Source organism: Domibacillus tundrae, from assembly GCF_000970675.1.
Lineage (GTDB): Bacteria > Bacillota > Bacilli > Bacillales > Domibacillaceae > Domibacillus > Domibacillus tundrae.
In genome coordinates, this window is record NZ_LAJA01000033.1 from 1 (window position 1) to 46473 (window position 46473).

The 46473-nt window shown below is 42.3% G+C and carries 48 protein-coding genes, 5 pseudogenes and 1 riboswitch; of the genes and pseudogenes, 44 read left to right on the top strand and 9 right to left on the bottom strand.

Annotated elements, in window-relative coordinates; translation table 11 throughout:
• Positions 1 to 104: 104 nt before the first annotated feature.
• Complete coding sequence (locus VQ00_RS16340) at positions 105 to 1274, bottom strand: MFS transporter (protein ID WP_046181198.1); 1170 nt, start codon at positions 1272 to 1274, stop codon at positions 105 to 107.
• Between the two features lie 203 nt (positions 1275 to 1477).
• On the opposite strand from VQ00_RS16340, the gene VQ00_RS16345 reads away from it, so the two are divergent.
• Entirely contained in the window at positions 1478 to 2032 is a 555-nt protein-coding gene (locus VQ00_RS16345; RefSeq protein ID WP_046181199.1) for a TetR/AcrR family transcriptional regulator, read from the top strand.
• Between the two features lie 403 nt (positions 2033 to 2435).
• Positions 2436 to 2876: pseudogene (locus tag VQ00_RS16350) on the top strand (Ltp family lipoprotein); the annotation flags it as partial.
• Between the two features lie 186 nt (positions 2877 to 3062).
• Here the strand turns inward: VQ00_RS16350 and arr are convergent.
• Positions 3063 to 3479 (bottom strand): NAD(+)--rifampin ADP-ribosyltransferase, encoded by a 417-nt coding sequence (arr, locus tag VQ00_RS16355; protein WP_046181200.1) that lies wholly within the window; start codon positions 3477 to 3479, stop codon positions 3063 to 3065.
• A gap of 491 nt (positions 3480 to 3970) precedes the next feature.
• Here arr and VQ00_RS16360 point away from each other — a divergent pair, with 491 nt between their 5' ends.
• The 5 genes and pseudogenes from VQ00_RS16360 to thyA (VQ00_RS18290) all read left to right on the top strand — a co-directional run.
• Positions 3971 to 4273 carry an EthD family reductase gene (locus VQ00_RS16360; RefSeq protein WP_046181201.1) on the top strand — a complete coding sequence of 101 codons (303 nt, stop codon included), beginning with the start codon at positions 3971 to 3973 and terminating at the stop codon, positions 4271 to 4273.
• A gap of 618 nt (positions 4274 to 4891) precedes the next feature.
• A complete protein-coding gene (locus VQ00_RS16365; protein ID WP_046181202.1) occupies positions 4892 to 5509 on the top strand; it encodes a hypothetical protein in 618 nt (205 codons plus the stop codon).
• A gap of 28 nt (positions 5510 to 5537) precedes the next feature.
• Positions 5538 to 5702, top strand: a complete 165-nt coding sequence (locus VQ00_RS18705; protein ID WP_156154098.1) for a hypothetical protein — start codon at positions 5538 to 5540, stop codon at positions 5700 to 5702.
• A gap of 39 nt (positions 5703 to 5741) precedes the next feature.
• Positions 5742 to 5915 carry a hypothetical protein gene (locus tag VQ00_RS18710; RefSeq protein ID WP_156154099.1) on the top strand — a complete coding sequence of 58 codons (174 nt, stop codon included), beginning with the start codon at positions 5742 to 5744 and terminating at the stop codon, positions 5913 to 5915.
• Between the two features lie 496 nt (positions 5916 to 6411).
• Positions 6412 to 6693, top strand: a pseudogene (thyA, locus tag VQ00_RS18290) (thymidylate synthase); the annotation flags it as partial.
• Positions 6694 to 6839: 146 nt separating this feature from the next.
• Here thyA (VQ00_RS18290) and VQ00_RS16375 read toward each other — a convergent pair.
• Positions 6840 to 7937: an L-dopachrome tautomerase-related protein gene (locus VQ00_RS16375; RefSeq protein ID WP_046181203.1), complete on the bottom strand. Its 1098-nt coding sequence runs from the start codon at positions 7935 to 7937 to the stop codon at positions 6840 to 6842.
• Positions 7938 to 9016: 1079 nt separating this feature from the next.
• Positions 9017 to 9820 carry a phosphatase PAP2 family protein gene (locus VQ00_RS16380; RefSeq protein ID WP_052728615.1) on the bottom strand — a complete coding sequence of 268 codons (804 nt, stop codon included), beginning with the start codon at positions 9818 to 9820 and terminating at the stop codon, positions 9017 to 9019.
• A 402-nt stretch (positions 9821 to 10222) separates the two neighbouring features.
• Between VQ00_RS16380 and thyA (VQ00_RS18295) the strand changes: the two are divergent.
• From thyA (VQ00_RS18295) to VQ00_RS16410, 7 genes and pseudogenes are all read left to right on the top strand, one after another.
• Positions 10223 to 10492: pseudogene (gene thyA / locus VQ00_RS18295) on the top strand (thymidylate synthase); the annotation flags it as partial.
• A gap of 233 nt (positions 10493 to 10725) precedes the next feature.
• Entirely contained in the window at positions 10726 to 11214 is a 489-nt protein-coding gene (locus VQ00_RS16385) for a dihydrofolate reductase (protein ID WP_046181204.1), read from the top strand.
• Positions 11187 to 11936, top strand: a complete 750-nt coding sequence (locus VQ00_RS16390; RefSeq protein WP_156154100.1) for a lysophospholipid acyltransferase family protein — start codon at positions 11187 to 11189, stop codon at positions 11934 to 11936. The genes VQ00_RS16385 and VQ00_RS16390 overlap by 28 nt, the downstream gene beginning before the upstream one ends.
• A gap of 106 nt (positions 11937 to 12042) precedes the next feature.
• Positions 12043 to 13038 carry an ABC transporter substrate-binding protein gene (locus tag VQ00_RS16395; protein ID WP_046181206.1) on the top strand — a complete coding sequence of 332 codons (996 nt, stop codon included), beginning with the start codon at positions 12043 to 12045 and terminating at the stop codon, positions 13036 to 13038.
• 57 nt (positions 13039 to 13095) lie between these two features.
• Positions 13096 to 14013, top strand: coding sequence for an ABC transporter permease (locus tag VQ00_RS16400; RefSeq protein ID WP_046181207.1), 918 nt, complete (start codon positions 13096 to 13098; stop codon positions 14011 to 14013).
• Positions 14006 to 14800 carry an ABC transporter ATP-binding protein gene (locus tag VQ00_RS16405; protein WP_046181208.1) on the top strand — a complete coding sequence of 265 codons (795 nt, stop codon included), beginning with the start codon at positions 14006 to 14008 and terminating at the stop codon, positions 14798 to 14800. Before VQ00_RS16400 ends, VQ00_RS16405 begins: the two co-directional genes overlap by 8 nt.
• Positions 14801 to 14925: 125 nt before the next feature.
• On the top strand, positions 14926 to 15783 hold the full coding sequence (locus VQ00_RS16410) for a DegV family protein (RefSeq protein WP_046181209.1): 858 nt from the start codon (positions 14926 to 14928) through the stop codon (positions 15781 to 15783).
• A 60-nt stretch (positions 15784 to 15843) separates the two neighbouring features.
• Here VQ00_RS16410 and VQ00_RS16415 read toward each other — a convergent pair whose 3' ends face one another.
• On the bottom strand, positions 15844 to 16170 hold the full coding sequence (locus VQ00_RS16415) for a cyclic-phosphate processing receiver domain-containing protein (protein WP_046181210.1): 327 nt from the start codon (positions 16168 to 16170) through the stop codon (positions 15844 to 15846).
• Positions 16171 to 16252: 82 nt separating this feature from the next.
• A complete protein-coding gene (locus tag VQ00_RS16420) occupies positions 16253 to 16741 on the bottom strand; it encodes a PCYCGC domain-containing protein (RefSeq protein ID WP_245618142.1) in 489 nt (162 codons plus the stop codon).
• Between the two features lie 116 nt (positions 16742 to 16857).
• On the opposite strand from VQ00_RS16420, the gene VQ00_RS16425 reads away from it, so the two are divergent.
• The 13 genes from VQ00_RS16425 to VQ00_RS16485 all read left to right on the top strand — a co-directional run bounded on the left by VQ00_RS16425 (position 16858) and on the right by VQ00_RS16485 (position 26556).
• Positions 16858 to 17655 carry an SGNH/GDSL hydrolase family protein gene (locus VQ00_RS16425; RefSeq protein ID WP_245618143.1) on the top strand — a complete coding sequence of 266 codons (798 nt, stop codon included), beginning with the start codon at positions 16858 to 16860 and terminating at the stop codon, positions 17653 to 17655.
• Positions 17652 to 18230, top strand: a complete 579-nt coding sequence (locus VQ00_RS16430; RefSeq protein ID WP_046181211.1) for a YpmS family protein — start codon at positions 17652 to 17654, stop codon at positions 18228 to 18230. Before VQ00_RS16425 ends, VQ00_RS16430 begins: the two co-directional genes overlap by 4 nt.
• Positions 18231 to 18242: 12 nt before the next feature.
• A complete protein-coding gene (gene msrA / locus VQ00_RS16435) occupies positions 18243 to 18767 on the top strand; it encodes a peptide-methionine (S)-S-oxide reductase MsrA (RefSeq protein WP_046181212.1) in 525 nt (174 codons plus the stop codon).
• On the top strand, positions 18764 to 19189 hold the full coding sequence (gene msrB, locus VQ00_RS16440) for a peptide-methionine (R)-S-oxide reductase MsrB (RefSeq protein WP_046181213.1): 426 nt from the start codon (positions 18764 to 18766) through the stop codon (positions 19187 to 19189). Before msrA ends, msrB begins: the two co-directional genes overlap by 4 nt.
• Before the next feature lie 557 nt (positions 19190 to 19746).
• Positions 19747 to 19974: a YozE family protein gene (locus VQ00_RS16450; protein ID WP_046181215.1), complete on the top strand. Its 228-nt coding sequence runs from the start codon at positions 19747 to 19749 to the stop codon at positions 19972 to 19974.
• Positions 19975 to 20031: 57 nt separating this feature from the next.
• Entirely contained in the window at positions 20032 to 20793 is a 762-nt protein-coding gene (locus tag VQ00_RS16455) for a sporulation protein (protein ID WP_046181216.1), read from the top strand.
• A 174-nt stretch (positions 20794 to 20967) separates the two neighbouring features.
• Complete coding sequence (gene deoD, locus VQ00_RS16460) at positions 20968 to 21672, top strand: purine-nucleoside phosphorylase (protein WP_046181217.1); 705 nt, start codon at positions 20968 to 20970, stop codon at positions 21670 to 21672.
• Positions 21672 to 22451 carry a M15 family metallopeptidase gene (locus VQ00_RS16465; protein ID WP_046181218.1) on the top strand — a complete coding sequence of 260 codons (780 nt, stop codon included), beginning with the start codon at positions 21672 to 21674 and terminating at the stop codon, positions 22449 to 22451. Before deoD ends, VQ00_RS16465 begins: the two co-directional genes overlap by 1 nt.
• A gap of 101 nt (positions 22452 to 22552) precedes the next feature.
• A complete protein-coding gene (locus tag VQ00_RS16470; protein ID WP_046181219.1) occupies positions 22553 to 23995 on the top strand; it encodes a lmo1851 family serine protease in 1443 nt (480 codons plus the stop codon).
• 255 nt (positions 23996 to 24250) lie between these two features.
• Entirely contained in the window at positions 24251 to 24493 is a 243-nt protein-coding gene (locus VQ00_RS16475; protein WP_046181220.1) for a hypothetical protein, read from the top strand.
• A gap of 57 nt (positions 24494 to 24550) precedes the next feature.
• Positions 24551 to 24886, top strand: coding sequence for a hypothetical protein (locus VQ00_RS16480; RefSeq protein ID WP_046181221.1), 336 nt, complete (start codon positions 24551 to 24553; stop codon positions 24884 to 24886).
• A gap of 478 nt (positions 24887 to 25364) precedes the next feature.
• Positions 25365 to 25505 (top strand): hypothetical protein, encoded by a 141-nt coding sequence (locus tag VQ00_RS18715; protein WP_156154101.1) that lies wholly within the window; start codon positions 25365 to 25367, stop codon positions 25503 to 25505.
• A 106-nt stretch (positions 25506 to 25611) separates the two neighbouring features.
• Positions 25612 to 26556, top strand: a complete 945-nt coding sequence (locus VQ00_RS16485) for a hypothetical protein (RefSeq protein WP_156154102.1) — start codon at positions 25612 to 25614, stop codon at positions 26554 to 26556.
• Between the two features lie 12 nt (positions 26557 to 26568).
• On the opposite strand, the gene VQ00_RS16490 is transcribed toward VQ00_RS16485, so the two are convergent.
• Positions 26569 to 27930, bottom strand: coding sequence for an MATE family efflux transporter (locus tag VQ00_RS16490; RefSeq protein WP_046181223.1), 1362 nt, complete (start codon positions 27928 to 27930; stop codon positions 26569 to 26571).
• A gap of 264 nt (positions 27931 to 28194) precedes the next feature.
• On the opposite strand from VQ00_RS16490, the gene VQ00_RS16495 reads away from it, so the two are divergent.
• The 7 genes from VQ00_RS16495 to VQ00_RS18300 all read left to right on the top strand — a co-directional run bounded on the left by VQ00_RS16495 (position 28195) and on the right by VQ00_RS18300 (position 37503).
• Positions 28195 to 29433, top strand: a complete 1239-nt coding sequence (locus tag VQ00_RS16495; RefSeq protein ID WP_046181224.1) for a GAF domain-containing protein — start codon at positions 28195 to 28197, stop codon at positions 29431 to 29433.
• Positions 29433 to 30326, top strand: a complete 894-nt coding sequence (locus VQ00_RS16500; RefSeq protein ID WP_046181225.1) for a tetratricopeptide repeat protein — start codon at positions 29433 to 29435, stop codon at positions 30324 to 30326. The genes VQ00_RS16495 and VQ00_RS16500 overlap by 1 nt, the downstream gene beginning before the upstream one ends.
• Complete coding sequence (locus tag VQ00_RS16505) at positions 30323 to 32167, top strand: DUF2194 domain-containing protein (RefSeq protein WP_046181226.1); 1845 nt, start codon at positions 30323 to 30325, stop codon at positions 32165 to 32167. The genes VQ00_RS16500 and VQ00_RS16505 overlap by 4 nt, the downstream gene beginning before the upstream one ends.
• Positions 32164 to 33621: a GT4 family glycosyltransferase PelF gene (gene pelF, locus VQ00_RS16510; protein WP_046181227.1), complete on the top strand. Its 1458-nt coding sequence runs from the start codon at positions 32164 to 32166 to the stop codon at positions 33619 to 33621. Before VQ00_RS16505 ends, pelF begins: the two co-directional genes overlap by 4 nt.
• On the top strand, positions 33584 to 35074 hold the full coding sequence (gene pelG, locus VQ00_RS16515) for an exopolysaccharide Pel transporter PelG (protein WP_046181228.1): 1491 nt from the start codon (positions 33584 to 33586) through the stop codon (positions 35072 to 35074). Before pelF ends, pelG begins: the two co-directional genes overlap by 38 nt.
• Positions 35075 to 35242: 168 nt before the next feature.
• Positions 35243 to 35986 carry a glycoside hydrolase family 191 protein gene (locus VQ00_RS16520; protein ID WP_156154103.1) on the top strand — a complete coding sequence of 248 codons (744 nt, stop codon included), beginning with the start codon at positions 35243 to 35245 and terminating at the stop codon, positions 35984 to 35986.
• Between the two features lie 107 nt (positions 35987 to 36093).
• Complete coding sequence (locus tag VQ00_RS18300) at positions 36094 to 37503, top strand: carotenoid biosynthesis protein (RefSeq protein ID WP_082091629.1); 1410 nt, start codon at positions 36094 to 36096, stop codon at positions 37501 to 37503.
• Between the two features lie 134 nt (positions 37504 to 37637).
• Here the strand turns inward: VQ00_RS18300 and VQ00_RS16535 are convergent.
• Positions 37638 to 38722: pseudogene (locus tag VQ00_RS16535) on the bottom strand (transposase).
• 386 nt (positions 38723 to 39108) lie between these two features.
• Here VQ00_RS16535 and VQ00_RS16540 point away from each other — a divergent pair.
• The 3 genes from VQ00_RS16540 (at position 39109) to VQ00_RS17825 (ending at position 40434) form a co-directional block, all read left to right on the top strand.
• On the top strand, positions 39109 to 39780 hold the full coding sequence (locus VQ00_RS16540; protein ID WP_046181230.1) for a CAP domain-containing protein: 672 nt from the start codon (positions 39109 to 39111) through the stop codon (positions 39778 to 39780).
• A 191-nt stretch (positions 39781 to 39971) separates the two neighbouring features.
• Positions 39972 to 40199 carry a hypothetical protein gene (locus VQ00_RS17820; RefSeq protein WP_052728620.1) on the top strand — a complete coding sequence of 76 codons (228 nt, stop codon included), beginning with the start codon at positions 39972 to 39974 and terminating at the stop codon, positions 40197 to 40199.
• Complete coding sequence (locus VQ00_RS17825; protein WP_052728621.1) at positions 40183 to 40434, top strand: glycosyltransferase; 252 nt, start codon at positions 40183 to 40185, stop codon at positions 40432 to 40434. The genes VQ00_RS17820 and VQ00_RS17825 overlap by 17 nt, the downstream gene beginning before the upstream one ends.
• A gap of 628 nt (positions 40435 to 41062) precedes the next feature.
• On the opposite strand, the gene VQ00_RS18720 is transcribed toward VQ00_RS17825, so the two are convergent.
• Positions 41063 to 41215: a hypothetical protein gene (locus VQ00_RS18720; protein ID WP_156154104.1), complete on the bottom strand. Its 153-nt coding sequence runs from the start codon at positions 41213 to 41215 to the stop codon at positions 41063 to 41065.
• 282 nt (positions 41216 to 41497) lie between these two features.
• Between VQ00_RS18720 and VQ00_RS17830 the strand changes: the two genes are divergently transcribed.
• The 7 genes and pseudogenes from VQ00_RS17830 to VQ00_RS16575 all read left to right on the top strand — a co-directional run bounded on the left by VQ00_RS17830 (position 41498) and on the right by VQ00_RS16575 (position 46394).
• Complete coding sequence (locus tag VQ00_RS17830; RefSeq protein ID WP_156154105.1) at positions 41498 to 41794, top strand: hypothetical protein; 297 nt, start codon at positions 41498 to 41500, stop codon at positions 41792 to 41794.
• Between the two features lie 71 nt (positions 41795 to 41865).
• Complete coding sequence (locus VQ00_RS17835) at positions 41866 to 42063, top strand: hypothetical protein (protein WP_156154106.1); 198 nt, start codon at positions 41866 to 41868, stop codon at positions 42061 to 42063.
• An 865-nt stretch (positions 42064 to 42928) separates the two neighbouring features.
• A riboswitch (cyclic di-GMP riboswitch) is annotated at positions 42929 to 43014 on the top strand.
• Positions 43015 to 43174: 160 nt separating this feature from the next.
• Positions 43175 to 43357: a hypothetical protein gene (locus tag VQ00_RS16555; protein WP_046181231.1), complete on the top strand. Its 183-nt coding sequence runs from the start codon at positions 43175 to 43177 to the stop codon at positions 43355 to 43357.
• Between the two features lie 402 nt (positions 43358 to 43759).
• A pseudogene (locus tag VQ00_RS19450) lies at positions 43760 to 43957 on the top strand (DNA/RNA helicase domain-containing protein); the annotation flags it as partial.
• Positions 43958 to 44157: 200 nt separating this feature from the next.
• Positions 44158 to 45102 carry an aldo/keto reductase family protein gene (locus VQ00_RS16565; RefSeq protein ID WP_046181233.1) on the top strand — a complete coding sequence of 315 codons (945 nt, stop codon included), beginning with the start codon at positions 44158 to 44160 and terminating at the stop codon, positions 45100 to 45102.
• A 52-nt stretch (positions 45103 to 45154) separates the two neighbouring features.
• Positions 45155 to 45562 (top strand): VOC family protein, encoded by a 408-nt coding sequence (locus VQ00_RS16570; protein ID WP_046181234.1) that lies wholly within the window; start codon positions 45155 to 45157, stop codon positions 45560 to 45562.
• Positions 45563 to 45578: 16 nt separating this feature from the next.
• Positions 45579 to 46394: an SDR family oxidoreductase gene (locus VQ00_RS16575; protein WP_046181235.1), complete on the top strand. Its 816-nt coding sequence runs from the start codon at positions 45579 to 45581 to the stop codon at positions 46392 to 46394.
• Positions 46395 to 46473: the final 79 nt, after the last annotated feature.

Sequence of the window (46473 nt, forward strand, 5' to 3'; positions counted from 1 at the left end):
TGTTTATAGAGGGAGGTTAGTTTAAGTATATTTCTTCACAAAGTTAAAGAAAAAGCCAATCATCCTACTCCAGAAAAATTGGCTTTTCTTTCTTTATTGATTACTTATCTGGATAGTTGTTTTGCGGGACTAAACATGAAGTTACTCAGTAAAATAGATGCTAAACTCAATATCATGAATAGTAATCCCCCTAATACGATGTATTGTGTACCCATTCCTGATATAAATAATCCCCCTACCGCCGTTCCAATCGTTATTCCTAAGTTACCGCATGATAGAAACAATCCATTAGCGAAATCAGGAGCTTCTGAAGCTGAAGAAGTAATCCAATATTGACTAACATTATTACCTATGGCAAATAGGATTCCCCATAACATAATCGTTATCAACATAGGTCCAGTGGACTTCCCTGTAAGGAATGACAATAGAAGCACGATTCCTAATGCGATTGGAAAATATGTTGCAGTTTTCATAGCATTTTTGGTAAGTAACCTTCCTCCTGCAACATTTCCAATAAGACTGGCTATGCCTAATAAAAATAATGCTAAAGTTAAGGTTTTCCCTGATATATTTGTAACGGTTCCAAGATATTCTGCAATGAAACTATTAATACTTGAACTTGCAGAACCTATAAATATGACAGTAGCAATAGCTAACCAAACAATTGGCTTTTTCAATACGCTTATTTGAGCTCCATAAGAAAGTCTTTCCTTAACAGGCATTGATGGCACAAATAGCAATGTAGCAATGAAAGCAAGTGCATTAACAATCGCAAAAAATAACATCGCCATTTCTAAAGAAGTTGCACCAGCAATATAATTAGTGATTGGCACACCAAGTATCATCCCTGCGGTAACTCCCAACATTACTTTAGAAACAGCCTTTGGTGCTTCTTCCTTGCTAACGGATGTAGCTGCTACCGTCAAAGCCAATGAACAATATATTGGGTGAAAAATGGCTGGTATCACACGAGCAATAAGCAAAACAGTAAAGTTTGTTGCAAACATTGAGGTAATGTTACCCAGAACGAAAATGCCTAGTACAAGTAACATGACTTTCTTGCGATTTATACTCGAAAACAATAGCGGCATAGTTGGAGCTGATATTGCAACAGCAAGTGCAAAGAGACTCACTAGCAAACCTGCTTTGGATACACTGATATGAAAGTGTTCAGCAATCAAAGGTAATATACCGATAACTCCCATTTCAGTAGTTAGAATACCGAAAACTCCTATCATCAATATAAATATGAGCATATTATTTCGTTTAGCCATAAAATTATATCTCCTTTTAATTTTTATTAATTTAGCTGAAAATAGAATCTCCGAAAATAAACATTGATTGATTAATCAACGCCTGTCTATAATTATAAAAAGTAAATGGATACTTACAATGATTAAATGAATGCAATTTGTTGATTAATCAACAAATGAATTGAAATTGTTCATTATCTTTAGGAAAGTTTGGTGACCTAATAATGTCTAAAGTGGATAGAAGAATAATCAAAAGCCAAGAAGCCATCAAAAAAGCTGTTATTGAACTGATGTCTAATAAAAATTTTGATGACATTACAATACAGGATATTGCCGACAGGGCAAATGTTAACCGAGGGACCATCTATCTTCATTACCAGGATAAATATGATTTACTGGATAAGCTCATTGAAGAACATATTAACGAACTACGGGAAATCTGCGAACGGGAAACTGAAACGGATTCTATAAATAGTAGTGTGACTTGGTTCGATTACTTTGAAAGTCATTATTTATTCTTTTCGTCTATGTTAGCCAGTAAAGGAGCCCCTTTCTTTCGCAGTCGGTTCCTTGAGTTTGTCATTGAAGATATAAAGAACGTAGAAAATGGATGGAATATAACAGAAGGAAAAAATCGCGGTTTAAGCGCAGATGTTATTCTTCAATTTTTTGGAACAGCTTACGTAGGGGCAGTGGAATGGTGGTTTAAGAATGAAATGCCTTGTCCACCTCATGTCATGGAAGAACAAATAGGGATATTGTTTGAGAGGAATTTATAGATATCTTCCTAATATATACACCTCAATTTTGAGAAGAAGAAATGGGTAATACCTAGAAGGTACTTTAACTAGAAATATGTTCTCATACTATAAAATAAATGCAAATTGTGAAGGATTGTACTTAAGCTAACGGGGGCGTTAGTTAAAGAACAAATAAGCGAATGCACTTGCTGCTTTATTTGTTCTATGAAACTCTTATAGGGGCTTAGACTAGTTTATAGTTTTATATGGTGTAATTTTCTACAAAAAGACATAAAAAGAGGAAAGCACTCCGGCGGTTGCTGTTAATAGCAATGATGCTGAAAAAGCTGACGCAAGCAAAGAGGAAAGCACTCCAGCAGTTGCTGAACCGGCAAAAGAAGATACAAAGGTAGAGGATGACGTTCCTCAAGAGTACAAGTCTGCTTTGACAAAAGCTGAAACGTACGCAAAAACAATGAATATGTCCAAAATTGCTATTTCTGAACAATTAACTTCAGAATATGGTGAAAAGTTTTCCGCAGAATCTGCCAAGTATGCGATGGATAATATTGAGTTTGATGACTGGAAAGCAAACGCTTTGAAAAAAGCCGAATCCTATTCAGAAACTATGAACATGTCAAAACAAGGCATCTATGAACAACTTACTTCTGAAAATGGTGAGAAATTTACTGCCGATGAAGCACAGTACGCAATTGACACTTTGAAAGCCAATTTTAATGAAAATGCTTTAGCAAAAGCAAAAGATTATCAGACATCAATGAGTATGTCACCAGAAGCGATAAGAGACCAACTTGTTTCTGAATACGGTGAGAAATTCACACAAGAAGAAGCCGATTACGCTATTAATAATTTAGATAAATAAAACGTAAAACACGCCCTCAACCTATTATTTGGTTTAGAGCGTGTTTTTGTCGTTGGGATAATTATCTTGAATGAAAATAGGCTTAACGTTGTAAAACCACAACAATCTTTTCTTGTGGAGCGTGGACTTTTCCATAATCATTAACCTTACCTGCGTTAAATATGTTGTTAATTGTATATTTATGGATTAATCGTATATTACAAATTTTCCTTCTTCACGTAACTTATTTATAGATGCAATCATATGATTTATTTGTTCATCGGAATGTCTTTCCCATGAACCTAATTCAGCTATTATTTTCAATGGTGATTTAGACCTATAGGAACGTGTTGGGTTCCCAGGAAATTTTTTGTCAGTTACGTTCGGGTCATTTTCAAATTCACCTAATGGTTCTACAATATAAATTCTTTCTTTTGATTTGGATGTTGCTAATTCAGCACCCCATTTAGCAGCGTCTAATGTTGCAGTAAAATATATATAGTTAGATTTTTTATCTTGGTAATTTGATATGTGTTGTGGTTCTAATAAATCTCCAATTTTTAGTTCTGCTTTAGTACCATGAAAAAAAGGACCATTATCTAAGACATCTTTTTTGTCATTCATACTGATACACCTCTTTTATGTTTTTAGATTTGTATAATAACATTATAGTATCCGAATTGGAGTAATTATACTGTCCAATCTGAATGTATGTAAAAAAGCAACAAACTTTACGAAAAGAGCTATTAGAAAAAACGAAAACAAGACATTAATTGTTTTCGTTTTTTATTATTGTTTATCTGGTGAATATATCTAAGAGGAGCAAACCCTTCAGTGTGTTGGCTGCTAACAATTTTAAATGGGCTTTTTACGGTGAGAACTGAGAGTTTGTTTTGTTTCTTTCTAAAAGGCTCTGTTCTGGATGATTGTTGCTTAGGGATATTTTTCTTCCACTAAAGGGGCGGGTCAGTTAAATAAGAATTATTTTCTGTGGTTGAAGGAGAAATAGAGCATAAAGGCGAATGTTTAGCCTAACAGCTAACATATTTGTCATATTTTTAATTCTGTTATTGGATAGTAATATAAGGAAAATAGACTTAGGGGAGTTGATTTGTATGGTGAAAATGACAGTTATTTATGAACAGCCAAAGGACAAAGAAGGATTTGAAAACCATTATTATGACGTTCATATTCCTCTTGTTCAGAAACTGCCAAATTTAAAAAATTTAAGCTATCAAAATGTGTTACAGACTCAAAATACAGATGCCGATTTATACTTGATAGCACAACTTGAATTTGAAAATATGGAAGCCTTCCAAGAATCAATGGCTTCTGAACTAGGTCAGGAAGCCCAAAATGATGGTGGAAAACTTGTTAAGTTTTTTAATAAGCCGCCTGTCATCTTAATTAGTCAATAAGACATTTACAGCTAAAAAATGGGCACGTTAGTTCTAAAGAGATAGCAGTCTCTTTTTTTTGGGACTTAAGCAACACTTTAATAAATGGCTCAATTTGGCATTCGTTGAGCCGTACTTAACCCGCATCTCTAATGGTCTGAACTGTTGTAAAAGTCGGTCTCTGACAAGAGACTAGTAACATCATTTATATTACATTCATTTTTACCTGTTAAAAGTTGACCTAAGAGAAAGGTGAGTAAATTCTGTCTGTATCAGTGTCTATTACAAAATCAACCGTTATATCTTCTGTATAAGGTATTGGGTCAAAATGATGTAGTCTGCAAAACACTTGTGGAAAGTCTTCTATCTCATAAGTTAATTCTTGGGCTTGAAAATACATTTTTCTTAATTGTGTTTTAGAACACTTTTTACCTGTCAGTAAAGCTTGGTGAAACATACCGTCTATTTCAATAATCAACTTTATCACGACTAGTTGCTAATCAGTCATATAGCTAAAATTTATTCTTTTTATAATACCACATAATCCTATGCTAACTAACGAGTACGACATTCAAATCCTGCTGCATAATGGTATATTAAGATTTAATAAATAATTCATTAATAAAAGGATGAATACGTATGGATGTTGGAATAGCCTATCTTCCGAAACATTATTTTAGTAATAAGCCCGATGCTGGTGGTCATTTTCCGTTTGCTATTGAAGGAACTGCAAGTTATGTTTTTGATATACATGACTTTTATCTTCCTGAGTGTGATGAAAATTTCGTGCTTTTATGGATGAAAAATATTAAAGCATATCCCATTTACTTTTGTTCTGAAATCCTTTCTTCTTGGAAAGAAGAGTATGAAAAAGATTGCGAGGAAGCAAATGTTTATTACAAATACTTGTTCCAAAGCCCTCAGCTAACTGTGGCGGTTACAGAGATTCAAAATGAAAAGCAATTCCAGGAGATTTTCCCCTGGTTCATTACAATGGGAACCTCAAATGAAATCGTTGTATGGTCAGCAAATAAAGATGTGTTTAGTGTGGAACAAAGGGAATGGACAGGAAATTGGGATGGGAAAATCACAGAAACAATCGTAGTGAAAGTAGAACCGGATGCAAGTATCTTTTGGATTGGCTATGACGGAACTAGTATTGCCGTCCTCTCAAATAACCCGCAATTCTCTACGTATGAAAATATATGCGGAACGCTTCCAGATTTTATTAATCCAACTCAGTGGGAGTTGGAATGAATAATGAAGGAACAGGGGGATGGTTTAAATGAATAAGGATTACTTGTTTTCCATCACAAATAAAGAACGGTTAGCTTCCTTTCTAAAAGAAAAAGAAGAGGAAAGCGCTGAGAGCTGCATTTTCCAAGAAGCAAAGCAACGGATACTAGATGTTCAGCAGCCGTTATTAGATAAGCTAAACCAACGCTTATAGTAGATATATAAAATTAAATCAATATGAGGGTGCTCGCTAGTGGAATACACTTTAGAATGGATTGAGGACCAGTTTGAGCAAAGACGTTTTTTAGAAGATGCTCTGAATTATTTTTACCAAATCAAACATGATACCTTTACGTTTAACGAACTGGTCCAACAAATTAATGAGTTGAAAACAAACTATTTAGAAGAAGAGTTTGAGAACAGTTAAAGCGCCTGTGGCGCTTTTTTTATTTGTTAAATTTCAAGCTGCCTTAAAGGCCTGTTTGTTTTGGGATATAATGTAGAGATATAATTCGATTATCTGAGGATTTGTAGGTTTAAAAAGGGAATCCTTATTGAACTAACAGGTGCTTTTGTGAACAAGGAATAATAGAAGGACCTCACAGGGTCCTTTTTGTTTGTTCAAAATCAACACTATTGTTTAACAGAGACAGCCATGCTAATAAGATTCGCACCATGGCGCATGAAAAAACGTCTTTTTGGAAGGATATTTTCAGGGTAGCCTATTTCTAAAGAAAAAGGTTATTTACTATGTCTTTACCATTATATAACTGGATAGGTTTTTCATTAACACCGCAGGAGACATTATATTGAAGTAATTTGAATGCCTGGACTAAACAAATTTAAATTGATGAAGCCCTAAATGAGCTGTATTGATGCATATTTATCAATAGGTTCATCAAATTTTTGCTACCGAAAACCTGGTTGGGTGTCCATTCAATGTCGCCTCCTATGCGCTATTAACCCATCTAATTGCACACGAATGCGGTTTAGAGCCAGGGGAATTTGTTCACAGCATTGGGGATGCCCATATTTACTCTAACCATCTTGAGCAAGTAAAAGAGCAGTTATCGCGCGAACCGAGGGAATTACCAACCCTTAAAATTAATCCAGAGAAGAAGTCTTTATCCGATATTGAATTAGAAGACCTAACAATTGAGGGATACAATCCGCATCCAGCTATTAAAGCGCCGATTGCGGTGTGATAATGGAAAAGACAGGACAGCTTGCATGTTCTGTCTTTTTTAATTTTGTGTTGTTAAGGGAACAAAAAGGTCAAATTTGATGGATATAAATTCCTTAATAGCCTATTATAAATTAAATAATGTAAAAAAATTAATCACTATTTCTATTATGAAAAGGTAGGAGCAGGTAATTCATCGATTTTCATGCGAAGTAAACTATATGGTTTTTGTCGTAGGTCTTTTCCATAATGAAATCTTGCCTGCCGATGTAATTGGTTCACAATAAAATATAAGTATTGATCCGGACCAATCGAAAAAGTATCCGGCCATAAAATTCTTGGATCATGTGCGATGGTTTCCATTATGCCATTCGGTAATATCTTTCGAATACTGTTGTTTTCATAGTCTCCAGCATAAATGTTTCCTTTTGCATCGGTGATCATGCCATCAGACGCACCTTTTTCACCCCAATACTCCACATGATAAGGTAAATCCATGTTCGGTATAGTTCTGTCTCTTAGGACTTCTGTTGAGATCGAAAACAGATGACGACTGGTTAGTGGACAAAAAAATAAAATCTTTCCGTCGGGAGAAACCGCTATACCATCAGACGCCAATCTAAATGGAGAAGTTGAGCCATCTTTATTTCGATTCATCAAAATTTTGCCTTCTACTTTCGGTAAAAGATAGGGATCGGGTGAAGTTGAATTTGCTCCATTTAACCGTCTAAACGCATCTCCATTATCCAAATCTACGACGATAATAGCTCCGGGCCCTTTGGAAGAAGAATCAGTTATATATGCATAACCGGCTTTTCCAACACGAAAATCAAATCGGACATCATTCAGATAAGTTGTTGGCAGGACAATATCTTCTGTAAAGGTATATACTCTTCTTATTGTATTGGTTTTTAAATCAACAGCGACTAATTTTGCCCCCCCTTTAATAGGTTCAGAAAAGTTTGGTGCCGCTGTATCTAATATCCAAAGCGTTCCCCGGCCATCAGCAACTACACTTTGGACACTGATGAAAGACATTGTAATATTCCCGGGGTTAACCATATTGATTTCTAAACTAGGATATGGCTGCAATTTATCCTCAACAATTTCCGCCACCGTAAATTTAACGTTATCTCCCCATTTCGGAAAGCAAATAAAAATACGACCGGTTTCTGAAACACTAACACCTGTAGGCATAGCTCCATAAAAGGCATAAACCAGTTCCAACTTACCGAAATATTTTTCGAAAGGTAATATAGGTTGCATGATATCCTCCTTAACAAATTCGAGCGGGATATCATCTATATATGATTAAAATTTTTTCTGGTGCCTGGTTCTTAATAAGTTTTTCTGTCTAAATGTAGTTTTAATTGATTGTTTTCGCAATTTTATTGTTTTAAATTCAAATTAAATCCCAACTATTTCAGTTGAAATGGCTTTTATCTATCGCAGCAGTAAATGATCATGAGATCGCATCCATACCAAGTCGATTATCGTAATTGTTAGCACCAAAATGCGCACTTTTTGCCATAATTAAACCTCCAGGCACTTGAATATCTTTAAAAATCTGTGACGAGCTATATATATCGTCCGAGCGCATTATCTTTCCATCGGTGGACCCCGTGCTGTTCCCACTCCATAATCTTTCTGCAAATAAATCATCGTTGTCTCGATTTTTTCATGGCCAAGAGGACGCATGATGGCATACACATCACTGTTGTTTATGTAGATGATCATCGTGAAGTTGTGTCAAAACTTATGTGGCGTTATTCTTTTTTACTCAACATTTTCAGTCTACTGTTGAGTAACTACGTGTTAATTCATTCCACTTTCCTTTGAGCGAAGACAGCATGTAATTCAAGATGGAATAGGCCTTGCTGTCCATCTGTATATTCAGCCGGCTCCGGCGGACACTTCAAGATACACCGATCCGGTTTATACCTGTTATTCTCTATGTAAGGGATCGGAAATTTTTCTGCGATCAGAAGGAGGGAACAGCCATGATAACTAAAACAGGAAGAAAAAAAGAATCACGAATCTTGAAAAAAAGGTAAAAGATCGTGTATACGTTACACCATTGAAATAATCAAGAAGCCAATAAACGGCTAATTGAATAAATAAAAAGAGTAACAGCAGGCAGCATAAAAAAGGTAAGTCGGCACTCGCGAACAGGGTCTCATGTTTTTGTTTTCAGGTCAATCATTCATCACTATGACTGAGTTGCCGATCACAGAATAGGCTATTAAACTTTTTAAAACCCTGTTAGGTGCAAAAATAAGATGCCAAAATTGAAACAAGCTCTCGATGCCACATATCCACAGTCTATCGATTTTGTAAACGGCCTGTCAGCCCGACTTGTCTATGGCATCCAGTTGTTTGGAAAAATAGCTGGCAAGGCTTCGCCCGATTGCCCGGCCGATTCGTAATCCCTCGCTGCTGTCGATTGGAAAGTGAACGCCTCCATATACACGCGAACTCGCACATTCTTCCGCAAGCTTCTGCAACTGATTTCGTTTAGCTGGAAAGAAGCAGCTCAACAGTTCGGCCAGCATCCCTGCTATAGTAGAATGCCCTGAAATATAGGAAGGCTGGCGGGGGGTGGATAGAAATGTCAGCAGCGGGTGGCCCAGCTGATTTGGCCGCGCTACCTTATAGCGATACTTAACTGTCGAGCAAACAATCAGTGCATCATTGATTGCTCCTGGAATAAGTACAAGAATACGTCCATCCCCTGGAGCGGATGAGGATACCAGCGGAAAAGGTATCTGAAGGGTTGCATAAATATCGATTAAGCGATCCATAATCGGTGTCCATTGTTTCGTGACATGCCTTGTCCCCCAGTATTCAGCAAGCGCTTTTTGTTTTGTGGTCAGGTTTTTTAGCGTTTTCTGCACGAGTTTCAACTCGCTGTCCCAATCAATCGTAGTAGGATGCTTGACTTGTGGCAGCGGGTTTCCGGCTGGATCTGTGAACCAGTTATTTTCATCCCTTTTTAAAAAAACGAGCGGCCAAGAAGGATTGAAAGGCTCCCCATGTTCAAAGTTCGAAGGCGGGGACGCTTCGCCCGGATAAGGAAGCTGAGACCAGGGTGGATAAGTTACTTGAAAGCCTAGGAGAAAACCAGGGGAGCCGGGAAGGTTTCGGTTCATCTTTCTTCACCTCCTTTTGTTCCTTATTGTTAAGATATGAGTATAATCTTGTATTGCTTAGGATACGGAAGTATTAAATTAATTTTTGTTTCAGAGTGAAGGATCAAAAAATATGGCTCCGGCTTTTCGACGTTTTGAGGTATTTCCTAATTAAAAGTACAAGGGCTTATCGATCCTCTGTATTCGTGATAGGTAAGTAAGAACGAGTACGTTTCATGGAATGATGGACAGAGATGCGGATTGGCTCTTATTCCGAAAAGATACACAATTGCCGGGATAGAGTTATTCAATCGTAAAAGGTTACGTGAAGTATTCGACTGATGGACTTTACCGAAATTCTAAACTAACTTGTTTACAGTAAATAACCTCGCAACAGGTTCAGCAGTTTTTTACTTTCTAAATTTTTGGGGAATCCCCTTTAACATTGCCGGTTATTATTTAATTGCCAATGAATGCGGTCTTGATGTGGGAGAGTTTGTTCATACAATTGGCGACGCACACATTTACACAAATCACATTGAGCAGGTGAAAACGCAGCTGGTCTGTTAGCCAAGTGAGCTGCCGACGCTTGAACTCAAAAAAGGAAAATCATTGTTTGAGATGGAGCTTGATGATATGAAGCTGCCCGGCTACGATCCGCACTCCGCGATTAAAGCCTCTGTTGCAGTGTGAAAACTGGCCTTGTGCCGGTTTTTTTGTGCGATTTTTCAGCATGAGGAACGAAAGCGTTGAGGATTTGTGTGACTTTCCGCTGATGGAGCGAAAATGTCGTGGCGAGGTGCGATGTAAAGGAAAAGCGTGCGAATTGTGCGTGGCCTGGTGCGAAAAGAACAGCATGGCGTGCGAATTGGCAAATATGGTACGATGGGAGGAGAAAATAAGGGGAAAGAAAGGAAGAAGATTTCATGATTTCATTTATTTGGGCAGAAAGCAAAGGCGGCGTGATCGGACTCAATAACAATCTGCCATGGCGTTTGCCGGAAGATTTACGTTATTTTAAAAAAACAACGCTCGGGTTTCCAATTGTAATGGGGCGGAAAACATTTGAGTCGTTCGGAAGCCGGCCGCTGCCAAAACGGGAAAATGTCATTTTAACGACCGATTACTCCTTTAAGCCGGATGGGGTCACTGTTGTTCATTCCGTAGAGGACGTTTTAAAAATGGCAAAGGAACAAGATCTTTTTATTATCGGCGGCGCCAATGTATTTAAACAATTTTTGCCGCATGCGGATCGTTTATACGTAACAAAAATTGAAGCAGAATTTAACGGGGATACGGTTATTGATTTTATTCCTTGGAAAGAGTTTCAAGAAACGTCCTGTACAAAAGGAGAAAAAAATGATGAAAACCCGTATGATTACTATTTTTGCGTGTACGACCGGGTGAGGTCATGATCCGGCTTGTCATTTTTTTCGGTTACTTGATCGTAACCTTGATTGGCCTTATTCCTAAAATGCTGCAATTTAAAAAAATCGATCCGGCGCTTCCGGTGGCGGATCGGGATGCGCGTGTTCATCCGCTCGTGAAAAAGTGGAACCGCGGCGTCGCGAAAATGGCCGGTGCGAAAGTAAATGTAACGGGTGAGCACCACGTACCAGCGGGCGCTGTCATGTTTGTAAGCAACCATGAAGGAGACTTTGATGTGCCAGCGTTTATCGGCTATATTGACAAGCCGTTCGGGTTTGTGGCGAAAACGGAAATGAAAAAAATTCCGCTCTTAAGCACATGGATGGAGCACATTCACTGTTTGTTTTTAAACCGGAATGACCGGCGCGATGCGGTGAAAATGCTTCGCACTGGAGCCGCCATTTTAGAAAAAGGCCATTCCCTTTTTATTTTTCCCGAAGGAACACGGAATAAGGGCGGCGAATTAAAGCCATTTAAAACCGGAGCATTTCGAATGGCAAAAGACGCAGGAGTGCCGATTGTGCCAGTCGCGATTAAAGGAACAGCCGATGTGTTTGAAAATAATTCCGGCAAAAAGTTAACGCCCGCACGTGTGAACGTCGCGATCCTGCCACCACTCTTGCCGCACGAACACACAGGTGCAGATTTAAAGCAGACGGCTGCGGATGTGCAGAAGCGAATTGAAGCCCAGCTGGTAAAAATGCAGTAAGTTTATGGTATTGAAAAAATTCTTGCTTTTCTGTTATTATTCGACGATAATGAAAATTAATTTACTACATAAAAGCGGTTAAGCAAAAAAGAGGGGGCAGTTTTGGATGAGCAAGTGGAAATGGATGATGTCAGCCGGTGCGGCAGCGATGATGCTCGCAGCGTGCGGAGGCGGCGAAGAAGAAGCGGAAACAAATTCAGGCGGATCGTCAGAGGGCGAAACGTACAAAATCGGCGTAACCCAGATTGTCGAGCATCCGTCGCTTGATAATGCGTACGAAGGCTTCAAAAAAGGGTTGGAAGAAGCGGGCGTATCGGCTGAGTTTGACGAGCAGATCGCACAAGGCGACCAAAACAATAATCAGACAATCGCTCAAAACTTTGTAGCGGACGGCGTTGATTTAATCTTCGCTAATTCGACACCAAGTGCAACAGCGGCGCTGAATGCAACGAAAGATATTCCGATCGTGTTTACGTCCGTAACAGATGCGGTTGCGGCTGGACTTGTAAAAGATACAGAAGCACCGGGTGGCAATGTAACAGGAACGGTGGACCTGCATCCAGAGGCCATTTCCAATACAGTAAAATTTATGGCAGAAGAATTTGACGGCAAAAATGTCGGTGTTATTTACAATGCCGGGGAACAAAACTCGGTTGCCCAGGCAGAACAGCTGGAGGCTGTTTTAACAGAAAACGGCTTGAAAATGGCGCCTGTTACTGTTTCAACGTCTTCTGAAGTAAAGCAGGCGGCGGAAAGCTTGATCGGCAAAGTCGACATGTTCTACATTTTCACAGACAATACGGTTGTCTCGGCGCTTGAATCCGTTATTCAAGTCGCAAATGATGAAGACCTTCCTTTATTTGTAGGAGAAAAAGATTCTGTTGCCCGTGGTGGATTTGCGGCATACGGGTTTGATTATGAAGACATTGGGAAAGAAGCCGGCAAAATGGCCGCGCAAATCTTAAAAGGTGAAGCTGAAGCAGGTGAACTGCCAGTTCTGCCGCCGCAGGATTTAAAGCTCGTTATTAATGAAACAGCTGCAGCTGAAATGGGTATCGAGATTAAAGAAGAATGGAAACAGGATGCAGAGATTGTAAAATAAGGGGAAAAGGTGCGCCTTCACCAGGCGCTCTTTTCATGTAAACAGGAGGATTTTTTTATGATGACAGCGATGTTTGGCGCCGTGGAGTCAGGCGTCATTTACGCGATCATGGCGCTTGGTGTGTACTTGTCATTTCGTGTGCTTGATTTTCCCGATTTGACGGTAGACGGAAGCTTTGTCACAGGCGGCGCGGTTGCCTCGATCATGATTGTAAATGGAAGTGACCCGTTTTTGGCCACGATTGCGGCCCTTTTTGCCGGTTTTTTGGCGGGCTGCATGACGGGTATTTTGCATACGAAAGGCGGGATCAACCCGCTTCTATCTGGGATTTTAATGATGATTGCCCTCTATTCAATTAATTTGCGTATTATGGGCAAGCCGAACGTGCCTCTTCTCGCGGAAGAAACGGTTATGACGAAAATCGACAATTGGTTTGCGTCAGACTGGAGTATTTTATTGTTTATGCTTGTTGTTACACTGATTATTAAGTTCATTACTGATTTATTTTTAAAAACAGAAGTTGGTTTAAGCTTGCGGGCTGTTGGAGACAACGAAGGCATGGTACGCAGTTTCTCAGCAAACACAGGGTGGATGAAAGTACTTGGCCTCGGACTTTCCAACGCGCTGGTGGCATTTTCGGGTGCACTTGTTGCCCAGTACAACGGCTTTAATGACGTCGGAATGGGGATTGGGATGATTGTTATTGGCCTCGCTTCCGTTATTATCGGCGAAGCGGTGATTGGTCATTCCTCAATTGCCCGGGCGACGCTTGCAGTTGTAGTTGGTGCGGTGCTGTACCGGATGATCGTAACGCTTGCCTTGCGGATTGAATTTTTGGATACAGGCGATATGAAGCTTATTACAGCGGTTATTGTTATTATTGCCCTTGTTTTGCCGAAAATACTCGACCGGCAAAAAGCAGCAAAGCGGAAGAAAAAACGGCTTCAGCAGTTAGGAGGCGGCGTTGATGCTTGAAATGACCCAAATCTTTAAAGTGTTTTATGAAGGCACACCGGATGAGAAAATTGCATTAAACAAAGTGGATTTATCGATGCGTCCAGGTGATTTCGTGACGGTCATCGGTTCAAACGGCGCAGGGAAATCAACACTTATGAACGTCATTTCCGGAAAATTATCGCCGGATATGGGAATGGTGATGATCGACGGCACAAATATGACGACACTCGCGGAGCATAAGCGTGCTTCGAAAATCGGCCGTGTGTTTCAGGATCCGATGGCGGGAACGGCTCCGACGATGACGATTGAAGAAAACTTGGCGCTTGCGTACAACCGGACAAAAAAGCGGACGCTTTCGTTCGGTGTGACAAAAAAACGGCGCGATTTTTACCGGGAAAAGCTTGAAATGCTGCATCTCGGACTCGAAGATCGTCTTCAGGCAAAAGTCGGCTTGCTTTCAGGGGGAGAGCGGCAGGCGCTTTCGCTTCTCATGGCGACGTTTACCGATCCGAAAATTTTGCTGCTTGATGAACATACAGCAGCACTCGATCCGTCACGGGCGGAGCTGATTACGAATTTAACGAAAGAAATTGTTGAGCATCTAGGACTGACAACGCTCATGGTGACACACAATATGCAGCAGGCGCTTGATTTAGGCAACCGGCTGATCATGATGGACAAAGGCCAGATTATTTTCTCGGCCAATGAAAAAGAAAAAAAGGAATTAACAGTGGAAAAGTTGCTGGCAGAGTTCCAGAAAATAAAAGGTGGCGGAGGCTTAAGCGATCGTTCGCTGCTTTCGTAAATGCAGAAGGAGACAATATGTCTTCTTCTTTTTTATGAAACACGTTAATAAAGTAGGAAGAACGGATAAAGAATAGTAAAATAAATGCATATGCACGTTGAATGGCAGGAAAGAAGGGATCTATTATGAGCAAAATTAAAATTGTAACGGACTCCGCGCTTGATATGACGAGTGCTGAACTAAAAGAAATGGGCATTACAATGGTGCCGCTGACGGTACTTGTAGACGGTGAAACGTATTTAGACAGCGTCGAAATTTCGGCAGAAGAATTTTTGGTGAAAATGGCAAACACGAAAGATTTGCCGAAAACGTCGCAGCCGCCGGTTGGCCGCTTTATGGAAGTGTTTGACGAACTTGGAGCGGATGGCAGCCAAATCATTTCGATTCATATGACAGGCAGCATGAGCGGCACGTATCAATCCGCGAAGCAGGCCGCGGAAATGTCCTCATCAGACGTGACGGTTGTAGATTCCCGCTACATCTCAAAAGCGCTGTCTTATCAAGTGTTAAAAGCGGCTCGAATGGCGGAATTAGGTCATTCTGTAGAGGAAATTACGGCAAGGCTAGATGAAGTACGCGCACAAACGAAGCTTTACCTTATGGTCGATACGCTTGAAAATCTGATTAAAGGCGGTCGGATCGGCAAAGCGCAGGGATTTATCGGATCATTGCTGAACATTAAGCCGATTGCGAATTTGGATATTGGGGCACTTTCTCCTGTGACCAAAGTGCGTTCGCATGCAAAAGGCATTAAATTTTTCGTCGATCAATTAGGTGAAGAGTTAAAAGGAAAAGAACTCGTTCACTTTTCGATTGTGCACGCCGGCCATAACAGCGCCGCGTTTTCGGAAAAACTAAAAGAAGAAGTCACGAAGATGACCGGTTTTAAAGACATTGATATTTGTATTACGGCGCCGATTATTTCAGCTCACGCGGGACCAGGAGCAGTCGGAATTATGTACCAGGCGAAAGAATATAAATAATCACACAAAAGGAGTGTCCTGAACATCTATATCAGGGCACTCCTTTTCATATATATAAAATTAGTGGAGAGGCAAAGGGCGAAGAATCACTTTAATAGACCGCGGCATTTTAAAATCAGACTGGGCTTGTTTTAAATAATTGTACATCGCTTTTCCGCGTCCGGCATTGGCGGAGTGAATGGTGATGCGCTCAGCGAACAGCTGATGCTCCACCATACGCTGTACAAGAACAAAGCCGTTTTGGGTTTTACTGACTAAATCGTGATCGAGCGAAAGATGCCCAATCTTTTCAGTCGAAAGTAATGTGAAGCATTCATCGATTGTTTCAACTAGTGTATGATCAGGAGGACATGTGCGGTAGTCATCAAGAAAAACATTGATACTCATTTTACCAATCCTCTGTTTCGACATATTTAAATTGTACCATACTTTGGGAATTTACACGAATGAAAGAAAAACCGGGCGTTTTTTAAACGCCCGGCAGTGGGGTCGGAGTCGGTTCTGCGTAACCTTCACTATATGTGTTATCAATGAGTGTGCGGATTTCTTCAGGCGATTTGCCTTCCTCGGTCATAACAGCGGTTGTGGCGGCGATTTCAAGGCAGACACCACAGCGGGTGCCGTGGTCGTCCCATGTGATTTCATCGCCGCTACGTTCAGCGATAAAGCAGTTTAAATTGCTTTTGTGACCAGCCGATTCTCCACAGCCGCAGTAGCATGGCATTTGGTCGAGCACGTCTGCATGTTTGGCGGCAGCTAAATAAATCGCGCGCATGTTATCGTCTTTGTCATCTAAAAAAGACGGCAGTGTGTCCGCCGATGCGGTCATCTCCTGCAAGTCGCCATTTTCTGCGGTGTGAGTATGGTCTTCGTGGGATTGGGCGGCATCATCGTTTCCGCAGGCAGCCGCAAATGGAATCGCCATCGTCAGTACGATCGCGGATAATTGTTTTTTCAAGATGTATTTTGCCCCTTTCAAATAGAAGAATACCTGGAAAACTGATATAATCATACATTGAAAACTAATCTCTTTCAACCGTGCAAGGAACGTGATACGATTTTGAAGAAGAAGAGGTGACCGCTTTGAAACGGGTAATGGCGGGCATAGTTCTGGCAGTGCTGCTGGCAGGATGTGCGGATGAAGCGGATGAAGTGCAAGAAACAGCGGCGCCAGGTGTTCCGCAAAATGTGAATATTGTCTCGATTGGCGATTCGTTGACTGAAGGAGTCGGCGACAGTACAGACTCCGGCGGGTATGTACCCTATTTAGAATACCAACTGGAATCGCTCGATGAAATAAAGGAAGCATCGTTTGTGAATTACGGCAAGCGGGGCAATCGGACCAATCAGCTGATTAAACGACTGGAGCAAGCGGAAATTCAAGCGGATATAAAAAAAGCCGACATTGTCATTATTACGATCGGCGGCAATGATGTCGTCAAAGTCGTGAAAGAAAACTGGTCTCATTTGACGGTCGATACATTTGAAAAAGAAGAAGACGGCTACGCGGAGCGGATTCATACGGTTTTAGAAGAAATCCGCGCGATTAATGAAGATGCGGGAATCGTTCTCGTCGGCATTTACAATCCGTTCGGCCGCATTTTTGTCGACACGGAAGATGATGAAATGATTGTCCGGACGTGGAATGAACGGGCGGAGGAAGTGGCCGCATCATTCGAGCAGACGGTATTTGTAAGTGTGGAAACGATTTTCGGCGAAGGCAGTGACGGGCTGTTTTTTGAAGATCAGTTTCATCCGAACGATATCGGGTATGAACAAATGGCCGGCCGCATTTTTGATACGATCAACGGAGCTCCGCTTGAAGAGTTGACCAATCAAAAAATTGTTATTTCGAATGAGGGATCAAATTGACAAAATGGAAAGTGGCCTTTTTTTTATTATTACTCAGCATCATCGCCGTGATCGGGTTCGTGGCTATTTTGATTTTTCTCCCATCAAATGCAGAAAAGCCGGTCATAGCGGAAGTAGAAGGCGAAACGGCATTTCATGTAACATCGTCAAAAGCGGAACTGAACCAGCTCGTAAGCTATTATTTAGCAAAAGAAGCGGGTAATGCGCCGATTGACTACGACGTGTACATTGGGGATGACGTGGAATTGTATGGGTCGTTTCCAGTACTTGGTGCGGACATTGATTATTACATGACGTTTGAGCCGGAAGCGCTGAAAGACGGCAATATCGTTCTTCGCCAAAATGGGCTGCGAGTCGGGCTGCTTGATATTCCGGCCTCGTATGTGTTAAAAACGGCAGACAGTGCTTATGCGTTTCCAGAGTGGGTGCATGTCGTACCAGACGAGGAACGGATTTATTTATCACTTGCAGAAATGCGGCTTGACAACGGCATGCGTGTTAAAGCAGAATCATTTAACTTAGCAAAAGATAACATTCAATTTGCAGTGCTTTTACCAGAAGGGGCTGCTGAATAGGAGGCAACAAAGATGGAAAAAGCAATCTTTGCGGGAGGCTGTTTTTGGTGTATGGTCAAACCGTTTCATGAGCAGCCGGGTATTGAGTCCGTTATAAGCGGCTATACAGGCGGCCGTACGGAAAATCCGACATACGAAGAAGTGTGCAGCGGGGCAACCGGCCACATTGAAGCCGTTGAAATTACATTTGACCCGGACGTCTTTTCATATGAAAAGCTGCTTGGCGTGTTTTGGATGCAAATCGATCCGACGGATGCAACTGGCCAATTTTACGACCGTGGCCGCTCGTACATGCCGGCGATTTTTTACACAACGGACGAGCAAAAGAAGCTGGCTGAAAAGTCCAAACAACAACTTGATGCAAGCGGACGGTTCAAAAAGCCGATCGCGGTGCAGGTGCTGCCGGCCGAAATCTTTTATCCGGCGGAAGCGTACCATCAAGATTATTACAAGAAAAATCCGGCGCACTATAACGCGTATCAAACAGGTTCTGGACGCGCCGCTTTTATTCAATCACACTGGAGGGATATTAAATGAATAAAGAAAACTTAAAAGAAACGCTTTCCCCGATGCAATTTAATGTAACTCAGCAAAACGGTACCGAGCCGCCGTTTCACAATGAATATTGGAACGAAACAGCGGACGGCATTTACGTAGATTTAGTTTCTGGCAAACCGCTTTTTTCATCGAAAGACAAATACGATGCAGGCTGCGGCTGGCCGAGCTTTACAAAGCCGATTGAGACAGCAGAAGTGCTGGAAAAACGGGACATATCTCACGGCATGATCCGCACCGAAGTCCGCAGCAAAACAGCGGATTCGCATCTTGGCCACGTTTTCCCGGACGGACCGGTAGATGCCGGCGGTCTGCGCTACTGCATGAACTCTGCCGCGCTCCGCTTTATACGGAAAGAGGACCTGGATGCGGAAGGATACGGCGAATACAAAGACCTTTGCTAAAGGGTCTCAGACTGTAGACTAATAAAACTTTTAACAGAATCTCCTTTTGTTTCTTCACATGAGAGCTGTTTTGACGGGAGCCGATAAGGCGGCAGGCGCGCGGCTTCGCTTTCCATGGGGGCAGGCGCTGAGCTCGTCTCCGCCGCTTTGCGGCAGATCCGATCTCAGCGGTCCTGCCAGTCCCATAGGAGTCTTCGCCGCCCGCCGCCTGTGCGTTTAAACGAAACAGCCATGTCTGGCAGATCCATCTTTTTCAACAGCGACAATGAGCAAGAGGATGCAGTCATGTCCCTGGCGTTTGTTCCATACATACAGCCTATCAGGACTTGCTTCCTCTCGCTGCTTTTCTAAAACATTTGGTGAAGCCGCACGGACGAAGACTCCCGCGGAAAGCGAAGTCCGGGCAGTTTCATCTATCGGCTCCAGGTAAAAAAGAGCCTGCTTCTCTGAAAGATACCTGCCTTTTTCGGCAATAGAAATTTTTGTTAAAAAAACGAACGTTGACTTTGTCGACAGTCTCAGACCTTTGCTAAAGGGTCTTTTTTTGGAGGGAACCAATGCACAAATCGTTTTATCACTATTTAATGAAATATAGAGAAGAGCCGCCGCGTGACGAGCTGGCGTCGTTTGCGAATGCAGCGTTCGGCGACCACTCCTTTCCAAAAACAGCGGATTCATATGACGTGCTGAGCCGCTACTTGGAAATGGATGTTGATTATTTGCCAACGATGAGTGTGTTTGATACGGCGTGGGACAAATATGAGCAGGATGAATTAACTCGCTGAAACTTTTTTGTTTTTTGTTCGTAAATAGGACTATTACGGTGAATGGAGTGAGGCAGGATGGCGTTATTTAATAAGGCATTGGCAAGCATAGGAATCGGAAATGCAAAAGTGGACACGAAGCTCGAAAAAGCGAAATACACAGCAGGTGACGTGCTGCGAGGCATTGTCGAAGTCAAAGGCGGCAATATAGCGCAGGATGTCGATTCTATTTATGTCGCGGTCATGACAACGTATGAGCGGGAAACGGATGACCGGAAAGTGACCGATGAAGCGGTCATCGTGAAAGAAAAATTGAATGAGCCGTTTACGATCAATGCGGGGGAAACACGCGAATTTCCGCTTGAGATGACACTGCCGCATGAAACGCCTGTGACGCAAGGAAAGACACGCGTCTGGATCGCGACCGGGCTTGATATTAAACAAGCGGTGGATCCGTCTGACAAAGACTATATTGAGGTGCATCCAACCGTCATCGCGGAAGAAGTACTGGACGGCGTGCGTGCGCTTGGATTTCGGCTCCGTGAAGTGGAATGCCAGCACGCCCGCATGACCAATTATCCATTTATACAAGAGTTTGAATTTGTTCCGGTAACAGGCGCTTATGCAGGCAAGTTGGATGAGCTGGAAGTCTCCTTTTTGCAGCAGTCAAAAGACGAAGTGAACGTGCTTTTGCAAGTAGACAAGCGGGCGCGGGGACTTGGCGGCTTTTTGTCGGAAGCGATGGGCACCGATGAAAGGAATGTCCGTCTGCGTGTCAAGAGGCAGGAGCTCTCGCAAGTGCGTTCAAAGCTTGACGAGACAATCAGCCGTTTTGCATGATAAGATAATGATGCTGAACAACTCGGATGAAAAGCGTAGTATGCTGGAGCAGTGTCCGAGTGACCAACATCCTGTTATAAGGGGCTCGGACTAAGAACGCCACGTCCTGTGGCAACGTCCGAGTGATCAACATTCTGTTGGCCCTAATCATATGTTTTTATGGAGGAATTTTGAATGAGTGTACACATTGGTGCAAAAAAAGGTGACATTGCAGAAACGGTTTTGCTTCCAGGCGACCCGCTTCGGGCAAAATACATTGCAGAAACCTTTTTAGAAAATCCGGTCTGCTATAACGAAGTTCGAGGCATGCTTGGCTATACCGGTACATATAAAGGAAAAAAAGTATCGGTTCAAGGTACTGGCATGGGCGTACCATCCATTTCGATTTACGTGAATGAACTGATGCAAAGCTATGGGGTGCAAAAATTGATTCGGGTTGGTACGTGTGGTGCGATTCAAAAAGATGTCAAGGTGCGTGATGTCATTTTAGCGATGACATCATCAACCGATTCAAGCATGAACCGCGTGACATTCCCAGGCGTCGATTATGCGCCGACTGCCAACTGGGAATTGTTAAAAGCGGCGTTTGATGCTGGAACAGAAAAAGGATTGCAGCTGAAAGTCGGCAACGTATTTACAGCGGATCAGTTTTACAATGACAATGCAGACCATGCAAAATGGGCACAATATGGCATTTTGGCGATCGAAATGGAAACGACGGCCCTTTACACACTCGCTGCAAAACATGGCCGCCGTGCACTGTCAGTCCTGACGGTGAGCGACCATATTATTACGGGTGAAGAAACAACATCGGAAGAACGCCAGACAACGTTTAATGAAATGATCGAAGTAGCGCTTGAAGCGGCGGTTCAGTCGTAATGAAAAAAAATGTTTTAACGCTGGCAGCCGTAGTGCTGTTAGCCGGATGTACGTCCGCTGAAGAAGAAACCGCAACAGAAACGGAACAAACCGCGCCGGCGGAAAAACCGGCAGCAGAAAAAGAAACCGGTCCTGTCATTGACGCATCGTATTTCAATGAATTGAAAGAGGTGGACGGTTTGCAAGTTATTCAAAATCCGGAAAACCCGCTGGTGCTTGTGAACAAAGAATTTGCGCTGCCATCAGCTTACACGCCGCCTGACCTTGTCCGTCCGAACGTTCAATATTCATTCGGCGATCAGGATATTGAAAAGAGCTATATGAGGCGTGAAGCCGCAGCAGCGCTTGAAACGCTGTTTAAAGGTGCTAAAGAAGATGGCCAGTATTTATTTGCAGTATCCGGCTACCGTTCGTACGACCGCCAGGAAGAAATTTTAGCGGCGGGTGCTGCCGCTAGCAGTGAAGAAGAAGCGTTAAAGTCCATTGCACCGCCAGGCATGAGTGAGCATCAGTCCGGTCTTGCGATGGACATCTCATCGGAAAGCAACGGCTTTGAATTAAATCAGTCTTTTGAAACGACTGCAGAAGGCCAGTGGCTGAAAGATCACGCCCACGAATACGGCTTTATTTTGCGCTATCCAAAAGGCAAAGAAGACATTACCCAGTACATTTATGAACCGTGGCATTTCCGCTATGTTGGGGGCGATGCGGCGGTCATGATTTATGAAAACGACTGGACATTAGAAGACTATTTTGAGCAAGTAAAACCGGCGGAGTAATCTGCCGGTTTTTTTTCGACAAGGTTTTTGTTTTCAAAAATCCCTGAAAACTGCTAAAATGAAAAGATCAGTGTACATAGATGGAGAAAGCGGGGAACAGAATGGAAGAAGAAAAGCCGGAACAGGGCCATTATATCAAAATAAAACGGTTTCCGTTTATTATGTTGATTTTTGCGCTCGTGTTTATTACGGCGGCGGTGACAACGATTACGCTCGCTTTCGGTGACGAGAAAGCAGTCGAAGTCGGAGCACCGGCCCGGTCAGAATTCAGTAAATTTTATGAAGCATATGACAAAATAAAAAGCACGTATTATGAAGAAGTGGATCAGGAAACGCTCGTCAACGGTGCCATTAACGGCATGATCGATTCACTCGAAGATCCGTATTCTGATTATATGAATGAAGAAGAAGCATCCCAGTTCCATGAAGACGTATCAAGCTCATTCCAGGGCATCGGTGCGGAAATTCAAGAGCAGGACGGATTTATTATGATCGTCTCGCCGATTAAAGGATCACCGGCGGAAGAAGCGGGTTTAAAACCAAATGACATGATTTTGTCTGTCGATGGAAAAAGCATTCAAGGCATGAGCGCTTCAGAAGCGGTGCTTTTAATCCGCGGTGAAAAAGGAACAAAAGTGGCACTGGAAGTACGAAAAGCGGGAACGGAAAAATCACAAAACATCACAATTGTCCGCGATGAGATTCCGATTGAAACGGTGTATGCTGAAATGGGGAAAGGCAACATTGCCCACATTCAAATTACAAGCTTTTCCGAGCATACGGCAGAGGAGCTGAAAACGGCTCTTGCTGATATGGAAAAAGAAGGCATGAAAGGCATCGTCCTTGATCTTCGTCAAAATCCGGGCGGACTGCTTGACCAAGCGATTGAAATGGCCAACTTGTTCGTTCCGGAAGGCAAAAACATTCTGCAAGTGGAGTCCGGCGGTGAAACACAGGAATACAAAGCAGAAGGCGGCGATAAAATTGAGCTGCCAACCGCTGTTTTAATTGATAGCGGCAGTGCGAGTGCGTCAGAAATTTTGGCGGCGGCGTTAAAAGAATCAGCGGGCATTCCATTGATTGGGGAAAAATCATTCGGTAAAGGAACTGTCCAATCAGCGGAAGATTTCAGCGATGAATCCAACCTGAAGCTGACAACGGCGAAATGGCTGACGCCAAACGGCACGTGGATCCATAAAAAAGGCATTACGCCGGATACCGCCGTAGCACTTCCAGCTTACGCAACCTTAACGTACATTAATCCAGAATCCGAACTCAAACTTGAGACGCTATCGGATGAAGTGAAAACAGCTGAACAAATGCTAAAAGCTCTCAGCTACGATCCAGGCAAAGTAGACGGCTACTTTGACGAATCGACCGAAAGCGCCGTTGAAGAATTCCAGGAAGCGGCTGATATCGAACCAACCGGTGTTTTAACTGGTGCATCGACCACAAAGCTGATGGAAAACCTTCGTCTGAAACTCGAAGAAAATGACACACAGCTGAAACAGGCGCTTGAATCCGTGCAATCGAAAATAAAGTAAACGGAAACCCCTCCGATTTTTTTGGAGGGGTTTTTGAATGGACACAAACTTGGCTAAATGGACACAACGGTGTAGGAATGGACATGAATTGGAAGAGTGAACACGGTTATTCCTCGATCTTCCATAATGGAGAGAAGGACATCTTCTCTACTTTCCGAAATTATATTTTCAGGATGGCATTGGAACTTTTGTTTGCCGCTGGTCAAATCGTGAAATTCAGCATAAAATAAAATCTGGGAGTGAAGGAGGAGGTTTTTGGCTGACTGGCGGGTACTATACGAAACGCTTTGGAAAGGGCGAACGTTTACCGATGTAGATGAAGCGATGGAGAACGAGCTTGAAGATAAACTAAATCACCCGAGATTGAGAAAAAAACCGGAAGTGAAGTTTTTTGAAGCGGTGCGCCGTGTGCGTGATTCGTCTTTGTCAGATTCGGACAAAATGACGCTTATTTCGGCCTATGTCAACTGTTTCGAAAAACGAAAGCAAAAAGATTGATTTTGTACCCCTGTGTGTATAAAATAATCGCAGTGAGTGAATAAGGGGGAAAAATAGATGGCAGGGTTCATCATCGCGTCGGCAGTATTAGCGGCGATGTTGCTAATTGGATATAAACGGTATTGGCCGGTCAATGTTAAGCGCATTTTGCCGGATGAAGCGGCTGGGCATCCAGTTATTGATGTACGGGACTGGCAGGAAGCCAATCGTCTGCCTCTTGCGGGCGCGGAGCATATTCCGTGCGGCTATATTCCACGCAATGCGGGTAAATTCGGCGGCCAGGAAGTGTACATTGCGGCTGCATCAGCGGTTGAACGGAACTTTTCCGTTCGGTTGTTGAAAAAATATAACATTCATGTAAAAGGGTTTATTTGCATGAATGAATCAGTGTAAGCCGGTGCCAAAGCACCGGCTTTTTAAATTTGTCAGTAGAACAACCCGTCGTTTAGGATAGAAGGGAAGAATAGGGGGCGCTCAACGGCAAAGACGGCACTTGTAACAGGCGGATCAAAAGAAATAGGGCGGGATATTTGGCAGCAGCAGGTCACTCTATTATGATTAATTACCGTTCTGGGGCGCAGCAGGCTGAATCATTTTCGGAATTGAAAATCAACCATTACTTTTTTAGCTGCACGGCATAAAATGAATCCATTCCTGACGAAAGAAGAAATATTTGATGAAAAAGAAACATCTTGAACCGGCAGCCGTCCTGCTTCTTACATACATCAGTGCTGTTTTAATAGGGACGCTAATATGTTCCGGCGTACGATTAAGCCGCAATGTGTCATACGAGTATTGTCCATTACGATGATTGCTTTTTCACTATCATTATGGGGATGTTTTTGATTAACGTCGTCGAGGACTTGCTTTTTTGCCTCTTATGTTTAAAAAAGTGTCTGCATTTGCGCCGGTCGGGCTGTCGATGAACTTGACGCTGCCTCTTGCTTATATGTTTGCCAAAAAACAAGATACTCATTTTAAATACGCATCTGAAGATGTGCAGACGGGATAAATCATTCGATTTGTTCGAAAAGATTGAATTATTAGAAAGTACCGGATACATTAAGGATATTAAGCCTCGTATATTAGAGTTACATAGGGATGGGGGTATTTATAAGGTGATAATCCGTAACATGTTTCTAGCGGCCGTTTTGTTTTTGGGTGGGTGTTCGGAAGAGGCAGTTGATCAAGTGATTGAAGAAGAGGATCAGGCTTTGGATGAGCTTAAAGAAGAACCGCAAGAGGATGGGGATTGGTACCTAGAACAGCTGGCCGGGCAATACGGCGAATTAATTCCGGATGAGTCAGCGCTTGAAGAAGAGACAGCAGAAGCACCTGAATCTCCTCCGGAAGAAACGGCAGTGATCACCTATTCAGTTGAAAATGGTGAAATTATGGAAGAAACAAACCGGTCAGATGACGCCTATGCGGATAATTGGGAGGATCAGGAGCGGTTATGGTCCCATTTTTATCATATGATGCCGGCCGATTATATCGATACGGTCGGTGAACTGGAATTTTTCACAGATGGATCGGATGAAACCCTCGCGTACGTGGAACCGATGGACGATACGTATTACTGGAAAGTGGCAATCGACTTTCAGGATACGGACAATGAAATAGAGCTGTACGGGACGCTGCTGCACGAAATTGCTCACATTGTGACGCTTGCGGATGATCAGTTCACTGACATGGAAGAAGCGTGTGCAACGTACGAATCGGACTACGGCTGCATGGCAGAAGAATCCTATATGAACCAGTTTTTCCAGACATTCTGGGCGGGTCCGATGTATGTGGAGTGGGCGGCGGAAAAAGTCAGTGAAGATGTCGAGGCGCAAGACGCGTTTTACGACAAATATACCGATCAATTTTTAACGTATTACGCGACCACGTATCCGGATGAAGATTTAGCAGAATCATGGGTGTACTTTCTTTTTTCAACGGCGGACGAAGTGGAGATGTATGAAGGCGTTTTAAAAAAGAAAATCCTGTTCTTTTATGATTTCCCGGAACTGGTCGAGATGCGCGAGGAAATGTTAGCGAATATGTGGAACACTTTATAGGGAAAAAGCCCTTCACGCACCAATGCGTGAGAGGGCTTTTTTTCGTTGCACAAGCCATAATCGAACGGAGAGAGTAATGGCGCCGCACGTAAGTCCCGTGATAAGACCGATCCAGTAGCCGTACGGTCCCCAGTCGGTCCAGCGGGCGAGGGTCCAGCCGAGTGGGAGGCCGATGACCCAATAGCTGATCATGGTCATCATAAAGGTGACATTGACATCTTTATAGCCGCGGAGTGCGCCTTGAACCGGCGCCTGTACCGCATCGGACAGCTGGAAAATGGCGGCGAAAATTAAGAAGCCCGCAGTCAGTTCAAGCACTTCCGCGTCGGTTGAATACAAATGCGCAAATGCGTCACGGAACGTAAAGATCACAACAGTGCCGACTGCCGCAACGCCAATTGCCATGAAAATGCCGATGAGGCTGTAGCGGCGGGCGTCATGAAACCGGCCAGCTCCGACTTCAAAGCCGACCACAATCGTGAGTGCCATCGACACACTCATTGGAATCATATACGTCAGTGAAGCGAAATTCAGTGCTGCCTGATGCGCGGCAATGACGTTCGTGCTGTATTCACTCATGAGCAGCGTCACGGCAGAAAAAATGCTCGTTTCGAAAAAGATCGACAAGCCGATCGGAAGCCCTAGCACCAAGATTTCTTTCCATTTTGAAAGAGCTACGTGCGGCAGTTGATAAAACAGCCTGTACGTAGAAAACGGCTCGTGACGCCAAACAATCCAAGCGGCTAAAATGAAAATAAGCCAATACGTAATTGCCGACGCGTAGCCGGAACCGACCCCGCCGAGTTCCGGAAATCCGAATTTTCCGTAAATGAGCACGTAGTTAAACGCGACATTGAGTGGCAGCGCCACCAACATAATAATCATTGATGTACGGGTTTTGCCAAGCGCGTCAATAAATCCGCGCAGCACAGCCGTTAAAAAGAGGGGCACGATGCCGAATGACAGGGCGATCACATACTCCAACGCAATCCTCCGAACATTTTCATCCAAATTCATCAATCCAAGCACCAGCTCAAGCAACACAAAACCGAGCGCATACGTTGCGGCAGAAATGACGAGTGCCACATACACCCCCTGCATAACGGAAAAGGAAACCTGTTCCCGCCGGCCTCCGCCAATTAAATGCCCGACGATTGGTGTAATTGACAGCAAAATCCCGCTAAGACCGGTATATACAGGCATCCAAAGCGAAGAGCCGACTGCCACGCCGGCCAAATCATCCGCGCTGTAGCGGCCTGACATGATTGTGTCGAAAAACGTCATTGAAAACATGGCGATCTGCGTCACCATAATCGGGATTAAAATGTATAAAAACTGGCGTATCTTCGCACGCGTTGTAGCCGTTTCAATCAACTTGATCAACTCCTTCACCGGAAAATAGTATAGCACAAAAATGATCTGGAAGATCGAGATAAAAGGTGTATTAACAAGTAATCAATTCAGATTGCCTGTACTTTTTTTATAAAAGATATGATATAGAGGAATAATCTATCTCCTATTTGAATAGAATAGGAGAGTTGAGATATAGACGAATAATCTATCCCCACTCGAATAAGGCAGAAAAGTAGTGATAGGGCCGAATGTCCTGCCCCAATAGAATAAGAGAGGAAAGATAAGATGATATACGTTCAAAACAAGACATGGAGAACGGCTGTTGAACCGTTGGCTGCCTTTTTGGCATTAGGCATTCTTTTTTATTTTAGTAATGGTTTTTTTCATCAAGAAACAGTTCAGCTTTTAGCGATAGCGATTCTTGTTATTTTATTTTCTTCTCAGTATGGTATTTATTCAGCAATTGGAGTATTTGTTCTATCGTTTTTGTATCGAATCATGTATGGAATTGCAACATCAGAAGACATTTTACTTTATTTTGTTTCCAGGGAATTTATGTACGAGACTCTTTTTTTAGCAGTTTCAGCCGTAATATGCGGCTTATACAGCACGTCGAGACAGGAGCGATATAAGGATATTGTTGATGAAAATACGTACATAAAGCGGGAAATGGGGGAGTTAACAGCAACTGTCGACCAGCTTAATGAAACGAAAAAAGTGTTAAAAGAGCGGCTGCTTGAAAACAACAACCATTTAGGAACCATTTACTCGATGTTTAAGGCAATTAATCACCAGCATCCTGAAGTTGTTCTTGACCGGGCCATAGAAGTGTTAAAAAAAGATCTGGGTGCAAAAGAGGTGGCTGTTTATTCTGTTAACGGAGATCATAGCGTCTTGCGCCTAAAAGTCGAATCATCAGAGACAAAAGGGCGTTTTCAAAAGTCCATTCTTGATGAAAAGCCGCCGGTCATCGAGCGCGCATTATCGGACGGCATTCCTTATTTCAGAATGGAAGCAGATCCACAAAATGCCCCAATGATTGCAGGACCGGTCTTTATCAATGACCAAATTCAATATTTAATAGTGGCAGACCGCCTTCCCTTTAAGGAAGTGACCAATCACCAGTTTGAGCTGTTTGTCTGGTTTATCCGCTGGCTTGGTGATCGCCTTGACCATGCCGTGGAGTGGTGGAATGATGATGTAAGGAAAAAAACATATGAGGGAACAGGCATTTATTACCCGTCGGAAATGCAGCATGTATTGTCTATATATGAAACGAGGGAAAAAATGTTTGGCTTTCCTTTTTCGTATATGGAACTGAGTGTATTGACAGTCAATGTATATGAATTGCAGGAATTATTGAGCAAACAGCTGCGCCAGATTTGTAAAATTGATGTTGTTGGATTTGATAGGGAAAACGCTAAACTGATGATCATTCTTCCAAATACAAATGCAGAGGAAAGCAAGATTGTTTTGGAGCGGATTAAGCAGAAGATCATTGAAACGAAACGAGTGGAAGTATAATGAGCTGGTTCATTCTTTATATGATGTATCTCATTATGATGATAGTTGTATATAGATCTTTGAGTAGACGCGTGACAGAAGCCTATGCCGGAATGCTGTTGTATTATTTCATTCTGTCCGCTGCTTTTCCCATTGTAGGACTGCTCGCCTCTCTGCTTTTGGAGGGTCTTAATAAAAAAAGGAAGACTGTCGACTGGTTTGAGGAATACGAAAATTATATGCAGAAAAAAGTAGTGAACTATGCTGATATTCGCAGGCAGGCCGCAGCAGATAAAAACTTGATTCCTTTTTTATCAGGTCTTGAACTAAACAAAAACAAGTTACAAAAGCAGTTGATTATGGAACTGAGTGAAGTAGATATTACGGGACAGGGATTCTTTCTAGAGCGGGCCATTCGTCATCATAATACCGAAACGGCCCATTATGCGGCAGTCAGCATGAATAGTTTGAAAGACCGCTTTCAAAAAAATATTGAAATGTTGCGCAGCCAATGCCGAAATGAGAGTAAGCCTTACTTGGAACTCACAACTGTATATCGTTCTTTTCTTCAAAGTGGCTTTTTAAATGGCAGCCAGAAGGAAGAGCTGAGAAATGAGTACAAGGGTTTTATCGATGAGGCGATGGCCTTATTTCCGAAAGAAACTATTCTTTTATACTATCGGGGGGAACAGGCCCTGCATGAGCAAAATTATGAGGGCGCGGCAGGTTATTTTCAATCGCTCGTGAAGTTGAATCCGGCCTCTTCTTCCGGATATGAGGGACTGATTGAAACATTTTATGAACAAGGAGACTGGCCCGCCGTGTACAATATGATTCGCAAAGCATCTAAACATAATATTGAGTTTCCGTATAAATTTGAACAGATTATTGACAGGATGGGGAATAACAGATGACTAAAACATCAAATAAATTGGTTCGGATCAGCGGTGGTGTTCTTCTTTTGACCGTTGCGGCTATCTTGTTTTTTCGATCTGATTATTTTGTGAGATCGACAAAGTCGGAAGCCTCACCCGCCAAGCAATCATTTCGGATTTTAACGGCGGACAACAAATCAAATCAAGGAGAAACCATTCAGCTTTATGTTATTGCAGGTGAAGGCGACCTTGGAGCGAAGGTAGGAGAAAATTTGGCGTATGCGTCCGGTTATGCTCATATTCAAACGTTACCGCTTGACGAAGATGAAATTGATGAAATTGAACCATCCCCATACAATGCTATTTTTGTTTCAGGGGACCATCTTCAAGATTTATCTGTTGAGAAGTTAAGTGGATTTGTTGAAGAAGGCGGCCGGCTTTTTGTAGCAAACAGCTTTTATTATCAAGGCGAGTGGCTGGACCTGCTTGGCATCAGTGAGATGGGAGAATTTATGACGGCGAAGGGCTTGACGTTTGAGAAGCCATTATTCCCAGGCTACCCGGAAGTACCTGGAGATTCGAATCTGTTCACCCACAGCGCCGTTCAAGTGGAGCTTGATGAGACAACAACGGATCTTTGGATGACCGCACAGAGCAATCCGGTTTTTTGGACAAATGATTTTGGAGAAGGAAAAGCCGCTGTCTGGAATACAGCTGTATTAAATGAAAAATCAGCACGCGGCTTGATGGTTCAATCAGTTGGCTTATTATTCCCTTCTTTCGTTTCTGCGCAGGTTGGGACAGAAATTGTGTACATCGATGATTTTCCTTCACCTGTCCCGGAGGGGTCTTTATCAGGAACAAGTCTTATAGATGAAGAGATATCTATCAGGGATTTTTATAAGCATTACTGGTGGCGGGACATTGAAAAGATGATTGAAAAGTATGGTATTAAGATTACAAGCGGAACCATTGCGACGTACGAAAACAATGTGAATCCGCCATTCAAAGAGATGACGGAAGCAATCCGTCGGCCTTACATTTATTACGGACGGACTTTGTTGGAGCATAAAGGAGAGATCGGGTACCACGGATATAACCATCAGCCGTTAGTGACAGCGGGCACGTACGTTGATCCAGAGCTTGGTTATGTTCCGTGGCCGGATCAACAAAGCATGGGAGAAGCAGTGAAAAAGCTAAAAGAAACAGTGGCTCACTTTTTCCCTAATGAGAAGATTGAGACGTATGTGCCGCCGTCCAACATTATTGACCGGGAAGGGATTGATGTGCTAGTAAAAGAATTGCCAGAACTGAAAACGATAGCATCTTTATACACAGGATCTGAAAGCAACGGCAGCTTTATACAAGAATTCGAATACGACGAAACCTATCCAGAACTGTACCATTATCCACGTATAACAAGCGGATACAGCCTTGACAATACGGCAACATTTACAATGGCAGATGCCATGGCCCACATTGGGACCCTTTCTCATTTTATTCACCCAGACGATGTGCTGGACCCGTTTCGTTCAAAAAATAGCAGCTGGGCAAAAATGGCGTCTAATTACGAAAGGCTTCTTCAAGATGTCCGAAAGTGGTATCCATTTTTGACGAGTGTGACACAGCGGGAGGCTACCGCAGCGATAAAAGCGTATCAAAAGTCAAAGATTACGAGAACCTATACAGATGAATCGATTTTTATTTCATATGACAAAGTACCGTCCACTACGTCGCTGCTTGTTCGGGTGGAAGAGGGAAAAGAGCTTGAAGAAGGAACATTTTCGTACGGGAAAGTCATTAAGCTCTCTGAAGGTTTGTACAATGTACAATTAAAAGAAGCTGAAGCAGAGATTAACATTATGGAGGTTCAGTCATGAGAATTGGAATGGTTGTAGAAGGAAGCTACCCGTTTGTCAGTGGTGGGGTGGCTTCCTGGGTTCAAACGATGGTGCGTCATTTTTCGGAGCATAAATTTGTGATTTATGCCATTGTGACTCATAAAGATCCCTCCATGACAATGAAGTACACGTTGCCGGAAAATGTAGAAAGACTGGAAATCATTCCGCTTCATAAAGACGTGAAACCGATTTACCCGTCAACAAAATTAACAGATGAAGAAGTCGAGATCGTTTCAAACTGGTTTGCTTTTAAACAATCCGGAAAAGAAGCGCTGCAAATTTTACAGGAACAGGACAAAGTCGGGAATACAGAAGCTTTTTTAAATAGTACGGTTTTTTATGACATTGTTAAAAAATGTTATGTGGAAGAAAAAATAACGGCTTCTTTTCTCGATTACTTGTGGATGTTTCGGTCGATGTACCAGGCCGTTATACAAGTTTTGCAGGCCGAGACGGCAGAAGCTGATGTCATTCACGCAGTCTCAACGGGTTATGGGGGCCTGCTCGGTTCTGTTTTGAGCATTCGGTTTGACTGCCCGCTTGTGTTGACAGAACATGGACTTTATACAAGAGAACGTGAAGAAGAGATTTTAAAAGCCGACTGGATTCCGTCCATTTACAAAAATCGGTGGATTCGCTTTTTTCAAAAATTAGCAAATGAAGCGTATGACCGCGCTCGCGTCATTATCTCACTGTTTGATCGGAACAGCCGTCTGCAGGAAGAAGCTGGTGCTCCTTTAGAAAAGCTCATGGTGATTCCAAACGGAGTAGAAATGGATGCTTATGCCGGCCTGAGACCGGTCGAAACGAAAATACGAGAAGAAATCATCTTTACGTCTGTCTTACGGGTCGTGCCAATCAAAGATGTAAAAACGATGATTTATGCAGCGAAAATAATAAAAGAAAAAGAGATTCCTTTTCTTTTTTATTTGGTCGGACCAACGACAGAAGAGCCTGAATATGCGGAAGAATGCCGAGAGTTAATCGAGCGTCTTCAACTGCAGGACAATATTGTGATGACCGGGCAGGCCGATGTAAAAGCCTATTTGAAAAAAACAGACGTGCTTGTGCTGACAAGTGTCTCTGAAGGACAGCCTTTAGCGATGCTTGAAGGAATGGCAGCTGGCATCCCATGGATTGTAACGGATGTTGGATCCTGTCGGGAATTGGTTGCAGGGGCAGCTGAGGATGAACTTGGACGCTGTGGGTTTTACGTACCGCCTGTCGCGCCGGATGCGGTCGCATTTCAAATGGAATGGTTTTATAACAACCAGGACCAAATTCAGGATATGGGCTTAATCGGCCAAAAAAGAATCGAAGTACACTATCAGCTGCAACATGTTATTACCCAATACCGTGCCGTTTATCAGTCGCTCAAAAGAGAGGAGGAGAGCCATGGCCGGCATCGGGTTCCATCTTCAGAAGTTATTTAAAGAAGATCACTTGTCTTCTCACATGCGGGCGTATAGCTTTACCGCAATGGTCACAGCAGGTCCGTGGCTGATTGTAATCGCCGCGCTTTTATTGATTCGGTCCATTATCGCGCAATTTGGCGATCCATCGTTTAATGGACTTAATATTATTACAGCATCCATTTCTTACTGCTTTATTTTTTCACAGCTGTTATTTGGAAGCTTCCAGTTAATCGCCACCCGGTATGCGGCTGACCGGCTTTATGCAAAAGATGTAAACAGTTTATTTCCAACAATGGCAGGGCTGATTCTGCTTCTTTCAGCAATTTCAACAACGATATGGATCGTTTTCGCGCTGCTATCGCCTATGCCGATTGTATACAAGTGGCTGCTGCTCATGTTATTTTTAGCGCTCAATATTATTTGGTCTCAAACAATCTTTTTAACAGCCGCAAAAAATTATACAGCGATTACAAAAGCGTTTGGCGCAGGGGCGTTTGTTGCTGTTGCATGTACATGGATTGTCTCGATTTTGCCGATTCAAACCAGTACCGCGTTTTTATTTGAAGGCTGGGTGATCGCTTCATTTACGTTCGGCATGATTGTGACGGCAGTTTGGCTGAGTACCATTCTTCTTCAAATGTTTCCAGAAAAATCGACGGACGGTATGTTTTCCTTCTTGACTTATATCGATAAATTTCCGCGCATGTTCTGGGCTGGCTTTTTTTACAATGCTGGTTTATGGGTTTGCAATGTGCTCATCTGGTTTGGGGAAGGCAGCCTGGTAATTGAGGATACATTTCGCATGAATCCTCAGTATGATACAGCCATTTTTTGGTCGTACTTGACGATTGTGCCGACGTACATGTTTTTTGTTATCAGCATCGAGACCCGTTTTTACACAAAATATAAACGGTTTTATAACTATATTAACAATGGTGGAACACTTGATCAGATTAATCAGTCAAAAGAAGAAATGCAAAAAACGCTTCGTGACGAAATTGAGCGTTTGATGCGCAATCAAGGCGTAGTGACCTTTTTAATCATTGTGGGCGTTTTATTTTACTCCTTTAACTTTGGACAAAATCAAAATGCGTATACGATTCTTCAGCTTGGGATCATCGGTGCTTTTGCGAATGCTATGCTGTTAATTAATATGCTGCTCATGCTTTATTTTGAAGATCAAAGCGGTGCAGCAAAAGCGGCGGCACTGTTTTTTACAGTAAACCTTCTCTTAACAGCGATTTTGCTGCCATTTGGGGAACGAGCCTATGGCATCAGTTTTGCATTAGGTTCTATCCTAGCGTTCATGTACTCGCTTCAGCGTCTGTTTGCTTATGTAAAAAAAATTGATTACCATGTATTTGCACCTGCGCTACAGCATGGAAAGCCCGCTTTTTTTACATCGCTGGCAGAAAAATTAAATAAAACAAAAAAATATCCCGCGCGGCATAAAGGCGGGACGTTTTTCTAAACCGTTTGCTAAGGCGTATTTATGCAAGATGATGGATGTGCTGCTGTATTTTTACATCGGGGGGGGGTAAAAATGTAAAGGAGGCAGCGTTATGCTTCCAAAATACATACCTGGCGTTTTTTTATTCATTTTGGAATTCACTTTTCTTTTCAAGGAGCGAAAGCAATCATGGTTAACAATCGAATGAATGATGTACATTCGTTTAAAATCTATTATGGCGATGCGACAGAAGGTGCGCTGGAAGAGCTGGCCGGATATGACATGGTTGTGATCGAGCCGGCTGCGTTTACAAAAGAACAAGTGGCGGAACTTCAGAATAAAGGCACAAGAGTATTGGGCTATGTCAGCGTAATGGAACTTGAAGTATGGCATGAAGATCTTGTAAAGCCGTCTGACTTCCTTTTGAAAAACAATGAAAAATGGCACATTCCAAAATGGGATTCCTACATGATGGACATTACAAAAGCCCATTACCGAAACATAGTACTGTCGAAAGTAACATCACACGTTCACAAGAAAGGAATGGATGGTGTCTTCTTTGATACCGCCGGAAATATTGATGATTATTTTTATAAGAACGAAAAACTTCAGGAAAAATTAAGAAAAGGCTATACAGCGCTTTTAACCCAAGTTCAACAATCATACCCAAGCTTATATGTGATGCAAAACTGGGGCTTTGACACTGTAAAAGCAGTGTCCCTTCCATACATAGACGGTGTGCTCTGGGAGGACTTCGACAAAGAAATGATCAGGCAGGATGAATGGTCGCAAAGCTGGATTGCTTATTTCCGTTCAAAGAGCCATCAACTCGATACATTTACTGTCACAAATAATAAAAGCTCTAACAATTACAGCCACAGCCTTGGGTTTCTTTCCACTAAAAATAAAGATGACATTTATGATGACCTATAAGGAAAAGCCTGCTCCTTCTCAATACCGGGAGGAGGTTTTTGTCTGGGAAATACTGAAAATTCAGCAAATGAAAGAGGGATGATTGAAAGAAAGTGGAGGTGCTTTGTATGTCGAAATGGCTTTGGCGGATTTTTTTAATTGGGTGCTTGATCTGTATCGCGCTCGTGGCGTTTGACCTCGTTCCGCCCATGCTGGAATGGGTAAACGCTGTATTTTTGTGTTTAGCAGGGCTCATTAGCGCCGTTTACTTATTGAAGCGGTTTGGAACAAAAAAAGGGCTCATCCTCACGTTGTTTATTAGTGTGTGGTCGATGACCGTCGAATCGTTTGGAGCAAAAACGGGTCTTGTATTTGGCCGCTATCATGATGAAAAAGATTTCGGTGTCCACGTGCTCGGCGTGCCGGTGACAATTGGTTTCGCCTGGCTGGTGGTCATTGCAGCAGGACTTGCGCTGATCAGTCCGCAAAACAAGCCGCGCCGCATGAGTTATCCGGTGCTTGCGTCGCTTCTTGCGGTTGCGATGGGTCTCGTTATTGATCCAGCTGCGTTCAAGTTAATGCAATATTGGGTGTGGGAAGAAGGCGGACAGTTTCTCGATATTCTGGCGCAAAACGTTGCCGGGTGGTTTGTCACAGCACTCTCTATTCATCTCGGTCTCTATTTTTTCATCGGCAAAGAAAAAAACGCAAAGCGGGTTCATGAAAAACGCGCACAAATCTTGTCTGTCCTGATGATCGGTATGTTTGCCATCCCTTCTATCATTGGCGGAATCCGGGGTGACAATCGAATGAACGATGTACATTCGTTTAAAATCTATTATGGCGACGCGACAGAAGAAGCGGTGGAAGAGCTGGGTGGATATGACATGGTTGTGATCGAGCCGGCTTTATTTACAAAAGAACAAGTGGCGGAACTTCAGAATAAAGGCACAAGAGTATTGGGCTATGTCAGCGTAATGGAACTAGAAGTATGGCATGAAGATCTTGTACAGCCGTCTGACTTCCTTTTAAAAAACAATGAAAAATGGCACATTCCAAAATGGGATTCCTACATGATGGATATTACAAAAGCCCATTACCGAAACGTAGTGCTGTCGAAAGTAACATCACACGTTCACAAGAAAGGAATGGATGGTGTCTTCTTTGATACCGCCGGAAATATTGATGACTATTTCGATGAGAATGAACCACTTCAGACAAAATTAAGAGAAGGCTATACAGCGCTTTTAGCCCAAGTTCAACAATCGTACCCAAGCTTATATGTGATGCAAAACTGGGGCTTTGACACTGTAAAAGCAGCGTCCCTTTTATACATAGACGGTGTGCTCTGGGAAGACTTCGACAAAGAAAAGATCACTCAGGATGAATGGTCGCAAAGCTGGATTGCTTATTTCCGTTCAAAGAGCCATCAACTCGATACATTTACTGTCACAAATAATAAAAGCTCTAACGATTACAGCCACAGCCTTGGGTTTCTTTCCACGAACAATAAAGATGACATTTATGATGACCTATAAGGAAAAGCCTGCTCCTTCTCAATACCGAGGGCACTGAAAAACTTGCGTTTTTACATTCTTAATTGTTTTCAAACGAAAATAGGCAGCTTTCTGTTCGATTTTGAACAGAAAGCTGCCTATTTCCTTTCATTTTTTTATTCTTTTTCCTTTAGGATTGTAATGATTCTCATTAGATTGACCGCAAAAATCGCGGTGACCCCTTGTATTTCCATGCCAAAAAGACCCGCCGATGACGCTTTTTCATACCCATGCCGGTGTTTTAGCTCGCTGTTCTTCGCTTCAATTTTATATCGTTCGCGTGCGAGCTTTTTGAATTCTTCACTATTTTGAAACGCTTCTTGTTCCGTATGTTCGTTCGATTTAATGGTCACCGAATACGTTTTACTTTTAGCCCCTTCCTGATAACATCCTTCCCTAATCGGACAAACTTTACATTTTTCGATATCAACGTAATATTTTTGCCGATGGTTCTTGCCTTGATTTTTTTTCCCAGTACGAGCCTTGCGAATCGCCATGTGCCCAGCTTTACACACATACTTCCCTGCATCCTTGTTGAATTCAAATTCATCTTCTTTCACGCGTCCACCTTGTGTGATTTGCGGATTCAGCCTGGAGGCCAATTGAAATGTTTCTTTTTTCGCATACTGTAAGTTTGCTTTTTCTGAGTACACGGTGTCCCCGATCACGATATCTATTTCCATTCCAGCTTCCTGGCTTTTCTCGATTAAGGCCTGCAGGAATTCTTTCGGTGATTTTTGATTGCAGCGTGCTTTTGTATGGGTGGCGTCCACAATAATCGTGCTGCTTTTGATGATTTCTTTTTCAAGCGCAATCTCAACGGCCTTTCCAATAAGCATATCTAATAAGCCTGCGTCCTGAAGACGAAGCTTGCGGAATTTTGTAAGCAGGCCCGGGTCAATCAGGGAATCTTCCGGTGCCATTGTTAAGAAATAGTTGAAGGACATGTCATATTTTGAGCGCTCAACAACATCTATATCCGACAATTCGAAAATGGCTTTTAGCAGTAAATATTTGAACATGCGGACTGGCGGAACTGCCTTGCGACCATTGTCCAGGCAATACTTTGTCTTTAGTTCTTCTAAAATAAAGGAGAAGTCCACCAGCTCATTGATTTGGCGAAGCATATTGTCTTTTGGCACGACGATATCGTAAATAGTCGCAAATGGGTTAACATAAGCGTTTCCTGGTTTGAAATCATTGGGAGCACCACCTATATGTATTGAATTCATTATAAATGAAAAAAGCCAGGCATTCTTTAAACTAGACGGACTTTTTCAGTGCCCTCTCGAATAAGAGGGGAGAGATGATTTACGTTCAAAAAACATAGGGAAATGATAATCCATCGTTGTAATATTTACGTCATCTGATTACACTTTTATTTCGTTGGATGAAATCAATGTTTTTGAGAAAGACTGGACTGCCGGCTGGATATAAGCTGAGCTGCATGGACAAATGAGGAAACTATCATTATGAAATGAGTCTAGCATTTTCCACCTTAAAATCTCTTGCGGGTGCGGTTCGTTTCGGGCTATAGTAATCAGGCAGCACGGACAGAACTTAAAAAACGTAGGAGGTTTTACTACTATGAAAGCAAATATCCGCATCGCCGCAATGGCCGGCTTAATTTCTGCTGGACTATTTACAGCAGGGCAAGCGAACGCAGCAGCGCCGACTTGCAACGTCGCAAAAACAGATCAGTTTGAAACATATAAACAATACCAGCAAGACTATCAGGTAAAACAGCCAGTTGAAGCAGCACCGCAGCAGGCGGCACCTGCAAAAGCAGCACCACAGCAGCAACAGACTGCACCAACTGCACAAACAACTGCGCCACAACAGGCACAACCAGCAAAAACAGCACCACAGCAGCCAGCTGCAAAATCTGTTAATGCTTTTGAACAAGAAGTTGCTAAATTAGTCAATGAAGAACGGGCAAAAGCGGGATTAAAAGCATTGGAATTAGATACAAAGCTTAGTGAAGTAGCGCGTGCGAAATCGCAGGATATGAAAGATAAAGGCTACTTTGATCACCAATCGCCAACGTATGGTTCCCCATTTGACATGATGAAACAATTTGGCATCACATATAATACGGCCGGCGAAAACATCGCCAAAGGCCAGCAGACGCCGGAAGAAGTCATGAAGGCATGGATGAACAGCGATGGCCACCGGAAAAATATTCTAAGTGCTGACTTTACACACATCGGTGTCGGCTATGTAGACGGCCACTGGACACAAATGTTTATCGGAAAATAAACACGAGCGGGAAATGACCATCATTTCCCGCTTTTTTGTATGGATAAAGCACCTTTAATAAAAGGAGCTGAGAATTTTTGAAAGACGGTGTCCGGCTCCAGTTTAAATAATTGCTTGCCGGCGATTGCATTTAATCTGACCTGATTGCGCTGGACGGAAAGACCCGGATTCTGCTGTTTCTGGACGCTGACGTGCGCCTCAAGTCCGATGCTGTAGCACAGACCGTCTTCTTACTGCATAAGCGAAACGCCGGCCTGCTTTCCGGGTTTGCCCGCTTTCCCGCAAAATCCATTCTCGCCAAGCTGCTCGTGCCGATGCAGGCGTTTTTTGTGTTTCCACTTGCCGGTGCTGCTGGCAAATTGGACAAAGTGGCCGGCCGCAACAGCGGCACATGGCGGTTTTATGCTCTTTTCACGTGAAACATATAAAGCAGCGGGCGGCCATAAGCCGTTGAAAAACTCTCTTGTGGCGGATGTGCATCTGGCCCGCGAAGTGAAAAGAAAAGGGAATAAGGCCGTCATTGCCAATATCGCGCCTTCTGTCACCTGTACCGTGTATGAAACAAACAAAGAAACGTGGGAAGGGTTCTTGAAAAACAGCTTTAACGGCATCGGCCGCTCCAAAGCCGCGGCGGGATTGCTGATCCTGTTTTAAACCGTTTTTTATATTGTTCCTTTTTTTCTGCTGTTCATACTCGCATCCGCCGCCGCTTTTTTGCTTTTGCTTCTCACGGCGATGAAAAAAACGAGCCATACGTGGAAAGGGCGCGCGTACGAAAACTAGCCGGAGGGGGCTTTTTTTCAAATTCGACGAAATCATGAATAACGGTCTGTCATCACCCGGACATTAATCTAGCCGTTCAAAATGGATTATGTGAAACTTTCCCCGCCACTTCTTCGTATTGATGAGGGAAAGGGGAGGAAACACTTGGAACTTTTACTGGCTGTTTTTCGAATCGTAGCAGAAGTATCCGCCGCTTTAGCCGTTCAGGCATTCAATTATTTTAATGATAACTAGTGCTTTCTTTTAGTGAAGGCGGAAAAGACTTTCATTTTTGGCTACCCTGAAAATATCCTTCCAAAAAGACGTTTTTTCATGCGCCATGGTGCGAATCTTATTAGCATGGCTGTCTCTGTTGAAGAACTTTGTTGGGTTTCTGAACCGGTGGACAGCCTAACGGGTTATATGAAAAAGCGATCATGATCTTGGAGTTAAAAATAAAAAAGAATGTAAATAAGACACAGCCCTGTCAGTCAAGCACCGACAGGGAGTGAGAAAGAGCTTATTGAGTCATTCCATTATCAGTTGCAAGTGGCTGGATTTCATTCGTGCTGCCCTTTTTGTTTTGGTCATTTTTTGATTTTGATTCGAGTTGATTTAGCTGCTTCTTTACAGCCTCTGAGCGTACCGTATGACTCTGATTGTTTTTTGTCATTCCCTATGCCCTCCTTTTTCGTAAGAATAATACCTTTTTATCATGAGGAGTTTAACGCAGATTTATACAAAAAACACCCTGGAGGAAAGTGTTGGAAGGTAATCATATGTGAAGGTAAAATGACATTCTGTTATACCCATAGCAAAGAAAAACGTCTTGAAGGGAGTGCGTTCATAATGATGATCCACTGCATTCGTTTGCGTTAACTCCGATTTTCCTCATTCCAATTCAAATGAAATGAGGGACTGAGTATGGCAGAAAAAATGATTAAACATAACGACAATGAGTACGTGGTACACAGCTCTAAAAGAATACTTTCCTGCAAATGAAATGAAGTCAAAAGAGCACTTTGACTTGCTTTTGTCCGACAAAGAAGCACTGTATAAAATAGAAGAAGGACCTGAGTATGTGCTGGTTTATTTCGAAAAAGAAGATTTTCTATTTGTAGATTATATGTTAGTACAGAGCAGGAACCGAAGTGAGGGTATTGGGAGTAAAGTCATCAACCAGTTAAAACACAAAAACAAGCCTATTATTCTTGAAGTGGAACCGATCTCGGTTCATGGCCCGATACAGTGAAAAGAGTTCGTTTTTATGAAAAAGCAGGATTCAGGCATATAGATACGGTTCAATACACGCGTATACACCCTATGACAAAAGAATTGAATGAAATGGTGATTTATTATTGGTCCCCGGCTGTGAAATCGGAAGACTGGGCGATGGAAAAGATGGCCACTGTTTATAAAGAAGCTCATGCCTATCATTCTGAGAGATTATATCGTACACCGCCGCAAGCCATTCAAGAGGTATTGGTTTTAAAAGAACATGCTTACAGCCAGGCCAAGTAAATAAGGAGTAAGTAATATCGATGGATGGCAGCAATTGCCCTGCCGAAAAAAACAGAGGCCTCTTCCAGAACGTTAGTGTGGCCTTGACTGCAAAACATAAGACGGTAAATGAAGGTAAATAAAGCGCTGGCTTAATATCAATTTAAAGGCAAGATGCACAGTCAAAACCATAATGTGCATCTTTTTTTTGCGAAATTTTATCTATATAAGTTGAATTAAACTTTTTACATTCGTCGTTTATTATAGTGTAGGAATTCCTTTTAAAAAAGCAGCGTATTGGGCTACGGGCTGGCGGCTGCGCTAACAACAGGGGCGAACGCTGAACCAGCCACCGCTTCGCGCTGCCTGTTTCAGCCTGTCCGCTCGTCCCGCGGGAGTCTCCGCCGCCCTCCCTCCGCCCGTTGCTTTTCTGGAAAGAAGCGGCCATGAATGAATAGATACGGACTCTCTATTCTTTTTGATAGAAGAAGAAAAACAAGCCTGTTTGGCACTGGCTGTTTTTCCTCCCCACAAAGGCGGCAGGCGCGGGGCGGAGCGGAGACTCCTATGGGACGAGCGGGCAGATAAGACCGGCGGAGCCGCAGAGCGGTGACGGTGGGCTTAGCACCTGCCACATGGAACGCGAAGCCCCACGGATGCCGCTGTTCCATTGCCCGGGCTAAGTGCTGTTCTCATACACTTTTTCTGAAAAGCAGAATCTAAAATCATTTGTTCAACTTATATAGTTTAGTTTTAATAGAAGGAAATGCCTGTCGAAATCGATTAAAGATTCAGCTTGATAAAGGGATAATCATATTTTTTATCTAGTGACACCTTCCGACAAAATTTCAATTGATCATGTAGTACAATTTCAGATAGATAGAAATCGAGATAATGACAAACTAGTGGAAGGAGTAGAACGCAAGGCTAACAGATTTAAGGTCAAGCAGCTAGGATGGCTGAGTTACCTCAGAAAATAGGGAGATTTGATGTTGGATCGAGTCGAGGTTAAATGAGATAAGGAATGGATTGAACTGATTCAAATTGCCCGTGACATGGATATTTAGATTGAGGACAATGGAGCATTTTCAGAATCCAATTAGAAGGAATATTATGGAGGGAGGGACTTTCTGTGCAAAAAATTCCCGGTAAGATGGAAAAAATGGATGAATTAGAATTAGATACAGACTGGATTGAACTCATCCAGCTTGCCGCCCGTAACATGAATATTCTGATTGAAGACACAAGAGCATTTTTATCCTCTGGCAAAATCCAATCAGAAGGAATATTATCAGATGAAGAACCTTTTGTGTGAAACATTTCGGATGAGAGGGATAAAGCTGCTAAAATATAACCAGCAAAATGAACCCTTTTAACGATCGGCTGCGGCCGGTCTTTTTTATTACATTAATGAATAAAGGATAGAGAAAAATTAGTAGAGAACTACAGATGTTCGGCAATATAAAACAAGGACATGGTAATCTAAATAAATTTTGGAAATGAGGTTTTTAATACATATGAAATTTCATGAGATGTCTTTTGAACAGCTTGAGGAATATGAAGCGGAGTTACTTGAAAAGAATGATAATTACGCGCTGCATGTTTCATTTTATGAAGAGCTGCATAAAAGAATATCAGCACTCGCAAGTTTGAGATTACCTAGTTGATCTTTTATATAAAGAACGCCGTCCATGATAGTTATTGGTTCACCAGTTAAATTTTTAAAGGTGGCGGGAGACGTCCTGACGTTTTGCTGTTGTTGCCTGGTGAAGTAGTCGTCTTAGAGTTTAAAAGCTATAACAGCGTGAAAGAAGCGGAGTATACACAAACATCCCTTTACGTAAGAGATTTAGAGCATTATCATTCTGCTATGCAACAACAGCGGTTGAAGGTGCGAGGGGCTCTTGTTCTAACCAGGTCGAATCGAAAAAAACTTGCTGAAGAAATCCATTTGTATCAAAATTAGGTAGTAACATATTTTCCTTATGACAGGTTAATACATTAACTAAAGTTATGGTAAGTATCTTTAAATAAATTCAGTACTTTTTTTGTTTTATCACTTTTACTACAATACATATAGAACCATTAATAACATATAATGGAGGTTGTTGCGGTGTGAAATATAGAAGATTAGGGAGAACGGGTTTAAAAGTTAGTGAAATTAGTTTAGGAAGCTGGTTAACCTATGGGAAATCAGTAGAAGATAATATGGCAGAAAAAACAATTCACAAAGCGTATGAGCTTGGGATTAATTTCTTTGATTCTGCTAACGTGTATGAGCAAGGTGAAGGAGAGCGTGTACTTGCTGGAGTGTTAAAGGAATACCCTCGAGAATCTTATGTTATTACAACAAAAGCATTTTGGCCTATGGGAGAGGGACAGAATGATCGTGGTTTATCTCGAAAACATGTTATTGAGCAAGTGAATGCTAGTTTAAAAAGAATGAACCTGGATTATGTTGATATTTTTTATTGTCATCGTTATGACCGGGAAACACCTGTAGAGGAAACACTGAAAACAATTGATGATTTAATTCGTCAAGGGAAAATTTTATATGCTGGAGTAAGTGAATGGAGTGCAGCACAAATTGAAGAAGCGGTAGCAACTGCTGATAAATTCTTGTTGGATCGAATTGTCGTTAATCAGCCAATTTATAATATGTTTAACCGATACATTGAAAATGAAGTTATTCCTGTAAGCGAGAAACATGGTATCGGACAAGTTGTATTTTCACCCTTAGCCCAAGGGATTCTAACAGGAAAATACCAAAGTGGTCATGTACCAGATAATAGTCGTGCAGCTAATCAAACCATAAATAATTCTATAAAAGGGATGCTAAATGAGGATGTCTTTAAAAAAGTTGAGCAATTAGAAGAAGTGGCTAAGGAGATGGAAATTACATTACCAGAATTAGCATTAGCTTGGACTTTAAGACAACCAATTGTTTCGAGTGCCTTAATTGGAGCTAGTAGGCCAGGTCAAGTAGAACAAAATGTTAAAGCAATAGAAGTAGTTCTTCCATCTGAGATACAAGACAGAATCGAATCAATTTTAGCTTAATTAGCCTGGTTTGAAAAAGCCTTACTATTAGGCGAAGAATGGAGAGATACCTTTGATTAAAGGAATTGGGCATTTAGCATTAACGGTTCAAAATATGGATAAATCACTTCAATTCTACTGTGATATTTTAGGTTTTGAAAGGGCTTTTGAAATTCGTGACGATGAAAATAATCCCTGGATTGAATATATTAAAGTAGCTCCGGGACAATTTATTGAGTTATTTTATGGTAGACAAAATAAACACCAAGAAAAAAGTCATGAAATCGGTTTTAATCATTTTTGCTTAGAAGTAGATGATATAAACAAAGTAGCCAATCATCTGAAGACTAAAGGGTTGACCTTAGATGTTGAACCAACTAAAGGAAAAGATAATAATTATCAATGCTGGATTAAAGACCCTGATGGAAATCGGATTGAATTTATGCAAATGGAGCCTGCTTCACCACATATGAACTGTTAGGAATGGGGGACTTTTAATGGAGCACAAACAAGTAGTAGTTGTAACAGGGGCAACTAGAGGAATTGGCCGTAACACGGCTTTGTTTTTTGCGGAAAAGGGATATACAGTGATTGGAACAGGGAGGAATTCCGAAAAATTAAAAGAAGTAAAGACTGAACTTGAAAAATATTCATCTGAACATTCGATGGTATCAATGGATGTAACCCAACCAGAAGAAATCCAGCAGGTAGTGGAAAATGTAATTAGAAAATATGGCCGTATTGATGTCTGGATTAATAACGCCGGAGCATTTAAAGCAATAGGACCTACTTGGGAAGTTAAACAAAAAGATTGGATAAATGATGTAACAACTAATTTATTTGGAGCCTTTTACTGTGTCCAAGCGGTAGTGCCACTCATGATAAATCAAGAATTTGGAAGCGTTATCAATATTGTTGGTGGTGGAACGGTAGGAGCTTTTAAATATGGAAACGGATATGGAACTTCCAAAACAGGTGTTGCACGATTAACAGAAAATTTATCTGAAGAATTAAAGGAAACGCCTATTAAAGTATTTGCATTAGATCCAGGCTTAAATGATACAGACATGACTCGATATCAAAGAAATAGTGAAGATGGTCAACGTTATTTAAGTGCAATAGAAGATTTATTTAAGCAAAACATTGATGTTCTACCGTATCAAGCTCCACAGCTTGCCTATTACATGGCAACAGGTGAGCTTAATGAATATGCGGGGCGAGTGGTATCCGTGTATGAAGATTTAAAGACGTTAAGAAACATTGCTAAAGATGCAAGAGATCCTGACTTCTACAAACTTCGGCTCAAGAAATGAGTAAACTATGAAAGTAAGTATCAGTTAGCATGCGAAAGAGCAGATACTCAAGTGTAATCAATTATCAAAAGCCGTATCG

Coding starts and splice junctions, on each gene's coding strand:
- VQ00_RS16340 (WP_046181198.1), bottom strand. CDS start 1,274: ATGGCTAAACGAAATAATATGCTCATATTTATATTGATGATAGGAGTT.
- VQ00_RS16345 (WP_046181199.1), top strand. CDS start 1,478: ATGTCTAAAGTGGATAGAAGAATAATCAAAAGCCAAGAAGCCATCAAA.
- arr (WP_046181200.1), bottom strand. CDS start 3,479: ATGAATGACAAAAAAGATGTCTTAGATAATGGTCCTTTTTTTCATGGT.
- VQ00_RS16360 (WP_046181201.1), top strand. CDS start 3,971: ATGGTGAAAATGACAGTTATTTATGAACAGCCAAAGGACAAAGAAGGA.
- VQ00_RS16365 (WP_046181202.1), top strand. CDS start 4,892: ATGGATGTTGGAATAGCCTATCTTCCGAAACATTATTTTAGTAATAAG.
- VQ00_RS18705 (WP_156154098.1), top strand. CDS start 5,538: ATGAATAAGGATTACTTGTTTTCCATCACAAATAAAGAACGGTTAGCT.
- VQ00_RS16375 (WP_046181203.1), bottom strand. CDS start 7,937: ATGCAACCTATATTACCTTTCGAAAAATATTTCGGTAAGTTGGAACTG.
- VQ00_RS16380 (WP_052728615.1), bottom strand. CDS start 9,820: ATGAACCGAAACCTTCCCGGCTCCCCTGGTTTTCTCCTAGGCTTTCAA.
- VQ00_RS16385 (WP_046181204.1), top strand. CDS start 10,726: ATGATTTCATTTATTTGGGCAGAAAGCAAAGGCGGCGTGATCGGACTC.
- VQ00_RS16395 (WP_046181206.1), top strand. CDS start 12,043: ATGAGCAAGTGGAAATGGATGATGTCAGCCGGTGCGGCAGCGATGATG.
- VQ00_RS16400 (WP_046181207.1), top strand. CDS start 13,096: ATGATGACAGCGATGTTTGGCGCCGTGGAGTCAGGCGTCATTTACGCG.
- VQ00_RS16405 (WP_046181208.1), top strand. CDS start 14,006: ATGCTTGAAATGACCCAAATCTTTAAAGTGTTTTATGAAGGCACACCG.
- VQ00_RS16410 (WP_046181209.1), top strand. CDS start 14,926: ATGAGCAAAATTAAAATTGTAACGGACTCCGCGCTTGATATGACGAGT.
- VQ00_RS16415 (WP_046181210.1), bottom strand. CDS start 16,170: ATGAGTATCAATGTTTTTCTTGATGACTACCGCACATGTCCTCCTGAT.
- msrA (WP_046181212.1), top strand. CDS start 18,243: ATGGAAAAAGCAATCTTTGCGGGAGGCTGTTTTTGGTGTATGGTCAAA.
- msrB (WP_046181213.1), top strand. CDS start 18,764: ATGAATAAAGAAAACTTAAAAGAAACGCTTTCCCCGATGCAATTTAAT.
- VQ00_RS16450 (WP_046181215.1), top strand. CDS start 19,747: ATGCACAAATCGTTTTATCACTATTTAATGAAATATAGAGAAGAGCCG.
- VQ00_RS16455 (WP_046181216.1), top strand. CDS start 20,032: ATGGCGTTATTTAATAAGGCATTGGCAAGCATAGGAATCGGAAATGCA.
- deoD (WP_046181217.1), top strand. CDS start 20,968: ATGAGTGTACACATTGGTGCAAAAAAAGGTGACATTGCAGAAACGGTT.
- VQ00_RS16465 (WP_046181218.1), top strand. CDS start 21,672: ATGAAAAAAAATGTTTTAACGCTGGCAGCCGTAGTGCTGTTAGCCGGA.
- VQ00_RS16470 (WP_046181219.1), top strand. CDS start 22,553: ATGGAAGAAGAAAAGCCGGAACAGGGCCATTATATCAAAATAAAACGG.
- VQ00_RS16480 (WP_046181221.1), top strand. CDS start 24,551: ATGGCAGGGTTCATCATCGCGTCGGCAGTATTAGCGGCGATGTTGCTA.
- VQ00_RS16495 (WP_046181224.1), top strand. CDS start 28,195: ATGATATACGTTCAAAACAAGACATGGAGAACGGCTGTTGAACCGTTG.
- VQ00_RS16500 (WP_046181225.1), top strand. CDS start 29,433: ATGAGCTGGTTCATTCTTTATATGATGTATCTCATTATGATGATAGTT.
- VQ00_RS16505 (WP_046181226.1), top strand. CDS start 30,323: ATGACTAAAACATCAAATAAATTGGTTCGGATCAGCGGTGGTGTTCTT.
- pelF (WP_046181227.1), top strand. CDS start 32,164: ATGAGAATTGGAATGGTTGTAGAAGGAAGCTACCCGTTTGTCAGTGGT.
- pelG (WP_046181228.1), top strand. CDS start 33,584: ATGGCCGGCATCGGGTTCCATCTTCAGAAGTTATTTAAAGAAGATCAC.
- VQ00_RS16520 (WP_156154103.1), top strand. CDS start 35,243: ATGGTTAACAATCGAATGAATGATGTACATTCGTTTAAAATCTATTAT.
- VQ00_RS18300 (WP_082091629.1), top strand. CDS start 36,094: ATGTCGAAATGGCTTTGGCGGATTTTTTTAATTGGGTGCTTGATCTGT.
- VQ00_RS16540 (WP_046181230.1), top strand. CDS start 39,109: ATGAAAGCAAATATCCGCATCGCCGCAATGGCCGGCTTAATTTCTGCT.
- VQ00_RS17825 (WP_052728621.1), top strand. CDS start 40,183: ATGCTCTTTTCACGTGAAACATATAAAGCAGCGGGCGGCCATAAGCCG.
- VQ00_RS18720 (WP_156154104.1), bottom strand. CDS start 41,215: ATGACAAAAAACAATCAGAGTCATACGGTACGCTCAGAGGCTGTAAAG.
- VQ00_RS17830 (WP_156154105.1), top strand. CDS start 41,498: ATGAGTACGTGGTACACAGCTCTAAAAGAATACTTTCCTGCAAATGAA.
- VQ00_RS17835 (WP_156154106.1), top strand. CDS start 41,866: ATGACAAAAGAATTGAATGAAATGGTGATTTATTATTGGTCCCCGGCT.
- VQ00_RS16575 (WP_046181235.1), top strand. CDS start 45,579: ATGGAGCACAAACAAGTAGTAGTTGTAACAGGGGCAACTAGAGGAATT.